This is a genomic window from Mumia zhuanghuii (assembly GCF_042681565.1).
Classification (GTDB): domain Bacteria; phylum Actinomycetota; class Actinomycetes; order Propionibacteriales; family Nocardioidaceae; genus Mumia.
The window spans coordinates 390133-446996 of sequence record NZ_JBHUFT010000001.1 but is presented as its reverse complement, the minus strand read 5'-3'; the positions used below and the strand labels follow the sequence as shown (position 1 = coordinate 446996).

Sequence of the window (56864 nt, the reverse complement as noted above, 5' to 3'; positions counted from 1 at the left end):
CGGCTTCGAGCTGGCCCGGTGCGTCTACTACCTGCGCGCGATCGACGCCGTCGTCGTCGAGGACCTCGTCCGCTCGACCAGGTCCTCGGGCACCGTCCAGCAGCAGTGGGTCCTGCCCTCCGGCGTCACCCCCCGCGCGAGCGGCCACACCGTCGCCCTCACCAGCCCGGACCTCACCGGCGTCACGCGCAGCGCAAGGCTTCTGACGGGCGGCGCCCCGCGCGTCTCGGCCGGCTCGACCACGACCGGGGTCCTCGGCCAGTCCTACGGCAAGTCGACCCGGGGCACGGTCGTACGGGTCCCGGTCTCGGTGCGCACGGGCAAGACCGCCCGCATGGTCACGGTGCTGACGAGCAGCGGGTCGCCGGGCTACGCGCGGACGACGGTCAAGGGCCACAAGGCGCTGCGAGTCTGGGTCAACGGACGTTCGCAGACCATCACGACGTCGGTCAACGAGTTCGCACGGCTCGCGGCCAAGGTCTCGTTCGCCCGCTCCAAGGCCAAGGTGCGCGTCGGCCAGAAGGTGAAGTTCTCCGCGCGCGTCACCTCGCTCGGACTGCCCGCCAAGCGTGCCAAGGTCGTGCTCCAGGAATGGCGCAAGGGCAAGTGGCGCAAGGTGCGCACCCTGAGGACCAAGGCGAACGGCACCGTCTCGACCAAGGTCAAGATGACCAGCAAGGGCAAGAAGCGCTATCGCATCGTCGTGCGCGCCAAGAGCGGCAGCCACGGCTGGAAGCCCGTGGCCTCGCCCCTGCGGACGGTCAAGGTCATAAAGAAGAAGCGCTGACGCGCGCCCTCGGTGCCGTCTGGGCGAGGAGGCTGCGCCACACACGAGTGCCGACGACCGCGTTGTTGCTCATGCGCCGCGCCCCCTTGTAGGCACGCATCGTCGCGCGAGACTTTGCATCCCAGACACCGGTGACCGAGATCCTGAGCGCCTGCTGGACCGCCCGTACCGCTGGCCCCCGAACGTTCTTGGTGATGCGCAGGCCGGAGTAGGCGACGAGTGTGCGGTGCACGCTCGACGACCCCGCCGGCGCGGTGACGCGCGGGTAGTACGGGCACGGCGTCGCGCGGCGCTTGGTGTAGCGGTACGCCCAGTTGAGATCGGCGGGTCGGCAGGGGCCGTAGTTGGCTCCGGCGACCGTACGGTCCCAGTACGAGGTGTAGCCCCGCGCCCCGGCCCACGAGAGCGACAGGTGGACGTGGTTGCGGTGGCACGTGGTGTCGTACTGCGTGCCCGAGCGGCTCTTGGCCGTGCAGCCGTTGTAGACGCGCCACCCGCTGCTCGCGCGATAGCTGGACCAGATGCGGTTGTTCCAGATGATGTACATGACGCCGAGCCGACGTGCGTTGGCGAACGCGTTGCCGCGCTTGTCGGTCGCGAGCAGCCACCTGTTCAGGTCGTCGCCGCGCTTCTTGCCGTTCTTCTTGCGCGCGTTCGTCATCCAGTCGATCGCGCGTCCGTCGTGGTGCTCGCTGGTCGCCGTCGAGCAGTCGCGCTGAGCGGACCAGCTGGTCACCGGCCAGGTCGAGACGAGCAGGGCGCCGAGCTTCGCGGTGCCCTTGTGCGGCTTGGCGCAGCTGTTGGGCCCGACGTAGGACGCGGGTGCTTCCAACGTGGCCGGTAGTCCGGACGGTGTCGGTGGCGCTTTCGCCGTGGCCGGTGCGGCCAGAGCGAGTGCGAGGACGGACGGCGCCACAAGCAGCGTCGCCGTACGCCCGAGGCGCGTACGTGACATGGTTTTCTCCCCCAAGTCCCATCCGGCGCATCGACAATCTGTCGACTTCCCCACGCCAGGCGGACCGTCCCCACGCTACGTATCTCAACGCGGAGTGCATCTTGAACTCAGGACGCCCTTTGAGTGAGGCGGATCTCAGGCGCGGACGCGCGGGCGGTCGCGGATGCACCGTAAAATAGAACCGGCCAAATGAGACAAATAACCGATGACTCCGAGGCCTCCCTCAGGTACATCCGCGGAGCGGCCCGCGGACCTCGCCACGGTCCCTGACGGTCGCGACAACGACGGGCTCGCCCTGCGCTTCTGACACGGGTTCCGCTACTGGATTTCACCCGAATCGCGCTGGCGCCGTCGCTGCCGACAAGATCGGCGCCAAGGACATCCGGCGACCGCCGTCAAGGGAGGTCTCAGCGCGCAGGTCGCCGACAAGGTCACGATCGCCCACCTCGGGGGCCCTTCACCGAGAACGCCACCACGGTCGGGAGCATGACGCTCAAGCCCGGGACGTACCTGATCAACGGGTACGCGTTCTTCGACCGGATCGTCACTGCGAAGGAGACGACCAAGGTGTGGGTGTACGCCTTCGGCTACAACGCCGACGTCTCGGTCAGCGCGGTCCGTATCGGCTGACGACCCCAGCGTTGTGAAAGGAACCTGACCGAATCTCGGCCACAGTTCGGTCAGGTTCCTTTCACGTCGCGGACGCGGGGGGCGTCAGGCGAGGTGGCGGGCCAGGAACTCGCGCGTACGAGGGTCCGTCGGCGCGGTGAAGAGCTGCTCGGCGGTGCCGCGCTCGCGGACCACACCGTCGTCCAGGAACAGCACCTCGTCGGCGACCTCGCGGGCGAACTGCATCTCATGCGTCGCCATCACGATCGTCATCCCGGCCTCCTTGAGGCCACGGACCGCCTCGAGCACCTCGCCGACGAGCATCGGGTCGAGCGCGGAGGTCACCTCGTCGAGCAGGAGCACCTTCGGGCCCATCGCGAGCGCCCGTACGATCGCGACCCGCTGCTGCTGGCCACCGGAGAGCGCGTCGGGGTGCTTGCGCGCCTGGTCGGCGAGGCCGAAGCGGGTCAGCAGCGTCATCGCGCGCTCGTCGGCCTCACGGCGACGGACGCCGCGGGTCTTGCGCGGCCCGAGCGTGACGTTGTCGAGCACCGACATGTGCGGGAAAAGGTTGTACGCCTGGAAGACGATCCCGATGTCGCGCCGCACGCCGTCGATGTCGATGCGCGGATCGGTGATCTCGCGGCCGTCGAACCAGACCTCGCCGTCGTCAACGACCTCGAGCAGGTTGAGGCAGCGCAGCAAGGTCGACTTGCCCGAGCCGGATGCGCCGATGAGGCACACCACGCGATGCGTCGCCACGCTGAGGTCGACGCCCTTGAGGACGTCGTGAGCCCCGTACGTCTTGCGGACCGCGCGCGCCTCCAGCAAGCCGCTCATGCCGCTCCGCTCTGTCGTCGGGCCGCACGCAGCGACAGCCAGTCCGTGAACCGCGCGAGCGGGATCGTCGCCACGATGAAGAACACCGCCGCAACGACCATCGGCGTGAAGATGAAGTCGCGGCTGGAGTAGATGTTCGCCTGCCGCAGTGCCTCCAGCACCCCGATCGCCGAGAGCAGCGCGGTGTCCTTCTGCAGGGACACGAAGTCGTTGAGCAGCGGGGGCGTCACCCGGCGCAGCGCCTGTGGCAGCACGACGTACCGAAGAGTCTTGCCGTACGACAGCCCGAGCGACCGCCCGCTCGCCCACTGGCTCGGGTGGACCGAGAGGATGCCAGCGCGGATGACCTCGGCGACGTACGCACCGTAGCTGAGGGTGAGCGCGAAGACGCCGAGCCAGAACGGGTCGTTCGTGGTGCCCTGAAGGCCGAGCGTCGGCACGCCGAAGCCGACGAGCAGCACGATCAGCAGCGTCGGAGTGCCGCGGAAGACGTCGGTGTAGACCGTCGCGACGACCTTCAGCGGCGCCATCCACGCCGAAGGGACGACACGGATGACGGCCACCAGCATCGCGAGCGCCAGGATCAGCACCTCGGCGATGAGGAATGCCTTGATGTTGACGAGGAAGGCCTTCGCGATCTCCGGGAACGCCGCCTTCGCGTCCTCCCAGTCGAAGTAGGTCTCGCGGACCTTGCCCCACCCTGGCGCCGACGTGACGAGCAGCCAGGCGCCGACCAGGATCACCACCGTGGACACGAGCGCGATCGTCGTCCGGCGCCGGTCCTGCCGACGCCGGAACGCCAGCCGTTCGAGCTGGCGTTGGCTCACCTCCCAGGAGGCGCTCACGACAGCTCGGGCACGCCCGTCGTCTGCGACAGCCACTCCTTCTCGAGGTCGGCGAGCGTGCCGTCCTCACGGAGCGCGCCGATCGCCTCGTCGAGGCAGGTCACGAGCTCGCTGCCCTTCTGCAGGAGGAGCCCGAACTCCTCGCTCTGGCCGGTGTCCGGCTGGAACTGCCCGACGATCGTGCCGGGCTTGGAGAGCACGGCGGCGGTCGTGTAGAACGCCGACGGCAGGTCCATCACGAGCACGTCGATCTGTCCGACCTCGAGCGCCTTGGTGGCCTGGTTGGTGTCGTCGTACACGCGCTCCTGCTTGGCCGGCGCGATCTGGTCGATGGCGGTGAGCGACGTCGTCCCGACCTGCGCGCCGAACTGCGCGTCCTTGAGGTCGGCGAAGCTCGTCGCCTTGGCGTACGGGCTCGACTCGAGCGCGACGATCGCCTGGGCCGCCTTGTAGTAAGGCTCCGAGAACGTCACCGCCTTGGCGCGCTCCTCGGTGATCGAGATCTGGTTGATGTCGAAGTCGAAGGACTTCTCGCCCGGCTGATAGCTCGTGTTGAACGGGACGGCCTCCCACACCACCTCGTCCTTGGCGAAGCCGAGCTGGTCGGCGATCGCGTACGCGACGGCGCTCTCGTAGCCCTTGCCGTTGCTCGGGTCGTCGTCGACGAACCACGGCTCGTACGCCGGCGAGTCGGTGCCGATCGTCAGGGTGCCGGCCTTCTTGAGGGGAAGGTCGGCCTTCTCGCAGGAAGCGGTCGCGTCGGAGGCGCTGGGCTCGTCGTCGTTGTCGTCCGTCGGCGCGCACCCGACCGCGAGGGTGAGGAGCGAGACTGCGGCGAGCACGGCGAAGCGGGCAGGACGGCGTACGGGGCTCATGGCACGAATCGTAAGTCCTCGACTGCGGGGCGCGTCAGGCATGGGTGCCGAACGTGCGGCGCCAGTACGTGAGCGGGCGTGTGGGGTACGACGCGACGTCGGCCGCTCGGACGTGCGCGAGTGCGAGGACGTGGTCGCCCGCGGGGACGAGACGGTCCACGTCCACGGCGACCCAGGCGTGGCGGGCGTGGAGCGCGGGCGCCCCGTCCTCGCTGTGCCACGACACCTCGGCGAACCGGTCTCCGCCCTTGGTCGCGAACCGCGTGGCGATCGCGCCCTGGTCGTCGGCGAGGACGTTCACACCCAGGCGGGACCCCGGTCGTACGCGGGTCAGCAGCGACGAGCGAGCGTCGAGCGAGACGAGCAGCATCGGGGGATCCATCGACAGCGACATGAACGCGCTCACGGTCGTGCCGTGCGGGACGCCGTCGTCGAACGTCGTCACCACCGAGACCGCGGAGGCGACGTTGCTCATCGCTGCACGGAACGCGCCCTCCGTTTGTCGAGTGCCGGCGAGCCCCCCAGGGCGGGCCGGTGTATCGAGACCGCTCACAGCAGCCCTCGCTGCCGCAGGATCGGCGCGACCCCCTCCGCGAACCAGTACGCCTCTTCGATGTGCGGGTAGCCCGAGAGCACGAACTCCTCGATCCCGAGCGCGGCGTACTCGCCGATCAGGTCCGCGACCTCGACGTGGCTGCCGACGAGCGCGGTCCCGGCGCCGGAGCGTACGAGCCCGACTCCCGCCCACAGCCCTGGGTAGACCTCGAGCGCGCGGGCGTCGGTCGGCGCCACGCCGCCGTGCAGCTCACGCATCCGCCGCTGGCCCTCGGACTCGCTCGACGCGAGCGCCGCCTGCGCCTTGGCGACGTCGGCGGGGTCGAGATCGGCCAGCAGCTGGTCGGCGACCGCCCACGCCTCCTCGCTGCGGTCGCGGCTGAGGGTGTGCAGCCGGATGCCGAAGCGGACCTCGCGGCCCTCCTCCTCGGCGAGCTTGCGGATCCACTCGATCTTCTCCGTGACCTGCGCGGGCGGCTCACCCCACGTCAGATAGACGTCGACCTGCCGCGCGGTGACCGGGCCCGCCGCGGCCGACGAGCCGCCGAGATAGATCGGGGGCACCGTCGCCGCCTTGCGCGTACGGGCGTCGGCGACGTCGTAGTAGTCGCCGGAGAAGTCGTACCCCGAGTCGGCGAACGCCCCCCGGAAGATCGCGAGGAACTCCTCGGCGCGGGCGTACCGGTCGTCCTTCGCGACGCGGTCGCCGAACCGCAGCTGCTCCGAGGGGTCGCCGCCGACGACGACGTTGAGGGCGAGCCGGTCGCCGGAGACACGCTGGAACGTCGAGGCCATCTGGGCGAGCAGCGTCGGGTTCATGAGCCCAGGACGTGCTGCGATGAGGAACTTCAGCTTCGTCGTGTGCGCGAGCAGCGCGGACGCGATCACCCACGCGTCCTCGCACGGCGTGCCCGTCGGCGTGAGGACGGACTCGAAGCCGAGCCGCTCGGCCGTACGGGCGACGTCGACGAGGTAGTCGAGGTCGGGCTCGCGATAGCGACCCGCCGTGTGCGCAGCGCCGCCCGCCCGCGCCACCTCGGTCGGCACGCTGTGTCCGCCGCCGACCAGCGTCCGGCTGTCTCCGGTGGTGGGAAGGAACCAGTGCAGCTTCATGGGGGGCCTTTCGAGACGGCGACAGACGCACGCCACCTTCTCTCGGCGGCGGAGCGCAGGCACGGTTATCGCTCACGGCGGGTGAAACCGTCCGACTTCCGTCGTCCCCGACGAGACGGGTCCTCGCGCGGGCGGTGGCCCGTACGGTCCGGTCCATGTCCGAACGCCGTCGCGCCCTCTCCTGGCTCCCGGCCGTGGTCACCGCGGCCGTGGTCGCGGCACACCTGACGCCCCCGGGTCACCGTCGGCCACCCCCGGGTCACCGTCGGCCACCCCCGGGTCACTCAGGCGTACGCGGGGTTGGTCGCGGCACCGTCGAGCCAGAGGGTGTCCGACGCGTCGCTGTGCGTCCCGGTGGTCCCGACATGCTTGGAGCTGATCTTCGGTCCGTTGCGAATCACGCGCCACAGCGCCATCGCGTGCCCACGGCCGACCCCGTACTCCTCGTCGAGCCACGCCACCACCTGCCCCGCCTTTGCACTCGGCTCGGCGAAACCGCGGTCGCGTGCCTCGTCGACGAGCTCGTGCGGAGTCTTGCCGGTCTTCTTCTCGATCGTGTCGAGGTACGCCTGGAAGGACATGGTGTCGGTCTCCTCAGTAGGTGCGAATCGCTTCGTCCGTCGGACTCACCGGATCAGACCGATGGCTCGGACGAATCTCATCGCGAGTGACCCGCGGACCGCAGACACCGACCCGCGGGCGCCAGGAAGTGACCCGCGAACACTTGTCTTCGAGATCGCGTAGACTTGTGTCGTGAGCCTGATCGGGGTCCGCGATGCGGCCGAGCGCCTGGGGGTCTCCCCGCGGCGCGTGCTGCAGCGCATCGAGGACGGCACGCTCCCCTCCGTACGAGTCGGGAGCCAGTGGGCCATCGACCCCGCTCACCTCCCGCTCGCGCGGGGACGCCCGTCGCGTCCACTCTCCGCGCACATGGCGTGGGCACTTCTCGACTATCTCGACGGCGGGACACCCGACGTCGCACCGACCGAGCGCAAGCGCCTCCACGCGTACGCCGACCGCCTGCGGCAGGCCGACGACCCCGCGACGCTCCTCCGCGCCTGGATGGAGAAGCGTGCCGACCGCCACGAATACCGCGCCGCGGCCGCCGACCTCGACGACCTGCGTGACGACGAGCGCCTGCTCCGCTCCGGCGCCAGCACCGAGGACAGCTTCATCGTCAGCCCCGTCGCCGAGGCCTACGTGGCGGCCAGCGACCTCGACACGGTCGTCGACGACTACTTCCTCGTGCCGGCCACGCGACCGGACGGCAACGTCATCCTCCACGTCGTCGCCAAGATCCCGGCACGAATCGCCTGGCCGGTCCTGGCAGCCGACCTCGCCGAGCACCTAGGATCCCGCGAGAGCGCCCGTGTCGCAGAGCTCGTCCGCGACCGCCTGCCGCGAGAGTGAGGACCCCGTGAGCATCGTGCTGCCGGTGATGAGCGCCGAGCAGGAGGCATCCTGGTTCGGCCTGTTCCACCTCGCGAAGAACGTCCCCGAGGGGTGGACGCTCGTCGGCGGCCAGATGGTCCACCTGCACTGCGCCGAGCGCGGGGTCGAGCCGTACCGCTCGACCCCCGACGTCGACACCGTCCTCGACGTGCGTGGCCACCCGCAGATCCTCATGACCGTGACGTCCGCGCTGGCAGACGCCGAGTTCGAGCCGCGCGGGCTGACCGCGAGCGGCAAGCAGCACCGCTGGGTACGGGGTCACGCGACGATCGACGTCCTGATCCCGGCCTTCACGGGGCAACCCGGACGCGGCATCGGCGCAAGCGGCTACCCGGGCTTGGCGACCCCTGGCGCGATCTACGCGCTCAGACGCTCGGAGGCCGTCGAGGTCACGGTCGGTGACACCACCGGCACCGTACGGAGGCCGACACTGCTCGGCGCGCTCGTCATCAAGTCTGCGGCGTATTCGATCACCGTCGACCCCCACCGCGAGCGCCACCTCGACGACTTGGCGCTGCTCGCGTCGATGCTCACCGCGCGCGACCTGCGGGGCGCCGAGCTGTCGAAGGGCGAGGCGAAGTACGTCCGCGAGGCGGCACCCGCCGCTCGCGACCACCTCGCGGCGCGGATGATCGACGGCGCGACCGACGGCCTCACCCGCCTCGCGCGCGTCATCGCCTGACGCGGGTGTCTAGCGCGACCGACCGGCGCCGGCCGCCCACTCCTCGGCGAGGATCCCGTACGTGTAGCCGTCGACCCACCCGAGCTCGGCGTGCCACGAGTCTCGGACGCCGTGCTGCTCACGGCGCATGCCGACCTTCTCCATCACCCGCCACGACGCGTGGTTGTCAGCGAAGCAGGCGGCGGTGATGCGGCGGAGACCGAGCTCGCCGAACCCGAGGTCGAGCAGTGCTCCCGCGACCTCCGTCGCATAGCCACGCCCGGCGAACCCCGACGCGAACGTGTAGCCGATCGACCCCTCGACGCGGTGCCAAGGCTGATCCCCGTGCCGCTGACCGAGGCCGTCGGAGACGCCCAGCGACGCGATCCCGATGGCCGCCCCGTCGAGGTGCACGACGACGGCGTGGTCGAGCGGGTCGTCGATGCTGTCGAGCCAGGCCTTGCGGAACGCGTCCGGCTCGACGACGGTCCGGATGAGCCACCGCTTCACCTCGGGGTCGTTGCGCCAGACAAGGACCTCGTCGAGCGCCTCCTCGGTCGGCAGGCGCAGCTCGAGGCGCTCGGTCCGGCGCGGCCACGCGATGTCGGGATTCGTCACGCGAGCGAGACAACCAGACCTTGCCGAGGTGAGGCAACGCAGTTTCGGCGGCGTGCCATCAGCGTGCCGCCACGTGACGCTGCCAGACTCGTTCGATGACCGAAACGAGAATCTCCGCGGACTCCGCGGGCGCCTGGCAGCTGGGCGACCTGACGGTGAACCGGCTCGGGTTCGGCGCGATGCGGCTGACCGGCAGCGCCGCTTTCGACCTCGGAGTGGCAAGTGATCGCGACCGGTCCGTCGAGGTGCTCCGACGTGCGCTCGACCTCGGCGTCAACCACATCGACACGGCCGCGTTCTACTTCTCCCCGCTGCGCTCGGCGAACGAGCTGATCAACTCCGCGCTCGCGCCGTACCCGGACGACCTCGTCATCGCCACCAAGGTCGGCCCCGGAAGGGACGTGTCCGGCGCATGGCTTCCCCCTGCCCGCCCCGACCAGCTCCGCGGCCAGGTCGAGGAGAACCTTCGCCAGCTCGGTCGCGACCACCTCGACCTGGTGAACTTCCGCAGGATGCCAACCCTGAAGTCGATCAGTGAGCATGTCGGAGCGCTCGCTGAGCTGCGCGACGCTGGACTGGTCCGACACATCGGCATCTCCGCGGTCGAGCGCACGCACCTAGACGAGGCAAGGGCGGTCACGCCTGTGGTTTGCGTGCAGAACCGGTTCGCCATCGGGGCATCGGACGAGGCGCACGACCTCCTCTCGACCTGCGGCGAGCATGGCATCGCCTTTGTACCGTTCTTCGCTGTCGCCGGCGGCGGCGCGGAGCGCGGCCGATCCGCCTCCACCGAGGACGACGAGACGCTCACGATCGCGGCAGCGCACGGTGCCTCGCCCGCGCAGGTCCGGCTCGCCTGGACGCTCCAACAAGGGGCCCACGTGCTGGCCATCCCCGGGACGAGCAATCCGGACCACCTCACGGAGAACGTCGCGGCAGCCGGGCTCCGCCTCACCGCAGACGAGCTCACTCGCCTCTCTTCTCGCCAATGATGCGTGCCCGCTCTTGTTCGAAGTCCCTCGCAACAAGGGGCTCTTCACTGGCGTCTCGCGACGACACATCTCGCTCATGTCTCTGAGGCCGACCGGATGCAGGAACTGCCGGCGGCGGGGATCGCCGACGTCTGCCGCGGGGTCGCTGGCCAAGACGCACGACTGCTGGACGCTTGGGCGAGGCTCGCACCGGAGCCCGGTCGGTCACCGCGCGGTGAGTCGCACCGGGGCTCCAGCGAGGAGGTGGTCCCACGCCCGGACAGTCTCACGTTCAACGGTCCCGGCGTGCCTTCCGAGGGCCCCGTCGCGCCAGGAGTGCCATCGGGATAGCGAGTCGGCGCGACAGTCCGTAGGTGGTCGAAGGGCTACCGGTCACGGCCTCCTTGTAGCGGACGGCGGACTTGCCGGTGAGATACCAGCGGCTCGGAGAGTCGTCGATCTTGGTGAACTGCACGACGGCGTCATTCCGGCCGAGGCTCACGGGTTGGTGGATATACGCGAATCGGAAGGGCTTCGGTCGCTTGCCGCGCAGGATCCGCCCGATGTTGTCGGCCGCGTGTGCGCCCGATGGCATGCCGCTCTGGCAGGTCCCGTGAATGACTCCCCAGGGTTGCTGGATCGCCGCAGCATCACCGATGGCGAAGATGGATGGGTGTGAGACCGACCGAAGCTCGGGGTCCACGACGATCCGCCGCTGGGGATCAACGGTGAGGCCGGCGTCCGCGGCCAAGGGCGAAGCCCAGAACCCCGTGGTCCAGAGCGTGGCATCGGAGGCGACAAGCTCTCCGCCGGCCAGCACGACCGCGTCGGGCAGGACCTTGGTGATCTCGACGCCGGTCCGGCTCTCGATGCCCAGCCGCTCGAGCACGCCGAGCAGATAGCTCCTGGCTTTCGCGTTCATCAGTGGCGCCGGCTCGTCACGCCCCAGGAGGACGACCCGTACCGACGGGAAGGACTCGGCGATCTCGGTGGCCGCCTCGACACCAGTCAGGCCGTTGCCACACACCACCGCGGTGCCGCCGTCGGCGACCTCCGTGAGTCGGCTGGCCAGCTTGTTCGCCGAGGACGGCGAGTTCAGGGTGTAGGAGTGCACGTCGGCACCGGGCACGTGGTTCGTGGGGGTCGCGCTGCCGATGGCGTAGATGAGGGTGTCGTAGTGAAGGGTGGTTTCGCCCTGCTCGGTGGCTACGGCCAGCTCCTGCCGCTCAGCGTCCAGGTCGGTCGCGGTCCCTTCCACGAACTCAATGTCCAGTCCCTGCACGAGATCTGGGATCGCGAGGTATTCCATCTCTTGGTGCGTCGCCTGCTGGTGCATGCGCAGGCGTTCGTTGAATCGGCTCGAGGGGTTGACCAACGTCACTCGTCCGCCGATCGCCCGGCTCCGGCGCGCGACCCGGATGGCTGCCATGATCCCTGTGTAGCCACCACCGATGACCACAGTCTTGTGGTGCGTTTCCTTGTTCGTCATGTGCTTCATCCTTTGTTCTCGGTTGCTTGTATCCATGACGAGACACCTGCGGCAGGTGTGACACTTCGGCCGTGAGTAGGCGCATCCGGGCCTCGATCCAGCACCACTTGTCACACGAAGCGCTCCTGTGTCGTCAGGAGCGGTATGGAGGACGCAGATGAATGATGAGCCCGAAACCGACAACATTTCGCGTCAGCTGTTCTCGATCGCCTACCGGATGACAGGGAGCGCCAGCGATGCAGAAGACCTGGTCCAAGAAGCCCACGAGCGCCTGCTCCGAGCCTTCGCGGCCGGCACTGTTGTGGAGTCCAAGCCGGCGTTCCTGACCACGATCACAACCCGGCTCGCAATCGACCACCTCCGCTCCGCACGGGTCCGGCGCGAGTCCTACGTGGGGACTTGGCTTCCTGAGCCGGTGCTGACCGACCCCGACCCTTCGGAGCATGCCGCCATGTCGGACTCACTGTCCCTGTCGTTTCTCGTCCTCCTCGAGAGGCTCAGTCCGATCGAGCGCGCTGTGTTCCTGCTCCGCGAGGTTTTCGTGTACCCCTACGACGAGATAGCCAAGATCGTCAACAAGAGCGAAGGGAACTGTCGGCAGGTGTTCTCGCGCGCCCGGACCCGGATCAGCGAGGGCCGCCCCCGCTTCGAGGCCTCCTCACAGGAACGGGAGCTGTTGACAACGAGGTTCAAGGCCGCGGCCGAGGACGGCCAGGTCGGTGCCTTGGTGGAACTTCTCGCCGCCGACGCCGTGTTCCAGGGCGACGGCGGTGGGAAGGCCCGAGCTGTGGCCGAACCAGTGTTCGGAAACGAGCGAGTGGCACGTCTACTTATCGGGTTCTTCAAGCGCTACGCCTCGCTGGGGGCGCGCCTGGAGGCCGCCCACGTGAACGGTCAGCCCGGCCTTCTCGCCTTCGACGCCGACGACCATCTCATCAATGTCCTCGCCCTGGACATCCATGAAGGCACAATCCAGACGGTCCGGTCGATCATTAACCCCGACAAGCTGGCCCACCTCGGCTACCCGGTCTCCGACATTGCCCGCATCGGTCCGCCCGATGGCCAGAAATGACAAAAGGATGCGTCGGCCGGCGTTTCGTGGAGCTGGCGGAATCAGTCTCGCCTCATCAAGCGTGAGAACTGCCCTTCTCCGGGTGAGCCGGCACCCGGGGATCCGGGAGGAGCTGTGAACGACCAGCTCGACCACCCCAGAATCGCCAACGCCCCACCGAAGCGACCAACGGTCGACTCGAACCTGCGAGGCTCGCCCTCGGCTTCACTCACCTCACCCATCACATCGCCAGATGCGTACTCGAAACCGGCGGCTTCAAACCCCACCTTCACCCGCAAATGTGAAGAGCCCACTACGGGCTGACCACGGGAGGGCGACTTTACGTAACAGATCTTCGTCCCAGGTGCTGATACTCCCCGTGGCGGAACCACCGCAGTTGCGCTTGCATCCAGAGGATCACCTGAACCGATCAGGCGACGGAAGGAGCCACTCGCGTGCGAACCACACTCGTCCGGGTCGGCGTCGTCGGGGGAGCATCAGCACTGCTGCTGACCGCCCTGCCCGCCTCGCTCGTCTCGGCATCACCCCCCTCTGACCGACCAGCCGTCGACTGCACCGCAGTCCTCGCGACACCGACCCTCGACTCCGCGTTCGACGCCGCTGCGACCGCGGCCGACGTCCCCGCGAACCTCCTCAAGTCCGTCTCGTACCTGCAGTCCCGCTGGGAGGGCCACAACGGCCAGGCGAGCAACGATGGCGGGTACGGCATGTTCAACCTCAAGGCCACGACGGCGGCGGTGCCCGACGGGGCCGGGAAGGGCGGGGTCTCGACAGGCTCGACCGACGGGGTCTCGACAGGCTCGACCGACGGGGCCGGCTCGGTCGGCCGTACGACCAGCGAGCTCGACCGTGCCGCCACCCTCACCGGACTCACCGTCGACGCCGTGAAGACCGACGACCGCGCCAACCTGTGCGCGGCCGCGGCACTGACCGCCTCGTACGCGCCTGACCTCGACGGCAGCAGTCCGGCCAAGGACTGGGCTCCGGCGATCCGACAGTTCGGGTCCGCCGACAGCTTCGTCACCCAGGTGCTCGCGGCCGCCCGTACGGGTCAGGACCGGGTCACCTCGAGCGGCGAGCGCGTGACTCTCGAGGCCGACCCGGCGATCGCCGCCGCCAGCCCGACCGCGAGCGACCCCGAGACCGACTGCCCGACCGACCTCGGCTGCGAGTGGATCCCGGCCGGCTACGCGAAGGGGAACCCGACCGACCCTGACAGCACGGGCAACTACGGCAACCACGACAAGGCCGACCGCACCGGGCCCGGCGGACCCAAGCTCAAGTACATCGTCATCCACGACACCGAGACCGCGTACGACCCGACGATCCGGCTCGTCACCGACCCCACGTACCTCGCCTGGAACTACACGATCCGCTCCTCCGACGGGCACATCGCCAACCACCTCGACCCCAAGGACGTCGGCTGGCACGCGGGAAACTGGTACGTCAACGCGCACTCGATCGGCATCGAGCACGAGGGCTGGGCAGGCTCGGCCGGATGGTTCACCGAGGCGATGTACCAGCAGTCGGCGACCCTCGTCCGCCATCTCGCCGAGAAGCACGACATCCCGCTCGACCGCGCCCACATCATCGGGCACGACCAGGTGCCCGGCATCCTCGCCGGTTACACCAAGAACGTCCACTGGGACCCGGGGCCGTACTGGGACTGGGAGCACTACTTCGACCTGCTCGGTGCGCCGATCGGCCAGTCCGCCAAGAACACTGCGGGCGTGAAGGCCGGCGACGTGGTCGAGGTCCGTCCCGGCTACGCCGACAACATCAACCCGGTCACCGGCTGCCAGCAGGCGTCGCCCGGCTCCGGTGACTGCGTCGCGGGCCAGGGTACGAACTTCGTGCTCGCGCGCCAGGCCCCCGCCGCGGACGCGCCGCTCGCGAACGATCCGGGCTGGAAGCCGAACGGCGCCGCCGGCACCTCGTACGCCAGCGACATCAGCGCCCGCATCAACGCCGGGCACAAGCTCGTCGTCGCGGAGGTGCGCGACGGGTGGCTCGGGGTCTGGTGGGCCGGCTCGCTCGTGTGGATCGCGAACCCGGCCGACGACCCGAGCGTCTTCCGTACGACGGCCAAGACCGTGACCGTGGCGTCGGAGACGACGGCAGCACCGGTGTACGGGCGGGCGTACCCGGAGCCGGAGGCATACGCCCCGTACGAGATCCCGGTGCAGGCGATCGGCGCGCTCGAGTACACGGTCGGCGTCGGCCAGCGCTACGCCGTGAGCGACGACGACGTGGAGACCGACTACTACTACGCGCAGTCGTTCGACGGGTCGATCCCCGATGACCGTACGGACGTGAAGGGCGCGTTGCGCTACTACCAGCTCTGGTACACCCACAAGCAGGTGTTCGTCCAGGCCGACGACGTCGTGCTCGACGACCCGGGCAAGCGCGCCGTCGTGCCGACGGCGCTGCCGCGGATCACGGGCGAGGCCAAGGTGGGCTCGACGCTGACGGTCAGCAACGGCCGCTGGTCGCGCGAGGTGCACGGGTTCGACTACCGATGGCTCGTCGGGGGACGCGTGGTCAAGGGTGCAACGTCGTACGCGTACACGCTGAGCGCGGCCGACGTCGGCAAGCGGGTCGTCGCCGTGGTGTCGGTCGACGACCGCACGCTGTATCCGATGGTCGCGCCGTCACTGCCGACGGGGAAGGTGGTCGAGTAGGCCGGAGCGCTGGTTGAGCCTGTCGAAACCCACCGGGTAGACGGTTGAGCCTGTCGAAACCACCCCGGGTAGGTGGTTGAGCCTGTCGAAACCCAGGTTTCGACAGGCTCAACCAACGGGGCCGGCCTCAACCAGCGGGGCCGGGTTTCGACAGGCTCAACCAGCGGGGCCGGGCTCAACCAACGGGACCAGGCTCAACCAGCGGGGGGCTCAGGCCTCGGCGTCGAGGGCGGCGGCGACGCGGCGGTGCGCTTCCCAGATCTCCTCGGGCATCCGCTCGAACTGCGCGAGGTGCTCCTCGCGGAAGCCGATCTCCTGGCGCCAGCGCTCGATGTCGATCGAGAGGATCGTGTCGAGATCCTCCGGGGTGATGTCGACGCCGTCGAGCTGCAGCTCCTCCTTGGTCGGGATGATGCCGACCGGCGTCTTGCGGCCGGTGACCTCACCCTTCTTGAGCTGGATCAGCCACAGCAGCGGGCGCAGGTTGTCGCGGTATCCGGGCCACAGGAAGTGACCGTCCTCCGGGTCACGCTGGAACCAGTTGACGTGAGCGAAGATCGGCAGCTCCTTCGCCGCACCGACCACGTCGAGGTAGTGCCGCGCGTAGTCGCCCTCGCCGTACGCCATGAACGGGCGGTTGGACATCGGGTCGTAGCGCAGCTGCCCGTCCACGCCCTCGGCGGCGAACGTCGCCTCGGCGCCCAGCGTCAGCCCGTCGTACACGCCCTCGGCGAGGTCGTCGATCGCCCGGATCAGCGGCTCGCGGTCGCGCGTACGGCCACCGAAGATGATCGCGTCGATCGGCACACCTGCAGCGGCGTTGTAGTCCGGCGCGATGTTGGGGACGTTGTCCAGCGTCGTCGTGAAGCGGCTGTTCGGGTGCGCCCACGGCTCACCGGCCTGCTCGGGCGTCCGGTCGGCGATCGGGTTGCCCTTCCAGTCGAGCCACCCAGTGACGTCGGCCGGCGGAGCGGGGGTGCGGCCCTCCCACCAGACCTCTTGGGTCTGCGGGTTGTACGCGACGTTGGTGAAGATCGCGCCTGTGCCCTCATCGATGGAGTGCAGCGCAGTCGGGTTGGTCGTCTCGTTGGTGTCCTTCGCGACACCGAAGACGCCGTACTCCGGGTTCATCCCGTAGAGCTTGCCGGTCGCCTCGTCGACCCACAGCCACGCGATGTCGTCGCCGTAGAACGACACGTGATAGCGGTCGCCGAGCGCGTCGGGCGGCAGCATCATCGCGAGGTTGGTCTTGCCCGAGGCGCTCGGGAAGCCGCCGCAGACGTGGTAGGTCTCGCCGGTCTCCTTGTCGTGGATGCCGATGAGCATGTACTGCTCGGCGAGGTACTTGCGCGAGTCCCACCCGTCGTACGCGCCCTGGCGCAGACCGTGGGCGATCTTGCCGAGGAGCGCGTTGCCTCCGTACGAGGAGCCGAAGTGGAGGATGGTCCGCTCGTCGGCGACGGTGACGAAGTAGCGCTGGTCGTCCGGCGTGCCGTGCCCGAGGGACTCCAGGTCGCCGGTGACGTGGACGGCGCGGACAAAGCTGTCGGGGTCTTCGAGATCGTTGACGAACTCGACGCCGACGCGCGCCATGCGGATCATGTGGAGCACGACGGTCCGGGTGTCGGTGAGCTCGACACCCGCGGCCCAGGGTGCGAGCGCGTTGCCCGGAGGTGCCATCAGGTAGGGGACGACGTACATCGTCTTGCCCACCAGCGCGTCGCGCATCTTGCTCTCGAGCAGCGGCCGCATCTCGGAGGCCGGCCGCCAGTTGTTGTAGACGCCCTTGTCCTTGGGGTCGTTCGTCGCCACGATCGTGCGCTCCTCTGAGCGCGCCGTGTCCTTGTGGTAGCTGCGGGAGTAGTAGCGTCCCTCGCCCGCAGGCTGCAGCTCGCCGGCCGCCAGGGCCTCGTCGATCAGGCGCGCATCGTCTGCGGCACTGACGACCTCGACACGGTCGGCGCCGGTGAGCTCAGCCCAGTGGCGTACGTACTCGCGCACGCGGGGGTTGGTCAGGCCGGCTTCATCCATGGCCTTGTCGGGATCTGCCATCGGTCTCGGGTCCTTTCGGATCGGCAAGGTGCGATGAAGGGTACATGAGTTGAAGAACTCTGCAATAACCCCTACGTTTGTTGCCCCGAGCACCATTCGACGCCTGAGCGGACGAGAGGCGATGACGAGCAACGTACCGCTTTACCAAGCGAAGGCTGAGCTGTTCCGCACACTCGGACACCCCGCCCGCATCCGCGTTCTCGAGATCCTCCAGGCCGGGCCGACCCCCGTCCGCGACCTGCTCAACGAGCTCGAGATCGAGGCGTCCAACCTCTCTCAGCAGCTCGCCGTCCTGCGCCGCGCGGGCCTCGTGACGTCGTCACGTCAGGGCTCCACGGTCCTGTACGCACTGAGCACGTCTGACGTCGACGACCTGCTCGCGGCCGGTCGCCGGATCCTCGCCGACATCTGGCAGGACACCGAAGGCATGCTCGCCGCACTGCGGCGCGACGGCGGCTGAGGCAGCCCTGTCGAAAAAGCACCACGTGATGAAACTTCTGGGCGCGTGTCCGGATTTCACCACAGACTGACTCCCACCGAGGCGTCAGGGGGACGCCTCCGTTCAGGGGGAACCACATGCCGACCACACCCAAGCTGTCACCGTCCGTCCTGCCGCTCGACCGCCAGGCGACCACGTCCGTGAGCCAGGGCCGTCCGCTCCCGACACCCGATCTGGTGCCGGGCAAGAAGACGATGAACCTGCAGATCCAGGGCGGCTCCTTGCCGGTCCACGTCTCGTTCGTCACGCCGTGGGCGAAGGCGCCGAGCCCGACGTACGTCGCCGGGTTCCAGCTGAACAACGTGAGAGACCTCAGGATCGACTACGACTCCGACGTCGACCCGTACGTCCTGAAGTCCGGGCAGAACGTGTGGCAGACGATCTCACCAGGCTCCTGGATCGTCGTCACGTCGGCGACCACCGGCGGCCTCGTCGGCGTCTACAAGATCCCCACCGACAACACGCCCGACCCGATGGTCATCCCGATCGGCGCGACCAGCCTGCAGCGGATGCCCTCCAACATCGACGCACCACCGGACGATTTCAGCGCCGTCACGCTGCAGCGCTCACCCTCGCCGATCCTGGTCAACTTCGCACCTGACGCGACCTCGATCAGCATGGGCCAGTCACCGAAGTACGTCGTCGTCCACGAGCAGTACTGGCAGCTCGGCGGGGTCACCTGCTCGCTCGCACCGCAGGAGAAGCGCTCGCTCAGCTTCCTCCGTACGGTCGGCCGCCTCGACTCCACGACGAGTCAGGAGCAGGTGCAGTCGAGCTTCAACACGTCCGTCTCGGCGTCGGCCTCGTGGGGCTGGGGATCACTGTCGGCCTCGGTCTCCGCCTCGCTGTCGAGCTCGTCGTCGACCAGCCAGACCACGACGATCACGTCGACGGAGACGACCGTGGTGAATCAGTCGGTCGAGAACAAGGGCACGGAACCGGTGACGATCCTCGAGTGGCAGCTGGTCGACCGCTTCACCGTCGTCTCCACCGAGCGGCCGCCTGCCGTCATGGAAGCCGGTCAGCCGGCAACCGTCATGCGCTTGTTCCCGCCGCACGCCGACGTCGCCCTCACCACGCTGTGAGGGTCATCTTCTGGAACGTCCAGCGCTCGGGCCTCGATGAGGGCGGATGGCTGGAGGATGGCCTCGCCGACCTCATCCACCGCAACCCCACCCCCGAGGCGATCGTCCTGTGCGAGCTGAGCGAGGGGTATACGGGCGGACAGCTGGGGTACGCGGTGCAGGGCTGGAACTGGGAGGTCGTCCCCCTGTCACCGCTGGGCACCGGGGGCAACTACCTCAAGGACACGTCGCTGCGGCTGGCGGCCGTCCAGCCGCAGCACGGCCTGTTCACCCAGACGCTGGTGGGGCGCGGCGTCGGCCAGTCCCGGCCGTCGCTCATGCTCACACGTCACGGCGGCGGCGCCGTCGAGCACGTCGCGTTCGTCCACCTGCCCGCACAGCTCGGCGCCTTCAGCGCGGCCGTTCCTACTGCCGCCCTGACCGAGATCGCTGTCGGTCTCACGGCGGACGGGCACCACGTGGGCCCCGCAGGCCCGTACGACATCTCTGCCGTCGTCGGTGACCTCAACGTCAATGCCGGCAACCCGGTGGACCTGGCCGCGTTCACCCTCGCTCTGAACGCCACCGCGTTCCAGCACTTCGTGCGCGCCCGTCCGTTCCGACAGACCCACAACAGTGGAAGCGAGCTCGACTGGGCGTTGGTCGCACCTGGAGTGCCCGGTCCCGCGGTGGACCGACTCGACTGGCGCCGAGCCAAACCCGATCCTGACGGCGACTTCGTTCCCGGCACCAGTGCGAAGAACTCCGACCACTGGCCGATCCTGCTCACCTGGTAGCTCGACGCGGACCGTCGGCTCGTCGCGGGCTACGTGCTCGCGGCGGGCGGCTCGGCCGCCAGGGTGCGCATGATGCCGTGCAGCGACGCGCGGCACGCCTCGACGGCCGGGGTGTCCGCGAGCGAGGCGCGGGTCGCGGTGAACACCGTACGCCGCGGCGCGCCGGGCAGGTCCACCATGCGCACCTCGGGGCTCCTCCGTACGCCCATCAGGCCCGGCAGCAGCGCGACCGCGTTGCCGGTCTCGACCAGGGCGACGTGCGCCTGGAGATCGGCCGTCTCGTACCGCACGTCGGGCTCAAACCCGGCCGTACGGCACATCTGCAGGGCCCAGTGCCGTGACGCCGCGCCCTGTGGCTCCATCACCCACGGAACCTCGGCCGCGTCGTCGATGCTCCCGATCGCCGACCACGGCTCACCGGTCGGCGGCACGGCCAGTCGGAGCGCGTCGGTCGTCAGCGGGTCACGGTCGAGCTCGGGGTGCCACGGCGCGGCGTGCCCTGGGTACTGCTCGGCGATCACCAGATCGAACTCGCGCACCCACGTCTCGTACAGGGCCTCCTCGGGCTCGCGCTGCGACATCGTCACGCGCAGCTGCGGGTGGTGTGCGGCGAGGTCGGCGAGAAGCTGGGGCATGAACGCCAGCGCGGCCGACTGGAAGACGGCAACCCGCAACGTGCCGGCGGCCTCGGCGCCAAGCGCACTGACCTCAGACTCGGCCTGCTCGAGACGCTGGAGGATCGCGTCGGTGTGACCGACGAGCAGCTCGGCGGCCGGCGTCAGCTGCACACGGCGCCCGGCCTTGCGCAGCAGTGGGACCCCGACCTCGCGCTCGAGCTGGGAGAGCTGCTGCGAGACCGAGGACGGGCTCTGGTGCAGGGCCTCGGCGACCTCGGCCAGCGTGCCGCGCAGGCTGAGCTCGCGCAGCAGGCGGAGCCGTCGTACCTCGAGCACGATCGTTCAGTTCTCCTAAGCCATATTGTTCAGAAAACGTCGCTTTACCTTACGATATCTCGCGCTGATACTGACGTCATCCCTACTCCTTTCCTTCTCGGGGGCACCATGACGACGCTGGCCCGCGGCCCGCACGACCTCGGTCACGACCCCGACGATGCGCTCGTCCACGAGGTCGAGACCCTCGTACGACAGTGGCTCGACGCCGCGGCGACCAAGCCGGTGGACCCGGCTGCGCGCCAGCTCGCCGCCGTCCTCAAGGACCCCGCAGGCCTCGACTTCACGGTCGGTTTCGTCGATCGCGTCATCCGGCCCGAGGACACCGGGGTCGCCGCGCAGAGCTTCCGCGAGCTCGCCCGGAGCACGCCGCGCTTCCTGCCCTGGCACCTGCGCACCGGCGTACGTCTCGGTGCCGCCGTCTCGGCGTTCGCCCCCGGCCTGGTGATCCCGATCGTGCGCCGCGCGCTGCGCCACATGGTCGGCCACCTGCTCGTCGACGCCACCGAGAGCCGCCTCGACAAGGCGATCACGCACCTGCGCTCGCGCGACGTACGGCTCAACATCAACCTGCTGGGCGAGGCCGTCCTCGGGGAGAAGGAGGCCGACCGTCGCCTGGCCGGGACGCGCCGCCTCCTCTCGCGCCCGGACGTCGACTACGTGTCGATCAAGGTGTCGGCGACCGTGCCCCCGCACTCACCGTGGGCCTTCGACGAGGCCGTCGCGCACATCGAGCGGAGCCTGCTGCCGCTGTTCCGGCTCGCCGCTGACGCGCCGACGTCGAAGTTCATCAACCTCGACATGGAGGAGTACCGCGACCTCGACCTCACGATCGCGGTCTTCACCCGTCTGCTCGACCGGCCCGAGCTCAAGAACCTCGAGGCCGGCATCGTGCTGCAGGCCTACCTGCCCGACGCGCTGTCGGCGATGCAGCACCTGCAGGAGTGGGCGGCTGCGCGCCGCGCTCGGGGCGGTGCCACGATCAAGGTGCGTGTCGTGAAGGGCGCCAACCTGCCGATGGAGCGTGTCGAGGCAGCGCTTCACGACTGGCCGCTCGCGACGTGGTCGACGAAGCAGGAGTCGGACACGAACTACAAGCGCGTCCTGCGCTGGGCGATGACGCCCGAGCGGCTCGCGAACGTACGCCTCGGCGTGGCCGGGCACAACCTCTTCGACGTCGCGTACGCCTGGGTCCTGGCCGGGCGGCGCGGGGTCCAGGACGGGCTCGAGTTCGAGATGCTCCTCGGCATGGCGGAGGGCCAGGCGGCCGCCGTGAAGGAGACCGTCGGCGGACTCCTTCTCTACACGCCCGTCGTGCACCCGCAGGAGTTCGACGTCGCGATCGCCTACCTCGTCCGCAGGCTCGAGGAGGGGGCGAGCCAGGACAACTTCATGTCCGCCGTGTTCGACCTCCACGACGACGCCGGGCTCTTCGCACGCGAGCGCGCACGTTTCGTGGCCTCGCTCGAGGCGCTCGACGACACGGTCCCGCCGCCGCACCGCGTCCAGGATCGCCGGCTGCCCGTCGCCGACACGCCTTCGGCGGAGTTCGCCAACAGCCCCGACACCGACCCGTCCCTGCCCGGAAACCGCGCGTGGGGGCGCGCGATCACGCAGCGGATCGCGACCTCGCGGCTCGGCGACGACCTCGTCGCCGCGCACACCGTCACCGACGCCGGGACGCTCGACGCGCTCGTCGAAGGCGCCGCGGCCAGCGGCTGGAGCGACCGTACGGGGGCCGAGCGCGCGGCCGTGCTGCGTCAGGCCGCCGTCGAGCTGGAGCGCCGTCGCGCCGACCTGCTCGAGGTGATGGCGTCGGAGTGCGGCAAGACCCTCGACCAGGGCGATCCGGAGGTGTCGGAGGCGATCGACTTCGCTGCGTACTACGCCGGGCTCGCCGAGGACGTCGACCGCGTCGACGGTGCGGTCGCCCGCCCCGTACGGGTCACCCTCGTGACCCCGCCGTGGAACTTCCCGGTCGCGATCCCGACCGGCTCCACCCTTGCCGCACTCGCCGCCGGGTCGTCGGCCGTCGTCAAGCCCGCCACCCAGGCGCGGCGCAGCGGGTCGATGATGGTCCAGGCATTGTGGGACGCCGGAGTTCCGCGCGACGCGCTGTGCCTCGTCCACGTCGACGAGGGCGACCTCGGGCAGCGCCTCGTGTCGCACCCGGCCGTCGACCGCCTGATCCTCACCGGCGCCTTCGAGACCGCGGAGCTCTTCCGCTCGTTCCGTCCCGACCTGCCGCTCCTGGCCGAGACCAGCGGCAAGAACGCCCTGGTCGTCACGCCCCACGCCGACCTCGACCTCGCGGTGAAGGACCTCGTGCACTCCGCCTTCGGGCACGCGGGCCAGAAGTGCTCGGCCGCGTCGCTGGCGATCCTCGTCGGCTCGGTCGCCACGTCGCGCCGGTTCCGCGAGCAGCTCGTCGACGCGGTGTCGTCGCTCAAGGTCGGCTACCCGTACGACCCGACGACGCAGATGGGCCCGCTCATCGAGCCGGCCCGCGGCAAGCTCCAGCGTGCGCTGACCGTGCTCGCTCCGGGTGAGGAGTGGCTCGTGGAGCCGCGCCCCCTCGACGCTGACAGCCCCGATGGCAGCGGCCGCCTGTGGTCGCCCGGCGTGAAGACCGGCGTCAAGCGCGGCTCGGAGTACCACCTCACGGAGTACTTCGGCCCCGTCCTCGGGCTGATCTCCGCCGACACTCTCGACGAGGCGATCGCGATCCAGAACGAGGTCGACTACGGCCTCACCGCGGGCCTGCACTCGTTCGACCGGGACGAGCTCGCGCAGTGGCTCGCGACCGTCCAGGCGGGCAACCTGTACGTCAACCGCGGGATCACCGGCGCGATCGTGCGTCGTCAGCCGTTCGGCGGCTGGAAGAAGAGCGCGGTCGGCGCCGGGACGAAGGCGGGCGGGCCGAGCTATCTCGTCGGCCTGAGCGACTGGGCGAGCGCACCGGCGACGGTGACCGCCCCGATCGACGGCGCACCGCAGCAGCTCCTCGACCTCGCCCGCTCCGTGCTCGACGACGACGCGCTCGCGCTCCTCACCCGCGCGTTCGGCTCCGACGCTGCGGTCTGGGCGTCCGATCTCGGCGTCGCCAAGGACGTCACCGGGCTGGAGATCGAGCGCAACGTGCTGCGTCACCTCCCCGTCCCGGCGTGGATCCGGCTCGAGTCCGGCTCGGTGACCGAGCTGCTCCGCGTCGTCGGCGCCGCGCTGCGGGCCGGCGCCCCGGTGCGGATCTCGACCGTCGAGCCGCTGCCCGAGCGGGTCGCCACCGCGCTCGGCGGCGTCGGGCTGACCGCGGTCGTCGAGGACGCGGCGACCTGGCGTGACGCCCTCGCCGGGCTGCCGTCCGGGCGCGTACGCCTCATCGGCGGTGACCGGATCGCGTTCGCCGCCGCCAGCGCCGGCCGCCCCGAGATCGCGCTGTACGCGCAGCCGGTCGTCGAGGCGGGACGTGTCGAGCTGCTCACGTTCGTGCACGAGCAGGCGATCGCCGTCACCGACCACCGGTTCGGCTCCCCGACGACGCTCGTCGACGGGCCGCTCTGACGGGCCGCGTCCGGTGCGCTGTGACGGGAACGACGGAACAGGCGAGCCGTCCCCGCGCGTTGATTGACAAGGCAACCATCCACTCCTGAAGGAGCATCCATGCCTGACGTACCCGCACTCGTCGACGTCGCCTGGCTCGCCGACCGTCTCGACTCCGACGTACGGGTCGTAGACGTGACGACGTTCCTGACCCAACCCGAGGGCGACGGCTACTACGACGTGGAGTCCGGCCGCGAGGCGTACGAGAAGGGACACGTCCCCGGCGCCGTCTTCGCCGACCTCCTCGCGGACTTCGCCGACACCGACGCGGCGACGACCTTCACCGCCCTCGACTCCGACACGTTCGCGCAGCGGCTCGGCGCGCTCGGCATCGGCAACGACGACCACGTCGTCCTGTACGACCAGGGCGTGAACATCTGGGCGACCCGCTTCTGGTGGAACCTGCGCCTCGAGGGCTTCGACCGCATCTCGATCCTCAACGGCGGCTTCACCGCGTGGCGCGAGGCCGGCCAGCCGGTCACGAGCGGCGTCGAGACCCTCCCCGCGACGACGTTCGTCGCGAAGCGCCGCCCGGAGCTGCTCGCGGACGTCGCGCAGGTCCGCGCCGCGATCGACGACGACAGCCGCGTCCTCGTGAACTCGCTCGACGAGGCGACGTACAAGGGCGAGCGCCAGACGTACGCGCGCCCGGGCCGTATCCCGGGCAGCAGCCACGTCTTCTTCGGCACGCTGCTCGACGAGTCCGGCCGCCTGCGCGACGCCGAGGAGGTCCGCGGGACGTTCGAGGCCGCCGGTGCGCTCGACGTCGACAAGAAGCCGATCACCTACTGCGGCTCCGGCATCGCGGCGACGACGCTCGCTTTCACGCTCGCTCAGCTCGGCCGCGACGACGTCGCCGTGTACGACGGCTCGATGACCGAGTGGGCTGCCGACGAGACGCTGCCGCTCGAGGTCGGCTGAGAGCCCGTACGACGCGGTCAGCCGAGGTGGGCCCGCTCCGCGCCGATCGTCGTGTCGGCGCCGTGCCCGGTGTGGACGACGGTGTCGTCGGGCAGCGCGAAGAGCGTCGTACGGATCGAGTCCTCGATCGTCGGCCGGTCCGAGTACGAGCGCCCCGTCGCGCCGGGCCCGCCCTCGAAGAGCGTGTCACCGGTGAAGACGGCGCCGAGGTCCGCCGCGTACAGGCAGACGGCGCCGGGCGCGTGACCCGGCGTGTGCAGCACCGTCAGCGTCGTGCCGCCGACGGGGATGGCCTGGCCGTCGGAGAGGTCGACGTCCCACAGCGCGTCGGGGTGCGTGAGCTCCCACAGCGGCTTGTCGGCGGGGTGCAGGAAGATCGGAGCGCCGACGCGCTCGCGGAGGGCGGGTGCCACGCGCACGTGGTCGTCGTGGGCGTGCGTGCACACGATCGCCTTGACCGTACGGTCTCCGACCACCTCGAGGATCGCGTCGATGTCGTGCGGTGCGTCGATCACGACGCACTCGGAGTCGTCACCGACGACCCAGACGTTGTTGTCGACGTCGAAGGTCTCGCCGTCGAGCGAGAAGGTCCCCGAGACGACTCCGTGGTCGATGCGTGGCCCGTCGGCGGAGCCGATGCGAGGCGCGCCGCTCACGAGAAGACCACCACCGAGCGCAGCACGTCGCCGTGGTGCATCCGCTCGAACGCGGCCTCGATGCCGTCGATCGCGATCTCCTCGGTGACGAACGCGTCGAGGTCGAGGCGGCCCTGACGATAGAGGTCGACGAGCATCGGGAAGTCGCGGCTCGGCAGGCAGTCGCCGTACCAGGACGACTTGAGCGCACCGCCGCGCGAGAACATGTCGATCAGCGGGATGCCGGGCAGCTCCATGTCGGGCGTCGGGACACCGACGAGGACGACGGTGCCGGCGAGGTCGCGGGCGTAGAACGCCTGCTTCCAGGTCTCGGGACGGCCGACCGCGTCGATGACGACGTCGGCGCCGTAGCCACCGGTCAGCGCCTGGATCGCCTCGACCGGGTCGGTCTCGGAGGAGTTGACCGTGTGGGTGGCGCCGAGCCGGGTGGCGGCATCGAGCTTCTTGGGGTCGATGTCGACGGCGATGATCGTGCTGGCCCCGGCGAGGGCCGAGCCGGCGATCGCGGCCACTCCGACTCCGCCGCAGCCGATCACGGCGACGGACTTGCCGCGGCCGACGTTGCCGGTGTTGATCGCCGCACCGATGCCGGCCATCACGCCGCAGCCCAGCAGGCCGACCGCGGCGGGACGCGCCTCGGGGTCGACCTTGGTGCACTGCCCGGCGGCGACGAGCGTCTTCTCGGCGAACGCGCCGATGCCGAGCGCCGGCGACAGCGGAGTGCCGTCGGCCAGCGTCATCTGCTGGGTCGCGTTGTGGGTGTCGAAGCAGTACTGGGGCTCTCCGCGCTCGCACGCGCGGCACACGCCGCACACCGCGCGCCAGTTGAGGACGACGAAGTCGCCCGGCGCGATCGCGGTGACGCCCTCACCGACAGCCTCGACGATGCCCGCGGCCTCATGGCCGAGGAGGAACGGGAACTCGTCGTTGATGCCGCCCTCGCGGTAGTGCAGATCGGTGTGGCACACCCCGCACGCCTCGACCTTCACCAGCGCCTCGCCCGGCCCCGGGTCGGGCACCAGGATCGTCTCCAGACTCACCGGCTCCCCGACGGCCTTCGCCACGACACCCTTGACCTCGTGCATCCGTTCCCTCACCTCTCGTCGCTGTCGGTCTTCCCGCGTCACGCTACCTGCGCGCGAAAGAAGCGCTCGACCCCCGACGAACCCCGCCGCCCGTACGGTGGGCGGATGCCCCTCGAGCTGGTCGCGCTGATCGTCCCCGACTACGACGAGGCGATCGACTTCTTCGTCGACGTCCTCGGCTTCGCGCTCGCCGAGGACTCCCCGTCGCTGACCAACGACGGGCGCCCGAAACGGTGGGTGGTCGTACGGCCGGAGGACGGCGGGACCGGCATCCTGCTCGCGTGTGCCGACGGGGAGAACCAGGAGCGCGCGGTCGGCGACCAGTTCGCCGGTCGGGTCGGCCTGTTCCTCCGGGTCGCGGACTTCGACGCCCGCGTCGCGCGGATGAAGGCGGCGGGCGTGGAGTTCGTGTCCGAGCCGAGGACGGAGCCGTACGGGCGGGTCGCGGTCTTCCTCGACCTCGTCGGCAACCGCTGGGACCTGCTCTCGCTCGAGCGCGAACCCGGCGGCGCTGTCTAGCCGGCGTGGCGGGAACGACGAAGGCCGGACCCACCGGGTCCGGCCTTCGTCTCTCATCTGCGCGCTCGAAGGGATTCGAACCCCTAACCTTCTGATCCGTAGTCAGATGCTCTATCCGTTGAGCTACGAGCGCCCGCCTCATCAGCGAAGCGACCCCTACTCTAGCGGGTCGTTCCGCGAGACCGAAATCGGGCTCCCTTTGGTGGTCAATCGAGCCCCCGAGAGCCTGTGCGCAGGGTACGTTGCCCTCTCCGGCATCACCACCGTGAACTGCGCCGATGGCCGCATCCCCCGCTCGAACCGAGGTATCCCATGACCACATCCGCGCGCGCCCGCAGGCGCCCGCTCACGACCGCCGTCGCCCTGACGGCCGTCACCGCAGCGACGCTGGCCATGGCCGGCCCCGCGATCGCCGACACTCCCGCAGCGCCCGCGCCCACCATCGGCTCGGCCTGCCCGGCCGCGTTCCCCGCCACCGAGCTGGTCCGCCCCAGCGGCGCGAACCCCGGCACGCCCGTCGAGGGCATCACGGTCTCGTCCGGCACGGCCACCGACACCGTCAGCGGTGAGTTCGTCGGGACGCTCGACGACGGCATCGCCCCCGGCGTCGACATGCTCATCTTCAAGATGAAGGGTTCGCGCATCACCAACGCCGCCGGCGCCGTCGACCGCGGCATCTGGGCGGGCATGTCCGGCACCCCGCTGTACGCCGCGGACGGCCGCCTCGTCGGCGCCGTCTCGTACGGCCTCTCCGCCACTCCGAGCGAGTACGCAGGCGTCACCCCCGCTGCCGACATCTATCGCGCAGGGACGTACGGGACTGCCGCGGCCACCGCCTCGCTCAGCCCGAAGGTCACCTCTGCGATCCGTGCCGCCGGCGCGAGCGCTGCGGCCACCGCCGGTTCGATGCGCCGCCTCCCGACTCCCGTGATGATTCCTTCGGGTCTCTCGACCGCCAAGGCGAACGCGATCGCCAAGAAGGCGCGGCTCAAGGGCGTCACGTTCCGCTCCGGCGGCGTCGGCGGCCGTACGAACAGCCAGAAGATCCCGGTCTCGGCCGGCTCCAACGTGGCCGCGTCGTACTCGTACGGGTCGACCCCGCTCGCCGGCGTCGGCACGACGACCGCTGTCTGCGGGTCGACCGTCTACGCCTTCGGCCACCCGATGGACTGGATGGGCAAGACCAAGATGTCGCTGCACGGCGCGGACGCCGTCTATGTCGAGCGCGACAACTCCGGCTCCTACAAGCTTGCCAACGTCGGTGCGCCGATCGGCTCGTTCACGCAGGACCGCCTCGCCGCGATCGTCGGATCGATCGGCGCGGTCCCGACCGGCGCCAAGGTCACGACGACCAACCGCATGGGCACCCGTACGCGTACGTCGTCGAGCACCGTCACCTCGCCGGACTGGATCTCCTCCCTCGCGGCGCTCCAGTCGACGAACGACTCGTGGGTCGTCACCGACGGCACCTTCGGCGGCGAGGCACGAGCGACCCGCACGATCCGCCTCAAGCGCGCGAACGGCCAGATCCTGACCTACCGCCGCACGGACATGTACGCCGACCGGTACGACATCACCGCTGGAGCCGCCGACTATCTCGCCGGTGACATCGAGTCGCTGCTGTCCAACGACTTCGAGCCCGTGACGATCCTCGACGCCACCCAGACGTCGACGGTCAACGAGGGGTACGAGGCGTACTCGGTCGGTCGCGTCCAGGCCAAGCAGTTCGGCCGGTGGACGACGGTCGGTGAGGACGGCGTGATGGCTCGTCGCGGCGGCACGCTCCGCCTGCGCGTGACGCTGGTCCGCGAGAAGGGGGCTGCCGGCCCCGCGCGCAAGGTCGTGAACCTCAAGGTCGCGGTCCCGCGCAAGAAGCTCCGGAGCCCGATCGGGATGCTGACCATCACTGGCGGCGCCGGCATGAGCGACGAGGAGATGTACTACGAGGAGTACGCCGAGGAGTACTCCACCGCCGCCGCCGAGGCGTCCGGCCTGCCCGCGCTCATCCGTGCGATGTCGACCGCTGAGCGCGGCAACGACGTCACCGCTGTGCTGAGCATGGGATCGGGACGTCGCGCCGTCGACAAGACCGCACGCAAGGCGACCGCCACGGTGGTCACGGGCGGCCTGATGATCCCGGTGATGCGCTACGGCAAGCTGCCGAAGAAGCGCTGACACCTGGTCGAGCGACAGGGCCCGCATCCCGTGAGGGGTGCGGGCCCTTCGCCATTCCCGCCCCGGGTCACTCTCCGCGCTTCCCGGGTCACTCTCCGCGCCTCCCGGGGACCCGGCGCGGGCAGAAGGGGACCCGGGGCGGGCAGAAACTGACCCGGGGTCAGTTGAGGGTGGTGACGTCCACGTAGTCGATCTTCGTGTTCGTCCCGCCGAACGCGTCCAGCGTGAGGCGGCCGTCCTCGACGGTGACCTCGACGGTCGCCGTCTTGTGGCGGGTCGCGGAGCCGACCGCTCCGGCAGGGACGAACGCGTCGATCGCGCGCGTGCCCTCGACGTTGAGCGTGTGGATCTCCGGGTCGGTGTTCACGTTGGGCTCACCGACGGCGACGGTCACCGAGTACGAGCCGTTGGGCACCGCGAGCTCCCATCGGCCCGGCAGCGGCGTGCCGTTGAAATTCGGCACGTCGTCGGCCTGCATGTGCATGAACGTGTCGAGCCGCAGGTCCGGCTGCACCGACTTGCGCCAGCGCCCGTTGCCCGGACCCGACGTGCCGCCGACGGACAGGTCGAGCGGCTGGAGCGTCGTCTCGCCGAGCCATCCGTACGTGAGTTCCGTGCCCTGGTCCGGACGCGTCCGCGCGCCGAACGCCTGCCCGAAGTCCTTGAGATAGCCCGCAGGCAGCGTCGCGGCCTCGTTGCCGAAGTCGACCTTCACATCCACGTCCTGCGCGGCCGCGGTCGGAGTCGCCGAGGCGGTGCCGTCACCGGAGTTGCCGGCGCCCTTGTAGACGGCGCGCACCACGTAGTAATACGTCGTGCCGTTCACCGCGGTGGGGTCGGTGTACGTCGTCGCCGACAGCGGGTCACCCGAGGTCGGTCCACTGATCAGCGACGCGTCGTTGACGGCGAAGTCTGCCGTCGTCCCGCGCCAGACCCGGTAGCCGACACCCACGTCGTACGGGTTGCGTCCCCACGAGAGTGTCACCTTGTTGTTGCCGGGGATCGCGACGACCTGCGGCGTGGTGATGACCTCGGGGCGGAGGTTGGTGACGAGATAGACGTTGTCCTGGTAGTCGTAGTTGATCCCGGCGTAGTCCATCGAGAGCAGGTACGACCCCGGGACGAGCGTGCCGGTCCGGTCCTTCACCGGCCACAGCCGCACGTGCTGGCCGCACGGGGCGACGCAGCCGTTGTTGAGGTCGACCTGCTCATTGTTCTTCGCGCGATCGGTCCACTCGTTGTCCACCCCGAACCCGAAGACCGGGCCGGGCGTGAACGACCCGGCAGCCGGCCCCGCACCCACACTGTTGCTCGCCCGCGGCAGCAGCGACTGGGCGTACTGGCCGCCCATGTTGGTGATCTGGGGCGCGGTGTTGCTGCCCTTGGCGTGCGACTTGAAGCTGGCGGTGCCGCCGTACGTGTGGAACCCGGCCAGCTGCCGTACGGTGACCGGCTTGGTGGTGTCGATGCGCGACCAGTACGGAGAGAGGACCTCGTCACCGATCGGCGCGTATTCGCCCTTGCTCGCGAAGCCGTTGGGGATGTTGCTGCCGATCCCGAACGCCTTCACGATCTGCGAGAGGTTCGGCTCCTGGCCACCCTCGCTCTGCGACTGCCAGAGGCCGCCGAGCCGGATGACCTGCAGAGGGTCGGTCTCCGCGTTGCTCTGCACGGTCAACGTGCCGTTGTGGACCTTCGTCGACTGCGCCACGAATTTCACGGTGAGATCGCGCGTCGCGCCCGGCGCGACCGTGAACGGCACCGCCGGCGGGTCCACGAGCTGGAACTGCCCGGTGATCGGCAGCCCCGTGACCTGCAGCGCCGCCGTGCCGGTGTTGCTGATCCGAACGGTGCCCGTGTCGGCCATCTTCTGGTCGCCGTCCGCGGTGGTCTGCAGCCGGTTGAACGCGATCTGGTCGGCGAACGGCACCGGGTCGGGGTTCACCGCCTTGAGCACCGCGCCCTCGGCCTCCGCCGGGACGTACGGCTTGACGTTGCGGACGAGGAGCACGATGTCCTGGCTGTCGAACGGCGAGCCCGGGACCTCCTCGGTTGCGACGACGTACGCGTTCGCCTCGACGGTCCCGTCGGCGTTCTTGTAGGGATAGACGCGGATGTGGTGCGGAAGCGCGGCATCCCACGTGTTGAGGGCGTCCTCGGTATAGGCCTTGCGGCCGCTGAAGTACGGCCACTCGGAGTAAAGCCCGAAGACGGTCTCCTCACCGGGGTCGATGTTGGTCGTCGAGCCCGTGGGGTTGATCATCAGCCCCTGCGCCTCGGACGCCTTGATCGAGAACTGCGGGTGGAGACCGGCGGCCTGCCCGGCGTCGTACCAGCCGACGTGCACGGCGGGGTCGTTGTTCTGCGGTCCGTACGCGGCCAGCGGCGTGATGCTGATCGGCGCGTCGAAGGCGGCCTTCTGGAAGAGCTGCGCGGCGATCTCGTCGCCGATCGGACCCTGCGTCGAAGGCATCGACGCGTTGCCGGGCTCGGGATCACCGACGTTGATCGGGATCTGCAGCGTGTCCATGATCCGCTGCAGCGACGGCTCGTTGCCCCCGCCGAGGCCTGCCGCGCCGAGGCCACGGAGCGCGACGGTCTTCGTGCCGACCGAGGTCGCGATCTGCAGGGACGCCGCCTTCACGCCGACCGACGTCGGACGGAACGTGACCGCCACCTGGGTCGGCGCACCCGGCGCCACCGTGATCGGTGCCGCGTTGGGCGTGGTCGTCGCGAACATCGCCGCGTCGCCGCCGGTGAACGTCAGCCCTCCGGCGGGGATGGTCAGCGTCTCCGTGCCGGTGTTGGTCACGGTCGCCTGCGCCGCCGGCGACGTGGCGTTCGTCTGGCCGCTGAGGAACAGCCGAGGCGTGACGTCGGCGCCTGCGCCACCGGCACCGCCGCGCGGCTTCACGAGCGCGATCGTGCCGTTGCCGAGCTGCGTCACGTACAGGTTGCCGGTCGCCGGGTCCTCGGTGAGGTCGAGCGGCTGGTTGAACCCGGTCAACCCGGTGGTGCCTGCCTTGCGGTTCGACAGTGTCCCGTCCGGCGCCACGTCGAAGCTGACGATGTCCTGGCCCTGGCTGTAGCGGACATAGAGAAGCTTGCCCTTGAGCGCGCCGCCGAAGGCGTTGCTCGTGTACTCGATGACGCCGTTCGCGCTGGCGTGCAGCCCGGCGTCGAACACGCCCGACAGGTCGTAGTTCGGGTCGGCCGCCGTACCCACGGGATAGCGGGCCGTCTCGAACGGGTCCGCGCCCGCGGTCGGGTTGCCGTTGTTGAGGACGTACTCGCAACGGCTCGGGTTCGGGTGGCCGTAGTACTTCCCCTTGCGGACGCGGAAGACGTAGTCGGTCTCCGCGTTCGGGTTGCTCGTGATGCCCGCGATGCCGGTCGGTCCGCCATAGCCGCCGTCGGGGCGCTTCGCGCAGTGCGCGGGGAGCGTCGTCGGGACGGCCGGGACGTTGCCGCCGGCCGCGGAGCCGTTGGTCGGCACGTAGAGGCTGCCGTTGCTGTGCCACACCAGGTCGTACGCGTTGCGGATGCCGCTGCCGTACACCGTGACCGGCGCGTTCGCGGCGAACGGGTCGTACGCCGCCGGCCGTACGTTCACCGGCAGCTGTGCGGGCAGCTTTGTCAGGTCGACGCGCAGCGTGGCCGCCGACAGCGGGTGCTCCTCGCGGTTGCCCCAGGTGCCGTCGGCCGCGCCCATGGCGTTGTTGGCGCCGACGTTGAAGTAGAGGGCACCGTCGGGTCCGAACGCGACCGAGTTGGCCTCGTGGTCCTTGATGGACCGCGGGATGCCGTCGAGCACGGCGGTGTAGGTGCCGAGGTTCGGGCCGGTCAGCTTCGCGAGGCGGCCGCTGAGGTCCGGCACGTTGTTCTGGCCGATGAAGGGCGCGTTGTCGGTGATCCACAGAATCGGGTTCGCCGGGGTCGACGCCGGGTCGAAGGCGAGGCCGATGACCGTACGGGTGCCCTTCGCGTACGTGTCACCGCTGGCCGCGCTGTTGGAGTAGTCGCGGACGGTGGTGATCTTGAACCGGTTCGTGAGCTTGCCGTCGGCCGCGATGTCGAAGCGGTAGAGGTCGCCCGCGAGGGTCGCGGCGTACATCCGGCCGTCCGGCCCCTTGGTGATGCTCGAGTAGCCCATCTCGGCGCCGGTGGCCGCCGGAGCACCCGAGTCCGACGGGTCGAACGCGACCGGTCCGCCGCCGCCGGTCGTCTCGCCGGTGGTGAAGACGCTCGAGTACGGCAGGAACGCGTGCCCGTCGACGTCCTTCACGGCGTCGGTGACGGCGAAGCGGTAGAGCGTGTTCGGCTCGAGCGCCTGCTTCGGCGACAGGTTGATGACGTCGCCCCCGCCGCTGGTGAGGACGTTCGCGTCGACCGCCGCCCCGTTCGCGACCTTGGTCAACGTGACGCTCGACGAGGTCAGCGAGCCTGGCGCGACGCCGCTGCCGACGAGGAACAAGTCATTGACGACGCTGCCGGTCGGGGAGGCGCCCGTGGCGAGGTTGGTCGGCGTCGACTTGCGCACCGAGGGCCGCAGGGAGGCTCCGGCGACGCTGTCCACCGTCACCCAGTTGAGCTTGGTGTTCGTGCCGCTGTTCGGGGTGATCGTGAGGCGGCCGTCGGCGACGTTGACCGTACGGACGGCCGTGGCGTGCTTCGTCGCCGCGCCTGCGGCGCCCGTCGGCACGAAGCCGGCGACCGCGCTCTGGTCCTCGACGTTGAGCCAGTGCACCGAGTCGGTCGCCGTGCCTGCGTCGCCGACGGAGACCTCGACGCGGTACGCGCCGTTAGGCACCTCCAGCTCCCAGTAGGCGGGGATCTTCACGCCCTGGCTGGCGTTCTCGGGAAGCTGCATGTGGATCGTGCCGGCCCGCAGCTGCGGGGTGCCGACCGGCGCCCCACCCGCAGTGCCGTCGAGGCGGTTGCGCCCGTTCCCGACGATGCTCTGCGGCTCGACGGTGCCGAGACGCCGCCATCCGTACGCGAGCCCGGCGCCCTGATCGGCGCCGGTCCGCAGCCCGTACGCCTCGCCGAAGTCCTTGAGGTAGCCCGCGGGCGGCGCGCTCGCCTCGTCCGCGAAGCGCACGGCGCGGTGCACGTCGGGCTCGGTCGGCGCGTCGGCGCTGACGATCGCCAGGTGGTTCATCTTGGTGTTCGTGCCGCCGATCGCGTCGATCGTCAGCCGGCCGTCGGTCACGTGGACGACGCTGGTCGCAGCCTCGTACTCCTTGGCCGCCGTCGCCTGGAACCCGCCGACGACCGTGACGCCCTCGGCGCGGATCGTGTGCAGGCTGTCGTACGCCGTCGAACCCATCTGGTCGCCGACGCTGACCGCGACCTCGTACCAGCCGTCGGGGACGGCCCGCTCGAACGCGCCCGCGACGAGGTTGCCGTTGGCCGGGTTGGCACTGGCCACGTCCCCGTACTGCAGGTGGATCAGCCGGTTCTGCAGCGCGGTCACCGGCGCCGGTCGCGTACGGAGGCGTCCGTTCTTCGTCAGGTCAAGCGGCTCGTGCGTCGTGGCTGCGAGGCTGGCCTGCGTCACCCAGCCGAGGCCGGAGGCGTCGGTCCAGGCGGCGCCGCTGTTCTTGGTCCAGCCCGCCGGGACCGCGTTGTCGGCGGCCGTCGTGAAGACGTACTTCTCGTCGACCTCGACCGGCGGCTCGGGCTCGTCGGTGCTGTCGACCTCGACATAGTTGAGCTTGGTGTTGATGCCGCCGATCGCGTCGAGCGTGAGGCGGCCGTCGATGACCTCGACGGTCGTCGTCGCGGTCTCGTACTCCTTGGCCGCCGAGCTCTTGAAGGCGTCGATCGCCTTCTCACCCTCGACGTTGACGACGTGGGTGCTGTCGTACCCGTTGGCGCCGCCGCCCTGGTCGCCGACGGAGACCTTCACGGCGTACCAGCCGTCGGGGACGGCGAGCTCGAATGCGCCCGAGACCGTGTTCTGGCCGGCCTGCAGCGGCGGCGTCGCCGCGCCGTACTGCAGGTGGATCAGGCTGTTCTGCAGCGCGGTGACCGGGGCGGGCCGCGTACGGGAGCGCGTGTTGGTGGTCATGTCGAGCGGCACGTGCGTCGCGCTCAGGCTGTCCTCGCGGACGAAGCCGTCACCCGCCGCGTCGCTCCACGGGGTGCCGGTGTGCTTGGTGTAGCCGGAGACGCCCGGCCCGGCCGCCGGTTGGAACACGAACTTCTCGTGCACCGGCTCCGGCTCGACCTCCGGCGTGGTGACCTCGACGGTCTCCGACGCGGCGGAGGCGTTGCCCGTGGCGTCGACGGCGACGACCCAGTAGGCGTACGTGGTGCCGGGATCGACGGTGGTGTCGACGTACTCGGAGTCGTCGACCTCGGCGATCGGCGGCTCCTCGGCCAGCGGAGCCGCCGCTCCGACGAGGGAGCGGTAGACCGCGTAGTGGTCGAGGTCGGCCTCGGCGCTGTCGGCCCAGTCGAGGGTGACCTCACCTTTGGCGGCAGTCGCCTCGAGCCCGGTCGGCGCAGCCGGCGCGGTGCCGTCGACAGGCGTCGCGGAGGCGCTGCCCGAGGGGTCCGACGGGTTGCCGTGCGTGTCCACGGCGACGACGACGTAGTAGTACGTCGTGCCGTTCGTGGCGTCCTCGTCGGTGAAGCTGGCCGTCGGGACCAGACCCGGTCCACCGATCCCGTCGCCGGTCGTCGGGACGTCGGCGGTCGTCGCGCGGTAGACGCGGTAGCCCGCGAGGTCGCTCTCGGTGCTCGCGGTCCAGGTCAGCGCGACCTGCCCGTCGCCCGCGGTCGCGGTCGGCGTCGCCGGTGCGGCCGGCGGGGTGGTGTCGGTCGGGGTGGCGGTGATGCCCTCGGTGAGGGCCGACGTGTTGCCGTTCTTGTCGAAGGCAGCGACCGCGTAGGTGTAGAGCGTGTCGTTCTCGGCGGACTCGTCGGTGTACGACGTGGTGTCCGCGTCGACGTCGGCGATCTCGACGTACGGGCCGGCGCCGGTCTTGCGATAGACCGTGTAGCCGTCGAGGTCGTCCTCGGTGTTGGCGTCCCAGCTCAGCGCGACCTCGCCGTCGCCCTCCTCGACCTCGAGGCCGGTCGGGACGTCCGGCGGGGTCTGGTCGCCCGGGTCGCCCGCCGGTGTCGCCGGGACGGGCGTGGAGTCGGAGGACGCGTTGCCGCGACGGTCGACGGCACGGATCGTGTAGAGGTAGGCGACACCGTTCTTGGCACTGGAGTCGGTGAGCGTCGTGTCGGTCGCACCGGCGGTGATCTCGATCGCGACGCCGCCTCCGTCAGCGCGGGTCCGCGTGATGACGTAGCCGTCGAGATCGGGCTCGGTGTTCGCGTTCCAGCTCAGCGCGACCTCGCCGTCGCCGGCCGCGGCGGTGAGCCCGCTCGGCGTGGCCGGAGCGCTCCTGTCGATCGGCATGGCCGCGACCAGTGCGGGCGACGAGGAGTTGCCCGACGTGTCGCGGGCGACGAGCGAGTAGACGTACGCGGTGCCGTTGACGGCGCTCGAGTCGGTCGCCGTCGTCGCGGTCTTGCCGAGGTCCCAGGTCTTGGGCCCGCTGGTTCCACCGGTGCGCCGGAGCACGTACCCGGCGAGGTCGAACTCGGCGTTCTTCTTCCAGGCGAGCGAGACCTTGCTGTCACCGGCGTCGGCGACGAGGCCGGTCGGGGCCTTCGGAGCGACCTTGTCCCGCGGCGTCGACCGGACAGCAGCACTCGCGCGGGAGGCGTTACGTCGGTGGTCGACCGCGACGATCGCGTACGAGTACGCCGTGCCGTTGGCCAGCCCCGTGTCCGTGAAGCGCGGGGTCGCGACCTCGCGGAGCAGCCGGCCGCCTCGGTAGACGCGGTAGCCCCGCAGGTCGAGCGCCGTCGAGGCCTTCCAGCTCAGGACGACGGCGCGATCACCGGCGACGGCGCGCACACCGGTCACGGTCGCGGGCGCCGTACGGTCGGGAGACTTCACGTACTCGGCAGCGACCGATCCTGCGCCGGACTTCTTCACGTAGCGGACCTCGAGCGTGTGCTTGCCCTTGCGGAGCTTGCGCACGGCCGCGGCGTACCGGCCCTTCGTCGACGTGGCGACCGTACGGCCGTCGACGCGGAGCACCGCCTTGCCGGTCGCACGCCCGCGGATCTCGTACGCGCCCTTGAGCGTCCGCGTCGTGCTCCAGCGCACCGAGAACGGCTTGCGGCTCGCGGGGTACGAGGCAGCGATGCGCTTCTCGCACCGGGTGACGGTGGGCTTGCCCTTGAACGCGGTGCCCTTGTAGTACTGCGCGAGCCAGCGGCCGGACTTGGCGCACTTGCTGGCGCTCGGGGCCGCAGAAGCCGGGTCGGCGAGACCAGGGGCGAGAGCGAGCACGCCGGCGACGAGCGTGAGAGCGAGGAGGAGGGCGAGGGCGGGACGACGGGGCTGAACGCCGTTGTTCATGTGCTGCTCCGAGCGGGCCGGGGGAAGTGACGTGACTCTAGGAATCAGCCCCCTCTCCCGTCAGGGAATTGTGAAAACTCAACTATCTGGACGATCGCCCTAGACAAGCCTGGAGACGATGCGATTTGTCGGGCCGGCCAACTTAAAAGCCCAGGTCAGAAGGGGTGTGTGACATAGTTCACTAACTCGTACCCCTTGGGGGCGGGCCTCTGAGCGGGGCATACATTGGCAGCACGGCTCACGTGATTCGGACCGCATCGCGGCTGAGATCGCGCGGCCGCGACCACCTATCCACATCAGCTGGCCGGCCACAGGATGGCACGGGCAGTGCGATCAACACGCTTGAATCGCGATGCGAGAAGGACAAAAAAACATCATGGCCGCAGATATCACGACCAGCGACCCCCTGACGACCACCTACCGCTCGAGTCACGCCGAGCTCCAGGCCTGGGTCGACGAGGTCGCCGCACTCACCAAGCCCGACTCGATCACCTGGATCGAGGGCACCCCCGACGAGTGGACCCGCCTCACCGACGAGCTCGTCGACGCCGGCACCTTCGTCCGCCTGGACGAGACCAAGAAGCCCAACTCCTTCTGGTGCGCCTCCGACCCGACCGACGTCGCGCGCGTCGAGGACCGCACCTTCATCTGCAGCGTTGACGAGGCCGACTCCGGCCCCACCAACAACTGGATGGCGCCGACCGAGATGAAGCGCCTCATGACCGACCTGTACGACGGGTCGATGCGCGGCCGCACCATGTTCGTCATCCCGTTCGTCATGGGCCACCTCGACTCGGCGCACCCGATGTTCGGCGTCGAGATCACCGACTCCGCTTACGTCGTCGCGTCGATGACCGTGATGGCCCGCGTCGGCCGCGAGGTCCTCGACAAGATCGAGGCCACCACCGCCTCGTACGTCCCCGCGCTGCACTCCGTCGGCGCTCCGCTCGAGGCCGGCCAGGCGGACGTGCCGTGGCCGTGCAACGACACCAAGTACATCGTGCAGTTCCCCGAGGAGCGCATGATCTGGTCGTACGGGTCCGGCTACGGCGGCAACGCGCTGCTCGGCAAGAAGTGCTACTCGCTGCGCATCGCCTCGGTCATGGGTCGCGACGAGGGCTGGCTCGCCGAGCACATGCTGATCCTCAAGCTCACCTCGCCCGAGAACGAGGTCAAGTACATCGCGGCCGCCTTCCCGAGCGCGTGCGGCAAGACCAACCTCGCGATGGTCGAGCCCACGATCCCGGGCTGGAAGGTCGAGACCCTCGGCGACGACATCGCGTGGATGCGCATCGGCGCCGACGGCCGCCTCTACGCGGTCAACCCCGAGTTCGGGCTGTTCGGCGTCGCGCCGGGCACCGGCTGGGACACCAATGCCAACGCGATGCGCACCATCGCCAAGGGCAACTCGGTGTTCACCAACGTCGCGCTCACCGATGACGGCGACGTCTGGTGGGAGGGCATGACCGACGAGGCGCCCGCGCACCTCACCGACTGGAAGGGCCGCGACTGGACCCCCGAGTCCGACGAGCTCTCGTCGCACCCCAACAGCCGCTTCTGCACCCCGATCCGGCAGTGCCCGATCCTGGCGCCGGAGTACGACGACCCGAACGGCGTGCCGATCGACGCGATCCTCTTCGGCGGTCGCCGCAAGACGACCATCCCGCTGGTGACCGAGGCCCGCGACTGGACCCACGGCACCTTCATGGGCGCCACGCTGTCGTCCGAGACCACCGCTGCGGCGACCGGCGCGGTCGGCGTCGTCCGTCGCGACCCGATGGCCATGCTGCCGTTCATCGGCTACGACGCCGGTGACTACTTCAGCCACTGGATCTCGATGGCCAAGAACAACGACGAGTCGAAGTTCCCCAAGGTCTTCTACGTCAACTGGTTCCGTCGTGACGAGGACGGCGGCTTCCTCTGGCCGGGCTTCGGCGAGAACAGCCGCGTGCTCAAGTACGTCGTCGAGCGCATCGAGGGCAAGGTCGACGCCGTCGAGACGCCGATCGGTCTCGTGCCGGCGCCCGGCGCGCTCGACACCGACGGCCTGGACGTCAGCGACGAGCAGATGGCCAAGGCGCTCGCGGTCGACGTCGACGAGTGGAAGGCCGAGATCCCGCAGATCAACGAGTGGTTCGAGAAGTTCGGCGACAAGCTGCCGGCCGTGCTCTGGACCGAGCTCGACGGTCTGAAGGCTCGCCTGGAAGTCGCTGGTTGAGCCTGTCGAAACCCCCGCGCGACGCCCCGCCGCTCACGCAGCTGGCGGGGCGTCGTGCTGTCCCCGACCACCCCTACGACCCAGGTCTGACACGCCCTCGCCAGGACCACCCCGCAGACCGACGAACCACGGGCCGCACCGCCGTACGGTCGCGACGTGCTGATCACCGATCCCCTCTCACACCTGATCGCCGAGGCCTTCGCGGGCCTCCCGTCGCCGCTTTCGAACGCCCTCCTCCTTCTCCCGGACATCGGCCTCGTCGCGCTCGCGCTGCTCCTCGTGACGGCCTCGTACGGGCGTGGGCCGCGCCCGCTGGCGATCGGTATCGCCGCAGGGATCGGAGTCGTGGTCTCGTACGGGGCAAGCGAGGTGCTGAAGGTCCTCGTCCGCGACGAGCGTCCGTGCCGCACCCTGGACGTGCTCGCGACCTGCCCCGGCGCCGGAGACTGGGCGTGGCCGAGCAACCACGCGACGATCGCGGCAGGTCTCGCGACGGCGGTGGTGCTGGCGGTGCCGCAGTGGTGGCGGTACGCGATGCTCCTGGCCGGCGTGGTGGCGCTCGGACGGGTCGTCGTCGGAGTCCACGACATCGCCGACGTGGTCGCCGGAGCAGCGCTCGGGATCACCGTCACGGTCGTGGTCGCACGGCTCCTGGCCCACCGCGTCGCGACCCTGCTCGTACGGGGCCCGGCGGGGTGACGCAGAAGTCTTCGCTCGATGGCCGGGTAGTGATCGAGTACTGAGTCGGCATCGCGGGCTCAGGAGAGCATCGAGCTTCACCGAAAGCGCGGTTTCCGGGCTGAGGGGACGGTGCGCCTCGCTTCTCCCTCTCGCCAGGCGAGCGGTCCGGAAGGACCGGACTCGCCGAAGCGTCGAATCAGACAGATTTACGAGTGCAACGCCTACTGAGCCACGGGTTTCGCGATGGCGGGCCTCGTAGGTTCTGCCTGCCGGATGGTAACGGGGATCGTTTCGAGTTGGGGTTCGGCGGCGGCAATCGCCTGTTTCACGTCGTGGCTGATAGCGCTCCTTCTTAGGCGCGCGACTGCTGACTCGGTTACTTCGACGATCAGGCCGGAGCGGTCAGGCGTGCCTTCGGCACCAGGAGCGTGGATCGCAGCGTCGGCTGCCAGGTTGATCGCTTCCTGGCTGTAGGCAGCCGGCAGCGCGGTCACCGTGATGCCGTTGAGCCCTGAGCGCTCGAGCTTGCGCAATTCGTTGGGGACGGTTCCCTTCCAGCGCACCGTCGTGGTCATCGTCTGGAGATCGTTGCTGGCCCCGGCAAAGCCGGAGTACTTCTCGCGGAGCGCGTCCAAGGCGTCGTTGACGGACACAAACTTCTCCGTCGCGACTGGTCCGGCCACGTTCACCTCACTACCAGGATCTGCACTCTCTTCGGCGGCAAGCGTGGCTGCGGTGGCTGCGGTGGCTGCGGTGGCCACAACCGCTGTCGCTGCAACGGCGGCGAAAACGACGGGAACTCTGCGCGCAAGACGAGTCATGCCGATAACGATGCGCCCTGGAACCGTTGTGTTGCGAGGCGTTGTGCTACTCCGTGTAGGTCCAGACCTTGATGGTGTTGGTTGGTGTCGCGCTCTCCCCGACGAACCACTCTGTTTGGCCGTTGCCACACGCCCTGGAGTAGAAGGTCTTCGCCGCTAGCCTGGATTTTGACCACGGCGCATTTGCCGTCAGCCTTGGTGTCCTTCACCCACCCGTCGATGTTGGCGTAGCCGCCACTGCACCAGAGGGTGTAGTGCGACTGGGCGCCAGTGACGGAGACGTTCCGGGTGTTTCCGCACGTGTCTGCAGAAGCTGGCGACGCTCCGACCACACCGGCCGCTGCCACGAGCCCTGCTGTCGCAAGAACAGCCTTCACATGGTTCTTCATGGATCCCCCTGTATTGCTGGCCGTGTTGAATTGCTTGACAGCGTGGGTGGCGACACGCGTTGGCACAACGGCTTTCGATCAGGGTCAAAACCCGCAGACGCCGCCGAGTCCGGCTGAGGCAGCAACGGAAGCTCCAACTGCCGCGCTGAGCGTGAAAGAGGGCCGACCTACCCAACAATCGGCGCGCGCTCGCGCACCCTGTACATGCGGACGTCGTCGGTTGATGGACACGCCAAGCATCGAGGTGCGGAACCGTCGGCGAGCTCGAGATGCTTAGACGTTGGCGACGGCTGGTGAGGACTGGCTACGGCTTGCCCGGGTTGCCGCCGAGCAGCTATTCAACCCGAGACCCTTCCGGACGGTTGTGGCGCTCGGGTTTCGCATTTCTAGACGTCCTTGACGTCCTCCAGGAGCGGTTGGACGCGCCGCTTCCAGTCCTGGCCGCCCCATTGGAACGCCCACCCAATCGTGTCCACCCGAACCGACGGGGAGGCTTGGCCTCACCCCCCGGGCTCTGTGCTGAGCATCCTCCGCGGATTGGTCTGGTCGTTTGCCGCCGGTCGCACCTCGGTGGAAGGGGGGCAGCGGCAAGCCGGCCGCGTCGAACCTCGCGCGGGGGCAACTCCCTACCTGTCGCCTCGTCGAGGATCCGCACGTCGGCCCCGCCGAGGGGGACACCCAGGGACCCCGACGGGGCACGGCTGACGCTGGAGCGCAGGGGTCTTCCCTCTGTCGACAGAGCGACCTCACCACTGGCTCGAGCAGCGAGCGCAAGGAGGTTAGGTGAACAGTCAACTACCTGTCGGCGGCCGAAAGGCGTAAGGGACAATGGCGACATGGCCGACACCGCAGCTCCCTCGCTCATGCCCGCAGCATTCATCGGGCACGGCAACCCGATGAACGCCCTCGAGCGCAACCGCTACACCGAGGCCTGGCGCACGCTCGGCGAGTCCCTGCCGAAGCCGCGAGCGATCCTCGTCGTGTCGGCCCACTGGTACATCAACGCCACCGCGGTCACCGCGATGCGGGCGCCGCGGACCATCCACGACTTCTACGGGTTCCCTCGCGAGTTGTTCGAGGTGGAGTACCCCGCGCCGGGCATGCCGGAGCTGTACGAGGAGGTGTCCGACGCGGTGCACCCGACGTGGTGCGGCGAGGACAAGGACTCGTGGGGCATCGACCACGGGACCTGGTCCGTGCTCACCCACGTCTTCCCGGACGCCGACATCCCGGTCGTCCAGCTCAGCATCAACGCCGACAAGGGCCTCGACTACCACCTGGACCTCGGCCAGAAGCTCAACACGCTGCGCGCCGACGGCGTCCTCGTCCTCGGCAGCGGCAACGTCGTCCACAACCTCGGCGGGATGGACTGGGGACTCGCCGAGGAGGGGTACGACTGGGCGCACCGCTTCAACGAGTCGGCCAAGGAGCTGATGGCCGACGACCCGACCAACATCCCGACGCTCGACGCGCACTCGGACTACCGCCACGCGGTGCCGACACCGGACCACTTCCTGCCACTCCTCTATCTCGCCGGGATGGCCGATCAGTCCGGGCGCGGTGCGGAGGTGCTCGTCGACGGCTACACGTACGGGTCCCTGTCGATGACGGCGTTCACGCTCGACCTGGACTGCCCGGCGCCGGACGGCGACGTCGCTGCCGGTGAGCCCGCCACCCCTGACTCGCCGCCGGACGGCTCCAACATCTGACCGCTCGCACCCGCCTCGAGTCCGTCCTCGAGCTCGCGCGGGGTCATCTTCGGGATCGCGAGGGCGACCAGTCCCGCGACGAACACCACCGCTCCGAGGAACAGGAACCCTCCGACGTACGCGCCCTCGCGGGGCTCGCCGCCACGTCCGAGGTTGCCGGTCACGATCGTCGCCATGACGGCCGAGCCGACGGCGCCGCCGATCGTACGGATGTTGGCGTTCATCCCTGTCGCGACTCCGGTCTGCTCCGGCGGCACGGCGGCGACGACGAGGCTCGCCAGGCACGCGAAGACGGCGCCGACCCCGATGCCGAAGAGCCCGCTGGCGAGCGCCGTCTGCCACGGCTCGTGGTGGACCAGACCCATCGAGCCGAGTCCGACCGCACTCATGAAGCAGCCAACCACGACGACCGGCTTCGGACCGCGGATGCGCGCGAGGGGCGCGGAGACCAGTCCCATCAGGAAGACGCCGAGTGCCGAGGGGAGCATCAGCAGGCCCGACTCGGAGATCGTCGCGCCGAAACCGTATCCGGCGACGTCGGGATCGGTCTGCAGCAGCCGCGGGGTGAACGCGAACGACGCGTACATGCCGACGCCGATGAGGAACGCGACGAGGTTCGCGGTCCACACCGCAGGCAGACGCATCATCCGCAGGTCGATGAACGGCACGCGCGCCCGACTCTCGACCAGCACCCATCCGACGAACAGGGCGAGCGCCGCGACCAGGAGGCTGAGCACGAGCGGCGACGCCCATCCGGCCCGCGACCCTTCGCTGATGCCGACGAGCAGCGCCGTCAGCCATCCGGCGAACAGGAGCGTCGGGATCATCGGGATGCGCCCCGGCGTCCGTACGGGCGACTCCGGGACGAGCAGCCACGCCGCGACGGCCGCCGCACCGGTCACGATCGCTGGCAGCCAGAACAGCCACGCGTAGCCGAGCGTGCCCACCAGCGGGCCCGCCACGACCGTCCCGAACCCGCCGCCGGCGCCCATGAGCGCGGACACGAAGCTGATCGCTCCGGCGATCTTGGGCTCGGGGAACTCGTCGCGGATGATCCCGAACGCGAGCGGCACCACGCCGCCGCCGACGCCCTGGACGACCCGGGCGGCGATCATCACAGCCACGTTCGGCGCGAGCGCCGCGATCACGGAGCCGACGGCGAGCAGCCCGAGCGCGTACACGAGCACGCGCTCCTTGCCGGTTGCGTCCCCGAGGCGTCCGGCCAGCGGCGTGAAGATGGACGCGGAGACGAGGTACGCGGTGACGACCCAGGTGACCGTCGTCGGGTTCGTGCCGAGCTCGTCCTGGATACGCGGGAGAACCGGGATGGTCATCGACTGCACGAGCGCGAACGAGGCGACGCCGACGCACAGGACGGCGAGTGTGACTCGATAGTGCGTGCGTCGCGCTGTCGAGATCACCGGGGCCCCCTGTCATGGCGGCCACGTCGGCAGTGACCAGTTCCGCATAGCAACTAACCACACGGGATCCGGCTTCATTCCGCGAGGGGCGTCTCAGAGCGAAAGGCTCAACCGTCGGCCACGGGGTCGCGCGAGATGGGGCACGACATGCAACGCGGCCCGCCGCGCCCGGTCCCGAGCTCCGAGCCGGGGATCCGGATGACCTCGATCCCGGCCGCCTCCATCCGCGCGTTCGTCTCGACGTTGCGCTCGTACGCCACAGCGAGCCGCGGCGCGATCGCGAGGGTGTTGTTGCCGTCGTCCCACTGCTCCCGCTCGGCGGTCACGGCGTCGAGGCCGGTGTCGATGACGCGCAGCCGGTCGATCTGCAGCGCCTTCGCGGCCGCCTCGAGGAACGGCGCCGGCCCGTCGATGGCCAGGTCGGTCCCGTGGCCGTCGGTGACCGCGTACGCCTGGAGCGTGTCGGCGACCGCCGGATACATGACGACCGCGTCGACGTCGACCATCGTCACGACCGTGTCGAGGTGCATCGTCGCGCGGTCCTGCGCGATCGGGACGGCGAGCACAGTGGTCGCCAGGTCGTGCGCGAAGCACTGGCGTGCGATCCGCTCGAACCCCGCCGGCGTCGTACGCTCGCCGACGCCGACGGCGATGACCCCGTCACCGAGGACGAGGACATCACCGCCCTCGAGGTGCTCGAGGTGCGGGCCGTGCACGCGCGGCACGTGCGAGAACCGCGGGTGGTGCTCGTAGACGAGCTGCGTCAGGTGCGACTCGCGCTCGCGGGCCGGCATCGCGAAGCTCGTCAGCGCCACCTCGTCGCGCAGCCACACCGACGAGTCACGGGTGAAGAGCAGGTTCGGGAGCGGGTCCACGAGGAAGTCGTCGGGCTGCAGCAGCGTCGTCACCACGCTCCGTACGCCGTCGAGCTCATCGTTGCGCAGCCCCGCGGTCAGCACCTCGGCGAGCCCGTCGGGGTCGAGCGCGGAGAACGCGGCGGAGAGATACTCAGAGACCGTGTCGCCCAGACGCAGGTCACCCGTCAGGTCGGCCACCGCGGTCGCGTGCGCCGCCGGATGCTGCAGCGTCTCGACGAGGAGATCACGCAGATAGAGCACCTCGACGCCCCGGTCGGCGAGCGCCGCCGCGAACACATCGTGCTCCGCGACCGCCTTTCCGACCCATGGGAGCCCGTCGAAGAGCAGGGAGTCGTTGTTGCGCGGGGTGAGGCGTTTGAGCTCGGGCCCCGGCCGGTGGAGCATGACCGTACGAAGCCGTCCGACCTCGCTGGCAACTCCGGGGGAGATGACACCGTTGTCCATCCACTCACCTTAGGGTCATGCGGCCTAGGGTGAGGATCGTGGCTCTCGCGATCTCGATCCTCGCCCTCGTCGCGGCCGCGGGGGCGCTTCTCGTCTCGGCGACCGCCGCGTCGCGCGCACCCAAGCGCGGCCGGTCCGGCCGTACGGTCGACCACCTGCCGCGCGACACCGCTGCCCTGCGGCGAGAGGTGGCTGCGCTGGCCGACGCGCAGGCGCAGACCTTCCGGCACCTGGCGGTCGTCCGGTACGACGCCTTCGGTGACACCGGCGGCGCGCTCTCGTGGACGCTCGCGCTGGTCGACGACTCAGGATCCGGCGTCGTCCTCACGTCGATCCACGGCCGCAACGAGACCCGGACGTACGCCAAGAGCGTCACCGCGTGGAGCAGCGAGCAGACCCTGACCCCGGAGGAGGAGCGGGCGCTGTCCGAGGCCCGCCACCGCTGACGCCTGGCGCACTTTCCGTTGGGCCCAACGGAAAGTGCGTCCCCCACCGGAACATTCCGGTGGGGCGAGACCTTTCCGTTGGGCCCAACGGAAAGTACGGATCGGCGACCCGGTCGGCTACCTCGAGCGCGCGGACCTGGAGGCCGTCGAGGAGGCGCTCGCGCTGTATCTCGGCCTGTGACCTCGCCGTCGCTCCCACGCGTCGCACGCGAGCAGGACCGCTCCGGCGAGCGCGAACCCGGCGATGATGTCGATGACGTAGTGCTCGCCGTAGTAGACCAGCGCGAACGACATCGCGAGCGGATACGCTAGGAGCAGCCACCGCCACGAGGAGCGCAGCCGCTGGATCCCGTAGAACGCGATCAGCGCCGCGAGTCCGGCATGCAGCGACGGCATCGCGGCGACGGGGTTGCCGACGTTCGCGAGCGCGAGGTGGAACCCGCCGAGCCCCAGCGTCGACCACCCTCGACCGGTGAGCCGTGCGACCTCCTCTGAGAGGTAGCCGTCCTGGCTCGCCATCCACGGCGGCGCCATCGGATACAGGATGTAGACGACCAACGCACCGAAGCTGATCGCGAGGTAGCGCCGCATCCACTGCATCCACTCGCGGCGACTCACCATCCACAGGACCACGGCGATCGTCAGCCCGGCGACGAAGTGCGTGAAGTAGACCGTCGTCAGCATGATGTCGTACCAGTGCGGCGGAGAGGCGTACGAGCACGGCTGGTCGCAGAGCCAGTCCTGGAGGAGGTGCGAGGGCGTCGTGCCTCCGCCGAGCCACTCGTCGAACACGATCGGCTCCGTGACGTGCACGGGCAGCGCGAACAGCTCGTCGGCGAGCCCGCGGCTGTAGAGATAGACGAGCAGGAACGCGACCGGCCCCCACCAGTCCTTGAGGAAGCCGAGATGGGCCTGCCAGCCGGCCCCGGTGTTCCACGCGATCGTCAGGACCCACAGCCACGCGACGATCTGCACGACGTCGGTCGGTAGCCCGACGAACACCAGCCAGAGCACGAACGCGCCGGCGAACATGACCATCGCGGCCGCACGGCGCTGCCACGAGGCCGTCGACTCGTCCACACCGCCCCCAATGATCTCGCGCGCCGTCTTCCTACCGTAGGACGGCACGGTGTCACGCGCGACGTGATGAGTCTCGTCCGGGGTGTCGTTCGTGGCTCGGCTCACGCGGGCTTGGGAGCGTCCACGGCGAGCTTGATGCCCACCATCCCGAGGAGGCTGCCGCTGATCCGGCGCTGCCACGCCATCCACGACGGGCGGCTCGCGAGGAACGCGGCGATGCCTCCGGCGACCACGATCAGCGACGCGTTGACCAGGGCGCTGACGGTGATCTGGATGCTGCCGAGGACGAACCCCTGGACCACCACGTCGCCGCGCGAGAGGTCGACGAACTGCGGGATCAGCGACACGTACATGATCGCGGCCTTGGGGTTGAGCAGGTTGGTCGTCAGGCCCATCGTGAACAGCCGCCGGTGCGAGTCGCGCGGGAGGTCGCGTGCCTCGAACGCGGAGAGCCCGCCGGGCCGCAGGGTCTTCCACGCGAGCCAGAAGAGGTACGCGGCGCCCGCGACCTTGAGCGCCACGTACAGCCATGGCACGACCACGAACACCGCGGCCAGCCCGACGTTGGCCATCACCATGTAGACCGCGAACCCGACCATCGTCCCGAGCAGCGACACGAGTCCCGCCGCCGGTCCCTGGCTGATGCTGCGCGAGACGAGATAGATCATGTTCGGCCCGGGTGTGAGCACCATGCCGAGCGCCACGAGCGCGATGCCGAGGGCGGCGGTGGTCTCGATCATGCGGGCTCCTCGATGGCGGACAGGGATCTCGTACGAGAGTGCCACGCCGGGTCCCGGCGCGGCACTCCCATTAGGCGATCTTGCGGCGGTACGTGGCCATCGCCCCGACGTACGCCACGACCAGGAGCCCGACGCACCACGCGAGCGCGATCCACACGTCGTTGCCGACGGGCTGCTCGGCGAACAGCGCCCGGATGGAGTTCACGATCGGCGTGACCGGCTGGTTCTCCGCGAACCACTGCACCGGGCCCGGCATGCTGTCGGTGGGGACGAACGCCGAGCTGATGAACGGCAGGAAGATCAGCGGGTACGAGAACCCGCTCGCGCCGTCGATCGTCTTCGCCGTCAGGCCCGGGATGACGGCGAGCCACGTCAGCGCGAGCGTGAACAGGAGGAGCATCCCGAAGACCGCGAGCCAGTCGAGCACGCTCGCGCTCGTACGGAAGCCCATGGCGAACGCGACGGCGATGACGACCACGACGGAGATCATGTTGGCGACGAGCGAGGTCAGCACGTGCGCCCAGAGCACCGACGAGCGGGCGATCGGCATGGACTGGAAACGCTCGAAGATGCCGGCCTGCAGGTCGGTGAAGAGCCGGTACGCGGTGTAGGCGATGCCCGAGGCGATCGTCATGAGCAGGATCCCGGGCAGCAGGTAGTTCACGTACGAGTCCGAGTCCTGGCCGGTCTCGATCGCGCCCCCGAACACGAAGACGAACAGCAGCATCATCGCGAGCGGGGTGACGACGGTGGTGATGATCGTGTCCGGGCTGCGCGAGATGTGGCGCAGGGATCGTCCGGTCAGCGTGGCGGTGTCGGGGAGGAAGTGCGCGGTGGCGGTCATCGGTTGTCCTTGGAGTTCGTGCCGATGACCGCGAGGAAGATCTCCTCGAGGGTCGGCTGCTTCTCGACGTACTCGATCTCGGCGGGCGGCAGCAGCTGCTTGAGCTCGGCGAGGGTGCCGTTGGCGATGATCCGACCCTCGTGGAGGATCGCGATCCGGTCGGCGAGCTGCTCGGCCTCGTCGAGGTACTGCGTGGTGAGCAGCACCGTCGTCCCCTGGCCGGCGAGCCCCTTGACGGTGTCCCAGACCTCGAGGCGCGACTGCGGGTCGAGCCCGGTGGTCGGCTCGTCCAGGAAGATCACTGGCGGGTTGCCGATGAGGCTCATCGCGATGTCGAGCCGGCGGCGCATGCCTCCGGAGTACGTCGACACCTTGCGCCCGCCGGCGTCGGTGAGCGAGAAGCGGGCGAGCAGGTCGTCTGCGATCGCGCCCGGGTCCTTGAGGTGGCGCAACTTGGCGACGAGGACGAGGTTCTCCCGGCCGCTGAGGATCTCGTCGACCGCGGCGAACTGGCCGGTGAGGCTGAATGACTCGCGGACGTCCGCCGCTTGCGTCGCGACGTCGTACCCCTCGACAGTCGCCGTCCCCGCGTCGGCCTTGAGCAGCGTCGACAGGATCTTCACGAGCGTGGTCTTGCCGGCGCCGTTGGAGCCGAGCAGCGCGAAGATGCTGCCCCGCGCGACGTCGAAGTCGACGCCACGCAGGACGTGAAGCTCGTCGAACGACTTCTCCATCCCGCGGATCGTGATCGCGGGGGTCTGTGTGGTGCTCACGCGTCCCCCTGCTCGCTGGCAGCGTCGTCGATCGCCTTGTTCAGGCGGGCGCGCTCCTTGTCGATCCACTGCTTGCCGGTGTAGGCCGCGGCGAAGGTCTCGGCGAACCCCACCGGGTCGTCGCCGACGATCGCGCGCACCGATGTCTCGTCGGCAGCGGCACGCTCCCAGAGGTCGGCGAAGTCGCCGAACATCGTCATGAAGGTGTCACCGTCGGTGAGGCCCGAGCTGTACATGAGGTAGCGCTCGAGCGCCTTCGCTGCCTGGTCGTACGGCTCGGGGAGGGCCTCGACGCGGGCCTTGTACTGGCGGAACTGCTTCTTCTGCTCGAGCGATCCGGTCAGGGTCTCGATCCACTTGGCGGCCATCTCAGCGCACCCCTTCTGTCGTGTCTGTGTTGTCGGTGTTGTCCGTGTTGGTGTGGAGCTGCTCGATCCGTTCGACGAGGAAGCTCCAGGTCGTCCAAAACTCGTCGAGGTGCATCTGTCCCTGAGCGTTCAGGGAGTAGACCTTGCGCGGCGGGCCCTTCTCGGACGGGACCTTCTCCACGTCGACGAGGCCGCGCTGCTCGATGCGGACCAGCAGGGCGTAGACCGTGCCCTCGGCGATCTCCGAGAAGCCCTGGTCGCGCAACCACGCGGTGATCTCGTACCCGTACGCGGGTCGCCGGGTGAGGATCGCGAGGACGATCCCCTCCAACGTGCCCTTGAGCATCTCGGTCATCTGCTTGCCCATGGAGGCCACCTCCTTTCACTACTCTGCGTCATTGACTACCAGTACATAGTAACGCTGAATAGTGCCCGCGCAAGGGGTTTCTCGCGGCAGTTTTCGCGACCTGAAACGTTGCACCGTTCGGTTCAGTGTTGTGCTATGGTGAACCACATGGTTCAGCAAAATGGTTTGGACGACGCGTTCGCCGCTGTCGCCGATCCAACCCGGCGGCAGGTCCTCGTACGACTCACCGAGGGGCCTGCCGCCGTGAGCGAGTTGGCCGCTCCGTTCGCGATGTCGGTGACCGGCATGGCCAAGCACGTCCGCGTGCTCGAGGACGCGGGGCTCGTTGTCACCGAGAAGGTCGGCCGTACGCGGCTGTGCCGGCTCGGCGAGGAGCGGCTGGAGGATGCCATGGCCTGGATCAGCTTCTATCAGAGGCTGTGGGAGCGACGGCTCGACGGCATGGAGGCCTACTTCACGCTGGGCCTCGGCAAGGACGACAAGGGGGAGACGGCATGAGCGAGAGCGAGAGCACGAGCACGAACGAGGGGCTGGCGCTGAAGGTGTCGCGCTGGCTGCCCGCGACGCCGGAGGAGGCGTTTGACGCCTACACCGACGCCGAGAAGCAGAAGACCTGGTTCAGCATCCTCGACGAGGAGCCGGGCATCGTCGAGATCGAGGTCGACCTCCGCGTCGGCGGCACGCAGACTGCGGTCTGGGGGCCGAGCCGCGACCAGCTGTTCCGCGAGGTGCAGACCTTCCTCGAGATCGATCGCCCGTACCGTCTCGTGACCGAGTCGACCGGATCCGATCCGAGCGGGTCGACGATGACGTCCCGCGTCGAGGTCACGTTCGAGCCCGACGGCGACGGCACGCTGATGACCGCGGTCCAGACGGGCCTGCCCACGCCAGAGGTCCGCGACTTCTTCACCGGCGAGGTCTGGAGGGGCGCGTTCGACCGGATCGAGGCGTTCCTGCGGACGCCAGAGGCGCGGCTGCCCTGACCGCCGCGGGAGCGGTGGTCAAAGTGAGCCGCAGTTCACGATCTCGGCATCACGACCGGCAGCCGTCACCGCTTCACGGAGAGGACGTCGCGGGCCTGCTCGGCGGCGCGGGCGATGCTCTCGCCGACGAAGTCGAGGAAGCGGGCGACGTTCTCGAGGCGGGTGGCGGCCGGGGTCTCCGGACCCAGAACACCGACCCCCTCTCTCGCGACCGTGATGACCTGAGCGAGGGACTCGACGCTCGCCATCATCGACTGGTACCAGATGTCGTCATCGACGACATAGCGTTCGCGACGACCGTCGCCGGGTTCGCGGCGGACCAAACCTTGACTCTCGAGGAACGCGATCGCCTTGGAGATCGACGCCGGACTGACCTGCAGGCGCTCGACGAGCTCGGACGCAGTGAGGCTGCCTGAGTCGGTGGTGTAGAGACAGGCCTGGACCCGCGCCATCATCTTGGGCGTGCCCGCCGCCATCAGGACGGTGGTGAGGGTCTCTTCGAAGTCGCGTACAGCCTCGGCGTCGCGCCCGTGGGCCTGCGGGAACGCCGCCGCCTCGCCGGATGCCGGCTTCTTGCGCCGCTGGGTGCGGCGTTGGGTCGCCCGCTGCGCGAGGTCGGGGCGATAGGCGGTGGGCCCGCCGTTGCGCATCACCTCTCGCGTGATCGTCGACGTCGGTCGGTCCAGACGCCGACCGATCTCGGCATAGGCGAGGCCGTCGGCCAACCCCAACGCGATCTGCTGACGCTCCTGCGGGGTGAGTCTGCCTCCCGGCATCGCGATCTCCTTCGTCGAGCGACACATGTCGTCACTTCCGTACCGGAACCATAGCGTTCATCGGCAGAACATTGCAACGTTGATAACGCGGCGTTGCATTTCGCTTGAGACTCATTGCAACCATTTCATGCCTGTGACCTGGGAGGACTCGGTTTCAGTGCAACTTGGTTGTTGCCAGTTTCAGAAAAGCAACGTAGCGTTTCACTTGTCAGAAACACCGACCACAGACAGCAAACACACAGGAGCTCACCATGAAGACCTTCGCCACCACCGCCCCGATCACCGCCGTCGTCGACATCCCCGCCGGCCGCATCCAGCTCATCGCCACCGACCGCGCCGACGCCAAGGTCGAGGTCCGCCCGTCAGACGCCTCGAAGAGCCGCGACGTGAAGGCCGCGGAGCAGACCACGGTCGACTACGTCGACGGAGTCCTTCGGATCAACGCCCCTGCCCCGAAGAACCAGATCCTCGGCAGCTCCGGTTCCGTCGAGGTGACGGTCCAGCTGCCCGTCGGCTCCCGCGTCGAGGCCAAGGCGGCCAGCGCCGAGCTGCGTGGCGTGGGACGGCTCGGCGACGTGGAGTTCGACGGTGCGGCGGGCTCGATCAAGCTCGACGAGACCGCGGGCGTCCGCCTGACGCTCCAGGCAGGCGACGTCTCGGTCGGCCGCCTGGGCGGAGCCGCTGAGATCAGCACCGTCAAGGGCGACATCAGCGTCGCTGAGGCAACCCGCGGTGCGCTCGTGCTCCGCACCGAGGCCGGAAACGTGTCCGTCACCGCCGCGGCCGGCGTCTCGGCCACGCTCGACGCCGGCACTGCCTACGGCCGGATCACCAACACGCTCATGAACGCCGACGGTCCCGACGCCGCCGTGAGCATCCACGCCACCACGTCGTACGGCGACGTCGTCGCTCGCAGCATCTGACCCGTACCTCCGAACCCGCAGCCTCTGCAGGAGAACCCCTCATGAGCACTCCCACCGTCCACTCCCATCCGGCCATCGCCGCGTACGGGCTGCGCAAGTCGTACGGCGACAAGGTCGTGCTCGACGGCATCGACCTGGCCGTCGCGGAAGGAACGATCTTCTCCCTGCTCGGCCCGAACGGCGCCGGCAAGACCACCGTGGTCAAGATCCTCTCGACCCTCATCTGTGCCGGCGACGGTTCCGGTGAGATCCGCATCGGGGGCCACGACCTCACCGCCGACCCTCAGGCGGTCCGCGCCGCGATCGGCGTCACGGGGCAGTTCTCCGCCGTCGACGGGTTGATCACCGGCGAGGAGAACATGCTCCTCATGGCGGACCTGCACCACCTGTCCAAGCAGGACGGTCGCCGTACCGCGGCTGAGCTGCTGGAGCGCTTCGACCTGCTCGACGCCGCGAAGAAGCCGGCCTCCACCTACTCCGGCGGCATGAGGCGCCGTCTCGACATCGCGATGACCCTGGTGGGCGGCCCGCGGATCATCTTCCTGGACGAGCCGACCACGGGCCTCGACCCGCGCAGCCGACACAACATGTGGCAGATCATCCGTGAGCTCGTCTCCGACGGCGTCACGATCTTCCTCACCACGCAGTACCTCGAGGAGGCCGACGAGCTCGCCGACCGCATCGCCGTGCTCAACGACGGCAAGATCGTCGCCGAGGGGACTGCCGCCGAGCTCAAGCGGCTCATCCCGGGCGGGCACATACGGCTGCGCTTCACCGACCCTGCCGCGTACCGGAGCGCCACCGTCGCGCTCCACGACTCGACCCATGACGACGACTCGCTGTCACTGCAGATCCCGAGCGGCGGAAGTCAGTACGAGCTTCGCTCGATCCTCGACCGCCTCGACTCGGCCGGGATCGCCGCCGACGAGCTGACCATCCACACCCCCGACCTCGACGACGTCTTCTTCGCCCTTACCCAGCCCAAGGAGGCTGTCCGATGAGCTCCCTCTCCCTCGCCGTACGCGACTCGTCCACGATGCTGCGCCGCAACCTCCTCCATGCTCGGCGCTATCCGTCCCTCACCCTGAACCTGCTGCTCACCCCGGTCATGCTGCTGCTGCTCTTCGTGTTCGTCTTCGGCGACGTGATGGGCGCGGGCATCGGCGGCCAGGACCGCGCCGACTACATCGCGTACGTCGTCCCCGGCATCTTGCTGATGACCATCGGCAGCACCGTGATCGGCACTGCGGTGTCGGTCTCGACGGACATGACCGAGGGCATCGTCGCCCGCTTCCGTACGATGGCAATCCACCGCGGATCCGTCCTTTTCGGACACGTCGTCGGCAGCGTCCTGCAGTCGATCATGAGTGTGGTCCTGGTCGCCGCCATCGCCGTGGCCCTCGGCTTCCGGTCGACCGACGCCGGCGTGGGCGAATGGCTGGCAGCGCTCGGGCTGCTCGTGCTCTTCGCCACGGCGCTCACCTGGATCGCCGTCGGCATGGGCATCGGCAGCCCGAGCGCCGAGGCTGCCAGCAACAACGCGATGCCGCTGATCCTCCTGCCGCTCCTGTCCAGCGCGTTCGTCCCCCTCGACGCGATGCCCGGCTGGTTTCGTCCGATCGCCGAGTATCAGCCCTTCACCCCCGCGATCGAGACCCTGCGCGGTCTGCTCCTCGGCGGCGAGATCGGCAACAGCGGATGGCTTGCGATGGGCTGGTGCCTGGGGCTCGCACTGCTCGGCTACGTCTGGTCGATGGCGCAGTTCAATCGCGACCCGCAGTAGTTCCTGCGGGAGGAGACCGTATCGAGATTCCCTCACCGCCCGCCGCGCACGTCCTCCGCGATCGCCCCAGCCAGCCCCACGAACTGGTGGCCGCCCGCAGGGTGCGCGACCGTGCGCGCCGAGGGCATCCGTACGGCGTTCAGCGCCAGATGCTCGTACGGCACCACCTCGTCGTCACGACAGTGGTGCAGCGAGACACGCATCCGCGGCTCCGGCCCGTCGTACACGTACTGCGCGACGTCCCACCCGTCCGGACTCCAGTCCGGCATCGCGAGCAGCAAGGCTCTCGTCGGCGCCCACCCATCCTCGGGAAGCACCCACTGCAGGATGGTCGCCCCGAACGAGTGACCGATGACGACGTCGTCGGCACTGAGCCCGGCCAGCCGCTCCCTGAGGGGGCCGGCCCACGCCTCCACAGACATGTCCTCGTCGGGCAGCTGCGGGTAATCCACGGGAGCACGAACCACGTCGCTCAACGCGTCGGCCATCCCCCGGTCCTCGAGGTAGCCGCCCGCGCCGTGGACGAAGAGAACCCCCATCGCCCCACAGTAGGACGTGGAGCGATGTCGAGAAGCCGACCTCGGCTCCGCTCTCCTCCTGTACACACCCGCAACGAAGGGACGAAACAATGAATGACCTCATCGGTATCGCGCGGTTCGACTTCCGCGACGGCGACGTCGAGGAGTTCAAGCGCCTGTCCGAGCAGGCCATGGAGATCGTCCGGGCCAAGGAACCCGGCACCCTCGAGTACAGCGTCTACTTCAACGCCGACGAGACCGAGGCGATCGTCATCGAGCGCTACCGCGACTCCGAGGCCCTCCTGGCGCACTCGGCGAACCTCGCCCACCTCATGGAGCCGGTGATCGCGACGGGCTCGGTGCACGGCGAGCTCCTCGGCGACCCGAACGCCGAGATCCGTGGGAACCTGAGCGACGAGGGTCCCGT

General features: G+C 69.4%; 48 protein-coding genes, 1 tRNA gene and 1 pseudogene (2 of these 50 only partly in view). 24 read left to right on the top strand and 26 right to left on the bottom strand.

Annotated features, from left to right (window positions below; translation table 11 throughout):
* On the top strand, positions 1 to 787 hold the end of the coding sequence (locus tag ACFSDF_RS02170) for a heparinase II/III domain-containing protein (protein ID WP_167001108.1). 1388 nt of this gene lie to the left of the window's left edge; only the last 787 of its 2175 coding nucleotides appear in the window; the start codon falls outside the window, past its left edge; its stop codon occupies positions 785 to 787.
* Here the strand turns inward: ACFSDF_RS02170 and ACFSDF_RS02165 are convergent.
* Positions 768 to 1742, bottom strand: coding sequence for a VldE C-terminal domain-containing protein (locus ACFSDF_RS02165; protein WP_167001106.1), 975 nt, complete (start codon positions 1740 to 1742; stop codon positions 768 to 770). The two genes, ACFSDF_RS02170 and ACFSDF_RS02165, sit on opposite strands and share 20 nt — an antisense overlap.
* A gap of 486 nt (positions 1743 to 2228) precedes the next feature.
* Between ACFSDF_RS02165 and ACFSDF_RS02160 the strand changes: the two genes are divergently transcribed.
* On the top strand, positions 2229 to 2372 hold the full coding sequence (locus ACFSDF_RS02160; RefSeq protein WP_167001104.1) for a hypothetical protein: 144 nt from the start codon (positions 2229 to 2231) through the stop codon (positions 2370 to 2372).
* Between the two features lie 84 nt (positions 2373 to 2456).
* Here ACFSDF_RS02160 and ACFSDF_RS02155 read toward each other — a convergent pair whose 3' ends face one another.
* The 6 genes from ACFSDF_RS02155 to ACFSDF_RS02130 form a co-directional block, all read right to left on the bottom strand.
* On the bottom strand, positions 2457 to 3191 hold the full coding sequence (locus ACFSDF_RS02155; RefSeq protein WP_377155939.1) for an amino acid ABC transporter ATP-binding protein: 735 nt from the start codon (positions 3189 to 3191) through the stop codon (positions 2457 to 2459).
* Positions 3188 to 4036, bottom strand: a complete 849-nt coding sequence (locus ACFSDF_RS02150; protein ID WP_377155937.1) for an amino acid ABC transporter permease — start codon at positions 4034 to 4036, stop codon at positions 3188 to 3190. The genes ACFSDF_RS02155 and ACFSDF_RS02150 overlap by 4 nt, the downstream gene beginning before the upstream one ends.
* Positions 4033 to 4911 (bottom strand): ABC transporter substrate-binding protein, encoded by an 879-nt coding sequence (locus ACFSDF_RS02145; RefSeq protein ID WP_377155935.1) that lies wholly within the window; start codon positions 4909 to 4911, stop codon positions 4033 to 4035. Before ACFSDF_RS02145 ends, ACFSDF_RS02150 begins: the two co-directional genes overlap by 4 nt.
* A gap of 34 nt (positions 4912 to 4945) precedes the next feature.
* Positions 4946 to 5386, bottom strand: a complete 441-nt coding sequence (locus ACFSDF_RS02140; RefSeq protein WP_167001098.1) for a flavin reductase family protein — start codon at positions 5384 to 5386, stop codon at positions 4946 to 4948.
* 74 nt (positions 5387 to 5460) lie between these two features.
* Positions 5461 to 6579, bottom strand: a complete 1119-nt coding sequence (locus ACFSDF_RS02135) for an LLM class flavin-dependent oxidoreductase (protein ID WP_167001096.1) — start codon at positions 6577 to 6579, stop codon at positions 5461 to 5463.
* A 284-nt stretch (positions 6580 to 6863) separates the two neighbouring features.
* Complete coding sequence (locus ACFSDF_RS02130; protein ID WP_167001094.1) at positions 6864 to 7160, bottom strand: DUF4287 domain-containing protein; 297 nt, start codon at positions 7158 to 7160, stop codon at positions 6864 to 6866.
* 172 nt (positions 7161 to 7332) lie between these two features.
* On the opposite strand from ACFSDF_RS02130, the gene ACFSDF_RS02125 reads away from it, so the two are divergent.
* A complete protein-coding gene (locus ACFSDF_RS02125) occupies positions 7333 to 7989 on the top strand; it encodes a helix-turn-helix domain-containing protein (RefSeq protein ID WP_167001093.1) in 657 nt (218 codons plus the stop codon).
* 7 nt (positions 7990 to 7996) lie between these two features.
* Positions 7997 to 8713 carry a hypothetical protein gene (locus ACFSDF_RS02120; protein ID WP_167001091.1) on the top strand — a complete coding sequence of 239 codons (717 nt, stop codon included), beginning with the start codon at positions 7997 to 7999 and terminating at the stop codon, positions 8711 to 8713.
* 9 nt (positions 8714 to 8722) lie between these two features.
* On the opposite strand, the gene ACFSDF_RS02115 is transcribed toward ACFSDF_RS02120, so the two are convergent.
* Positions 8723 to 9310 carry a GNAT family N-acetyltransferase gene (locus tag ACFSDF_RS02115; protein ID WP_167001089.1) on the bottom strand — a complete coding sequence of 196 codons (588 nt, stop codon included), beginning with the start codon at positions 9308 to 9310 and terminating at the stop codon, positions 8723 to 8725.
* A 95-nt stretch (positions 9311 to 9405) separates the two neighbouring features.
* On the opposite strand from ACFSDF_RS02115, the gene ACFSDF_RS02110 reads away from it, so the two are divergent.
* On the top strand, positions 9406 to 10302 hold the full coding sequence (locus ACFSDF_RS02110; protein ID WP_167001087.1) for an aldo/keto reductase: 897 nt from the start codon (positions 9406 to 9408) through the stop codon (positions 10300 to 10302).
* A 271-nt stretch (positions 10303 to 10573) separates the two neighbouring features.
* On the opposite strand, the gene ACFSDF_RS02105 is transcribed toward ACFSDF_RS02110, so the two are convergent.
* Positions 10574 to 11770 (bottom strand): NAD(P)/FAD-dependent oxidoreductase, encoded by a 1197-nt coding sequence (locus tag ACFSDF_RS02105; protein WP_167002229.1) that lies wholly within the window; start codon positions 11768 to 11770, stop codon positions 10574 to 10576.
* A 157-nt stretch (positions 11771 to 11927) separates the two neighbouring features.
* Between ACFSDF_RS02105 and ACFSDF_RS02100 the strand changes: the two genes are divergently transcribed.
* The gene (locus ACFSDF_RS02100) at positions 11928 to 12842 is read left to right on the top strand and encodes an RNA polymerase sigma-70 factor (RefSeq protein WP_167001085.1); all 915 of its coding nucleotides are present in this window, start codon (positions 11928 to 11930) and stop codon (positions 12840 to 12842) included.
* Between the two features lie 434 nt (positions 12843 to 13276).
* Positions 13277 to 15523: an N-acetylmuramoyl-L-alanine amidase gene (locus tag ACFSDF_RS02095; RefSeq protein ID WP_167001083.1), complete on the top strand. Its 2247-nt coding sequence runs from the start codon at positions 13277 to 13279 to the stop codon at positions 15521 to 15523.
* A gap of 210 nt (positions 15524 to 15733) precedes the next feature.
* On the opposite strand, the gene ACFSDF_RS02090 is transcribed toward ACFSDF_RS02095, so the two are convergent.
* Entirely contained in the window at positions 15734 to 17575 is a 1842-nt protein-coding gene (locus ACFSDF_RS02090; protein ID WP_167249398.1) for a phosphoenolpyruvate carboxykinase (GTP), read from the bottom strand.
* Between the two features lie 121 nt (positions 17576 to 17696).
* Between ACFSDF_RS02090 and ACFSDF_RS02085 the strand changes: the two genes are divergently transcribed.
* The 3 genes from ACFSDF_RS02085 to ACFSDF_RS02075 all read left to right on the top strand — a co-directional run bounded on the left by ACFSDF_RS02085 (position 17697) and on the right by ACFSDF_RS02075 (position 19935).
* Entirely contained in the window at positions 17697 to 18035 is a 339-nt protein-coding gene (locus ACFSDF_RS02085) for an ArsR/SmtB family transcription factor (protein ID WP_167001081.1), read from the top strand.
* A 116-nt stretch (positions 18036 to 18151) separates the two neighbouring features.
* Positions 18152 to 19159 carry a hypothetical protein gene (locus tag ACFSDF_RS02080; protein ID WP_167001080.1) on the top strand — a complete coding sequence of 336 codons (1008 nt, stop codon included), beginning with the start codon at positions 18152 to 18154 and terminating at the stop codon, positions 19157 to 19159.
* Entirely contained in the window at positions 19156 to 19935 is a 780-nt protein-coding gene (locus ACFSDF_RS02075; protein WP_167001079.1) for a hypothetical protein, read from the top strand. Before ACFSDF_RS02080 ends, ACFSDF_RS02075 begins: the two co-directional genes overlap by 4 nt.
* Positions 19936 to 19964: 29 nt before the next feature.
* On the opposite strand, the gene ACFSDF_RS02070 is transcribed toward ACFSDF_RS02075, so the two are convergent.
* On the bottom strand, positions 19965 to 20888 hold the full coding sequence (locus ACFSDF_RS02070; RefSeq protein ID WP_167001078.1) for a LysR substrate-binding domain-containing protein: 924 nt from the start codon (positions 20886 to 20888) through the stop codon (positions 19965 to 19967).
* A 108-nt stretch (positions 20889 to 20996) separates the two neighbouring features.
* Here ACFSDF_RS02070 and ACFSDF_RS02065 point away from each other — a divergent pair, with 108 nt between their 5' ends.
* Positions 20997 to 24446, top strand: a complete 3450-nt coding sequence (locus tag ACFSDF_RS02065; RefSeq protein ID WP_377155928.1) for a bifunctional proline dehydrogenase/L-glutamate gamma-semialdehyde dehydrogenase — start codon at positions 20997 to 20999, stop codon at positions 24444 to 24446.
* 99 nt (positions 24447 to 24545) lie between these two features.
* Positions 24546 to 25406, top strand: a complete 861-nt coding sequence (locus ACFSDF_RS02060) for a sulfurtransferase (protein ID WP_167249404.1) — start codon at positions 24546 to 24548, stop codon at positions 25404 to 25406.
* A 17-nt stretch (positions 25407 to 25423) separates the two neighbouring features.
* Here ACFSDF_RS02060 and ACFSDF_RS02055 read toward each other — a convergent pair whose 3' ends face one another.
* Positions 25424 to 26062: an MBL fold metallo-hydrolase gene (locus ACFSDF_RS02055; RefSeq protein WP_243842849.1), complete on the bottom strand. Its 639-nt coding sequence runs from the start codon at positions 26060 to 26062 to the stop codon at positions 25424 to 25426.
* Positions 26059 to 27147, bottom strand: coding sequence for an S-(hydroxymethyl)mycothiol dehydrogenase (locus ACFSDF_RS02050; protein WP_182397127.1), 1089 nt, complete (start codon positions 27145 to 27147; stop codon positions 26059 to 26061). Before ACFSDF_RS02050 ends, ACFSDF_RS02055 begins: the two co-directional genes overlap by 4 nt.
* Before the next feature lie 105 nt (positions 27148 to 27252).
* Here ACFSDF_RS02050 and ACFSDF_RS02045 point away from each other — a divergent pair, with 105 nt between their 5' ends.
* Positions 27253 to 27666 (top strand): VOC family protein, encoded by a 414-nt coding sequence (locus ACFSDF_RS02045; RefSeq protein WP_377155925.1) that lies wholly within the window; start codon positions 27253 to 27255, stop codon positions 27664 to 27666.
* Positions 27667 to 27726: 60 nt separating this feature from the next.
* Here ACFSDF_RS02045 and ACFSDF_RS02040 read toward each other — a convergent pair.
* Positions 27727 to 27799, bottom strand: a tRNA-Arg gene (locus tag ACFSDF_RS02040).
* A 179-nt stretch (positions 27800 to 27978) separates the two neighbouring features.
* On the opposite strand from ACFSDF_RS02040, the gene ACFSDF_RS02035 reads away from it, so the two are divergent.
* The gene (locus ACFSDF_RS02035) at positions 27979 to 29841 is read left to right on the top strand and encodes a hypothetical protein (protein WP_167249406.1); all 1863 of its coding nucleotides are present in this window, start codon (positions 27979 to 27981) and stop codon (positions 29839 to 29841) included.
* Positions 29842 to 30001: 160 nt separating this feature from the next.
* Here the strand turns inward: ACFSDF_RS02035 and ACFSDF_RS02030 are convergent, their stop codons facing one another.
* Positions 30002 to 38275 carry a choice-of-anchor D domain-containing protein gene (locus tag ACFSDF_RS02030; protein WP_377155923.1) on the bottom strand — a complete coding sequence of 2758 codons (8274 nt, stop codon included), beginning with the start codon at positions 38273 to 38275 and terminating at the stop codon, positions 30002 to 30004.
* A gap of 376 nt (positions 38276 to 38651) precedes the next feature.
* On the opposite strand from ACFSDF_RS02030, the gene ACFSDF_RS02025 reads away from it, so the two are divergent.
* Complete coding sequence (locus ACFSDF_RS02025; RefSeq protein WP_167001066.1) at positions 38652 to 40493, top strand: phosphoenolpyruvate carboxykinase (GTP); 1842 nt, start codon at positions 38652 to 38654, stop codon at positions 40491 to 40493.
* 156 nt (positions 40494 to 40649) lie between these two features.
* A complete protein-coding gene (locus ACFSDF_RS02020; RefSeq protein WP_377155921.1) occupies positions 40650 to 41192 on the top strand; it encodes a phosphatase PAP2 family protein in 543 nt (180 codons plus the stop codon).
* Positions 41193 to 41395: 203 nt separating this feature from the next.
* Here the strand turns inward: ACFSDF_RS02020 and ACFSDF_RS02015 are convergent, their stop codons facing one another.
* On the bottom strand, positions 41396 to 41995 hold the full coding sequence (locus ACFSDF_RS02015) for a hypothetical protein (protein WP_377155919.1): 600 nt from the start codon (positions 41993 to 41995) through the stop codon (positions 41396 to 41398).
* A 658-nt stretch (positions 41996 to 42653) separates the two neighbouring features.
* Between ACFSDF_RS02015 and ygiD the strand changes: the two are divergent.
* A pseudogene (ygiD, locus tag ACFSDF_RS20375) lies at positions 42654 to 43937 on the top strand (4,5-DOPA-extradiol-dioxygenase); the annotation flags it as partial.
* Between the two features lie 29 nt (positions 43938 to 43966).
* Here the strand turns inward: ygiD and ACFSDF_RS02005 are convergent.
* Complete coding sequence (locus tag ACFSDF_RS02005) at positions 43967 to 45514, bottom strand: MFS transporter (RefSeq protein WP_465264186.1); 1548 nt, start codon at positions 45512 to 45514, stop codon at positions 43967 to 43969.
* A 107-nt stretch (positions 45515 to 45621) separates the two neighbouring features.
* Complete coding sequence (locus ACFSDF_RS02000) at positions 45622 to 46836, bottom strand: arginine deiminase (RefSeq protein WP_377155917.1); 1215 nt, start codon at positions 46834 to 46836, stop codon at positions 45622 to 45624.
* Between the two features lie 38 nt (positions 46837 to 46874).
* Here ACFSDF_RS02000 and ACFSDF_RS01995 point away from each other — a divergent pair, with 38 nt between their 5' ends.
* Entirely contained in the window at positions 46875 to 47282 is a 408-nt protein-coding gene (locus ACFSDF_RS01995; RefSeq protein ID WP_243842848.1) for a DUF4446 family protein, read from the top strand.
* A 117-nt stretch (positions 47283 to 47399) separates the two neighbouring features.
* Here ACFSDF_RS01995 and ACFSDF_RS01990 read toward each other — a convergent pair whose 3' ends face one another.
* From ACFSDF_RS01990 to ACFSDF_RS01965, 6 genes are all read right to left on the bottom strand, one after another.
* Positions 47400 to 48362, bottom strand: a complete 963-nt coding sequence (locus tag ACFSDF_RS01990) for a phosphatase PAP2 family protein (RefSeq protein WP_377155915.1) — start codon at positions 48360 to 48362, stop codon at positions 47400 to 47402.
* A gap of 101 nt (positions 48363 to 48463) precedes the next feature.
* A complete protein-coding gene (locus ACFSDF_RS01985) occupies positions 48464 to 49102 on the bottom strand; it encodes a LysE family translocator (protein ID WP_167001053.1) in 639 nt (212 codons plus the stop codon).
* Positions 49103 to 49172: 70 nt separating this feature from the next.
* Positions 49173 to 49946, bottom strand: coding sequence for an ABC transporter permease (locus tag ACFSDF_RS01980; protein WP_167001051.1), 774 nt, complete (start codon positions 49944 to 49946; stop codon positions 49173 to 49175).
* Positions 49943 to 50680, bottom strand: a complete 738-nt coding sequence (locus ACFSDF_RS01975) for an ABC transporter ATP-binding protein (protein ID WP_167002223.1) — start codon at positions 50678 to 50680, stop codon at positions 49943 to 49945. Before ACFSDF_RS01975 ends, ACFSDF_RS01980 begins: the two co-directional genes overlap by 4 nt.
* A 35-nt stretch (positions 50681 to 50715) precedes the next feature.
* Positions 50716 to 51087: a DUF1048 domain-containing protein gene (locus tag ACFSDF_RS01970; protein WP_377155912.1), complete on the bottom strand. Its 372-nt coding sequence runs from the start codon at positions 51085 to 51087 to the stop codon at positions 50716 to 50718.
* A gap of 1 nt (position 51088) precedes the next feature.
* Positions 51089 to 51454 carry a PadR family transcriptional regulator gene (locus ACFSDF_RS01965; RefSeq protein ID WP_377155910.1) on the bottom strand — a complete coding sequence of 122 codons (366 nt, stop codon included), beginning with the start codon at positions 51452 to 51454 and terminating at the stop codon, positions 51089 to 51091.
* 147 nt (positions 51455 to 51601) lie between these two features.
* Here ACFSDF_RS01965 and ACFSDF_RS01960 point away from each other — a divergent pair, with 147 nt between their 5' ends.
* Positions 51602 to 51952, top strand: a complete 351-nt coding sequence (locus ACFSDF_RS01960; RefSeq protein ID WP_167001044.1) for an ArsR/SmtB family transcription factor — start codon at positions 51602 to 51604, stop codon at positions 51950 to 51952.
* Positions 51949 to 52437 (top strand): SRPBCC family protein, encoded by a 489-nt coding sequence (locus tag ACFSDF_RS01955; RefSeq protein ID WP_167001042.1) that lies wholly within the window; start codon positions 51949 to 51951, stop codon positions 52435 to 52437. The genes ACFSDF_RS01960 and ACFSDF_RS01955 overlap by 4 nt, the downstream gene beginning before the upstream one ends.
* 65 nt (positions 52438 to 52502) lie before the next feature.
* On the opposite strand, the gene ACFSDF_RS01950 is transcribed toward ACFSDF_RS01955, so the two are convergent.
* On the bottom strand, positions 52503 to 53213 hold the full coding sequence (locus ACFSDF_RS01950; protein ID WP_167001040.1) for a GbsR/MarR family transcriptional regulator: 711 nt from the start codon (positions 53211 to 53213) through the stop codon (positions 52503 to 52505).
* Positions 53214 to 53464: 251 nt separating this feature from the next.
* Here ACFSDF_RS01950 and ACFSDF_RS01945 point away from each other — a divergent pair, with 251 nt between their 5' ends.
* From ACFSDF_RS01945 to ACFSDF_RS01935, 3 genes are read left to right on the top strand one after another with little or no spacing between them, the layout of a single operon-like run.
* Positions 53465 to 54136, top strand: coding sequence for a DUF4097 family beta strand repeat-containing protein (locus ACFSDF_RS01945; RefSeq protein ID WP_167001038.1), 672 nt, complete (start codon positions 53465 to 53467; stop codon positions 54134 to 54136).
* A gap of 41 nt (positions 54137 to 54177) precedes the next feature.
* Positions 54178 to 55137: an ATP-binding cassette domain-containing protein gene (locus ACFSDF_RS01940; protein ID WP_167001036.1), complete on the top strand. Its 960-nt coding sequence runs from the start codon at positions 54178 to 54180 to the stop codon at positions 55135 to 55137.
* Positions 55134 to 55919 carry an ABC transporter permease gene (locus tag ACFSDF_RS01935; protein WP_167001034.1) on the top strand — a complete coding sequence of 262 codons (786 nt, stop codon included), beginning with the start codon at positions 55134 to 55136 and terminating at the stop codon, positions 55917 to 55919. Before ACFSDF_RS01940 ends, ACFSDF_RS01935 begins: the two co-directional genes overlap by 4 nt.
* 32 nt (positions 55920 to 55951) lie before the next feature.
* On the opposite strand, the gene ACFSDF_RS01930 is transcribed toward ACFSDF_RS01935, so the two are convergent.
* On the bottom strand, positions 55952 to 56458 hold the full coding sequence (locus tag ACFSDF_RS01930; RefSeq protein WP_167001032.1) for an alpha/beta fold hydrolase: 507 nt from the start codon (positions 56456 to 56458) through the stop codon (positions 55952 to 55954).
* A gap of 89 nt (positions 56459 to 56547) precedes the next feature.
* Between ACFSDF_RS01930 and ACFSDF_RS01925 the strand changes: the two genes are divergently transcribed.
* On the top strand, positions 56548 to 56864 hold the 5' portion of the coding sequence (locus ACFSDF_RS01925; RefSeq protein ID WP_208322223.1) for a putative quinol monooxygenase. Its footprint extends 31 nt past the window's final position; 317 of the gene's 348 nt are visible here — the first part of the coding sequence; the start codon lies at positions 56548 to 56550; its stop codon lies beyond the right edge, outside the window.

What these genes read in the sequence shown, in the direction of transcription:
- ACFSDF_RS02015 (WP_377155919.1), bottom strand. Translation starts at nt 41,995, where the DNA reads ATGACTCGTCTTGCGCGCAGAGTTCCCGTCGTTTTCGCCGCCGTTGCA.
- ACFSDF_RS02060 (WP_167249404.1), top strand. Translation starts at nt 24,546, where the DNA reads ATGCCTGACGTACCCGCACTCGTCGACGTCGCCTGGCTCGCCGACCGT.
- ACFSDF_RS01960 (WP_167001044.1), top strand. Translation starts at nt 51,602, where the DNA reads ATGGTTCAGCAAAATGGTTTGGACGACGCGTTCGCCGCTGTCGCCGAT.
- ACFSDF_RS02165 (WP_167001106.1), bottom strand. Translation starts at nt 1,742, where the DNA reads ATGTCACGTACGCGCCTCGGGCGTACGGCGACGCTGCTTGTGGCGCCG.
- ACFSDF_RS02100 (WP_167001085.1), top strand. Translation starts at nt 11,928, where the DNA reads ATGAATGATGAGCCCGAAACCGACAACATTTCGCGTCAGCTGTTCTCG.
- ACFSDF_RS02080 (WP_167001080.1), top strand. Translation starts at nt 18,152, where the DNA reads ATGCCGACCACACCCAAGCTGTCACCGTCCGTCCTGCCGCTCGACCGC.
- ACFSDF_RS01940 (WP_167001036.1), top strand. Translation starts at nt 54,178, where the DNA reads ATGAGCACTCCCACCGTCCACTCCCATCCGGCCATCGCCGCGTACGGG.
- ACFSDF_RS02155 (WP_377155939.1), bottom strand. Translation starts at nt 3,191, where the DNA reads ATGAGCGGCTTGCTGGAGGCGCGCGCGGTCCGCAAGACGTACGGGGCT.
- ACFSDF_RS02090 (WP_167249398.1), bottom strand. Translation starts at nt 17,575, where the DNA reads ATGGCAGATCCCGACAAGGCCATGGATGAAGCCGGCCTGACCAACCCC.
- ACFSDF_RS02025 (WP_167001066.1), top strand. Translation starts at nt 38,652, where the DNA reads ATGGCCGCAGATATCACGACCAGCGACCCCCTGACGACCACCTACCGC.
- ACFSDF_RS02035 (WP_167249406.1), top strand. Translation starts at nt 27,979, where the DNA reads ATGACCACATCCGCGCGCGCCCGCAGGCGCCCGCTCACGACCGCCGTC.
- ACFSDF_RS02160 (WP_167001104.1), top strand. Translation starts at nt 2,229, where the DNA reads ATGACGCTCAAGCCCGGGACGTACCTGATCAACGGGTACGCGTTCTTC.
- ACFSDF_RS01980 (WP_167001051.1), bottom strand. Translation starts at nt 49,946, where the DNA reads ATGACCGCCACCGCGCACTTCCTCCCCGACACCGCCACGCTGACCGGA.
- ACFSDF_RS02000 (WP_377155917.1), bottom strand. Translation starts at nt 46,836, where the DNA reads ATGGACAACGGTGTCATCTCCCCCGGAGTTGCCAGCGAGGTCGGACGG.
- ACFSDF_RS02140 (WP_167001098.1), bottom strand. Translation starts at nt 5,386, where the DNA reads ATGAGCAACGTCGCCTCCGCGGTCTCGGTGGTGACGACGTTCGACGAC.
- ACFSDF_RS01955 (WP_167001042.1), top strand. Translation starts at nt 51,949, where the DNA reads ATGAGCGAGAGCGAGAGCACGAGCACGAACGAGGGGCTGGCGCTGAAG.
- ACFSDF_RS01965 (WP_377155910.1), bottom strand. Translation starts at nt 51,454, where the DNA reads ATGGGCAAGCAGATGACCGAGATGCTCAAGGGCACGTTGGAGGGGATC.
- ACFSDF_RS02110 (WP_167001087.1), top strand. Translation starts at nt 9,406, where the DNA reads ATGACCGAAACGAGAATCTCCGCGGACTCCGCGGGCGCCTGGCAGCTG.
- ACFSDF_RS02085 (WP_167001081.1), top strand. Translation starts at nt 17,697, where the DNA reads ATGACGAGCAACGTACCGCTTTACCAAGCGAAGGCTGAGCTGTTCCGC.
- ACFSDF_RS01930 (WP_167001032.1), bottom strand. Translation starts at nt 56,458, where the DNA reads ATGGGGGTTCTCTTCGTCCACGGCGCGGGCGGCTACCTCGAGGACCGG.
- ACFSDF_RS02145 (WP_377155935.1), bottom strand. Translation starts at nt 4,911, where the DNA reads ATGAGCCCCGTACGCCGTCCTGCCCGCTTCGCCGTGCTCGCCGCAGTC.
- ACFSDF_RS01985 (WP_167001053.1), bottom strand. Translation starts at nt 49,102, where the DNA reads ATGATCGAGACCACCGCCGCCCTCGGCATCGCGCTCGTGGCGCTCGGC.
- ACFSDF_RS01935 (WP_167001034.1), top strand. Translation starts at nt 55,134, where the DNA reads ATGAGCTCCCTCTCCCTCGCCGTACGCGACTCGTCCACGATGCTGCGC.
- ACFSDF_RS02045 (WP_377155925.1), top strand. Translation starts at nt 27,253, where the DNA reads ATGCCCCTCGAGCTGGTCGCGCTGATCGTCCCCGACTACGACGAGGCG.
- ACFSDF_RS02135 (WP_167001096.1), bottom strand. Translation starts at nt 6,579, where the DNA reads ATGAAGCTGCACTGGTTCCTTCCCACCACCGGAGACAGCCGGACGCTG.
- ACFSDF_RS01950 (WP_167001040.1), bottom strand. Translation starts at nt 53,213, where the DNA reads ATGCCGGGAGGCAGACTCACCCCGCAGGAGCGTCAGCAGATCGCGTTG.
- ACFSDF_RS01945 (WP_167001038.1), top strand. Translation starts at nt 53,465, where the DNA reads ATGAAGACCTTCGCCACCACCGCCCCGATCACCGCCGTCGTCGACATC.
- ACFSDF_RS02030 (WP_377155923.1), bottom strand. Translation starts at nt 38,275, where the DNA reads ATGAACAACGGCGTTCAGCCCCGTCGTCCCGCCCTCGCCCTCCTCCTC.
- ACFSDF_RS02065 (WP_377155928.1), top strand. Translation starts at nt 20,997, where the DNA reads ATGACGACGCTGGCCCGCGGCCCGCACGACCTCGGTCACGACCCCGAC.
- ACFSDF_RS02130 (WP_167001094.1), bottom strand. Translation starts at nt 7,160, where the DNA reads ATGTCCTTCCAGGCGTACCTCGACACGATCGAGAAGAAGACCGGCAAG.
- ACFSDF_RS02105 (WP_167002229.1), bottom strand. Translation starts at nt 11,770, where the DNA reads ATGACGAACAAGGAAACGCACCACAAGACTGTGGTCATCGGTGGTGGC.
- ACFSDF_RS01975 (WP_167002223.1), bottom strand. Translation starts at nt 50,680, where the DNA reads ATGGAGAAGTCGTTCGACGAGCTTCACGTCCTGCGTGGCGTCGACTTC.
- ACFSDF_RS01970 (WP_377155912.1), bottom strand. Translation starts at nt 51,087, where the DNA reads ATGGCCGCCAAGTGGATCGAGACCCTGACCGGATCGCTCGAGCAGAAG.
- ACFSDF_RS02050 (WP_182397127.1), bottom strand. Translation starts at nt 27,147, where the DNA reads ATGCACGAGGTCAAGGGTGTCGTGGCGAAGGCCGTCGGGGAGCCGGTG.